52 protein-coding genes and 2 tRNA genes (1 of these 54 running past the window's edge) are annotated in these 57,098 nt (G+C 67.3%); 26 read left to right on the top strand and 28 right to left on the bottom strand.

Annotated elements, in window-relative coordinates:
* From WAL33_RS07720 to WAL33_RS07710, 3 genes are all read right to left on the bottom strand, one after another.
* Window positions 1-563, bottom strand: partial view of a transglycosylase domain-containing protein gene (locus WAL33_RS07720; protein ID WP_422180103.1) — the beginning only. It extends 1,321 nt beyond the left edge of the window; only the first 563 of its 1,884 coding nucleotides appear in the window; it begins with the start codon at window positions 561-563; its stop codon lies beyond the left edge, outside the window.
* Window positions 564-706: 143 nt separating this feature from the next.
* The gene (locus WAL33_RS07715) at window positions 707-1,723 is read right to left on the bottom strand and encodes a sensor histidine kinase (protein ID WP_422180117.1); all 1,017 of its coding nucleotides are present in this window, start codon (window positions 1,721-1,723) and stop codon (window positions 707-709) included.
* Window positions 1,724-1,829: 106 nt separating this feature from the next.
* Entirely contained in the window at window positions 1,830-2,000 is a 171-nt protein-coding gene (locus tag WAL33_RS07710) for a hypothetical protein (RefSeq protein WP_422180101.1), read from the bottom strand.
* A gap of 519 nt (window positions 2,001-2,519) precedes the next feature.
* On the opposite strand from WAL33_RS07710, the gene WAL33_RS07705 reads away from it, so the two are divergent.
* Entirely contained in the window at window positions 2,520-4,163 is a 1,644-nt protein-coding gene (locus WAL33_RS07705) for a pectate lyase (RefSeq protein WP_422180099.1), read from the top strand.
* 43 nt (window positions 4,164-4,206) lie between these two features.
* Here WAL33_RS07705 and WAL33_RS07700 read toward each other — a convergent pair whose 3' ends face one another.
* On the bottom strand, window positions 4,207-4,662 hold the full coding sequence (locus tag WAL33_RS07700; RefSeq protein WP_422180097.1) for a hypothetical protein: 456 nt from the start codon (window positions 4,660-4,662) through the stop codon (window positions 4,207-4,209).
* 100 nt (window positions 4,663-4,762) lie between these two features.
* Here WAL33_RS07700 and WAL33_RS07695 point away from each other — a divergent pair, with 100 nt between their 5' ends.
* Both WAL33_RS07695 and WAL33_RS07690 read left to right on the top strand, forming a co-directional pair.
* Window positions 4,763-5,080 carry a plasmid stabilization protein gene (locus tag WAL33_RS07695; RefSeq protein ID WP_422180095.1) on the top strand — a complete coding sequence of 106 codons (318 nt, stop codon included), beginning with the start codon at window positions 4,763-4,765 and terminating at the stop codon, window positions 5,078-5,080.
* 8 nt (window positions 5,081-5,088) lie between these two features.
* Window positions 5,089-5,280, top strand: a complete 192-nt coding sequence (locus tag WAL33_RS07690; protein ID WP_422180093.1) for a hypothetical protein — start codon at window positions 5,089-5,091, stop codon at window positions 5,278-5,280.
* A gap of 4 nt (window positions 5,281-5,284) precedes the next feature.
* Here the strand turns inward: WAL33_RS07690 and WAL33_RS07685 are convergent, their stop codons facing one another.
* The gene (locus WAL33_RS07685; RefSeq protein ID WP_422180091.1) at window positions 5,285-5,587 is read right to left on the bottom strand and encodes a hypothetical protein; all 303 of its coding nucleotides are present in this window, start codon (window positions 5,585-5,587) and stop codon (window positions 5,285-5,287) included.
* A 114-nt stretch (window positions 5,588-5,701) separates the two neighbouring features.
* Between WAL33_RS07685 and WAL33_RS07680 the strand changes: the two genes are divergently transcribed.
* The 8 genes from WAL33_RS07680 (at window position 5,702) to spt (ending at window position 13,993) form a co-directional block, all read left to right on the top strand.
* Window positions 5,702-6,484, top strand: a complete 783-nt coding sequence (locus WAL33_RS07680; RefSeq protein ID WP_422180089.1) for a pseudouridine synthase — start codon at window positions 5,702-5,704, stop codon at window positions 6,482-6,484.
* A gap of 136 nt (window positions 6,485-6,620) precedes the next feature.
* Window positions 6,621-7,238 carry an LPS export ABC transporter periplasmic protein LptC gene (gene lptC / locus WAL33_RS07675; protein ID WP_422180087.1) on the top strand — a complete coding sequence of 206 codons (618 nt, stop codon included), beginning with the start codon at window positions 6,621-6,623 and terminating at the stop codon, window positions 7,236-7,238.
* On the top strand, window positions 7,235-8,404 hold the full coding sequence (locus WAL33_RS07670) for a glycerophosphotransferase (protein WP_422180085.1): 1,170 nt from the start codon (window positions 7,235-7,237) through the stop codon (window positions 8,402-8,404). The genes lptC and WAL33_RS07670 overlap by 4 nt, the downstream gene beginning before the upstream one ends.
* A complete protein-coding gene (locus WAL33_RS07665; RefSeq protein ID WP_422180083.1) occupies window positions 8,401-9,762 on the top strand; it encodes a lipopolysaccharide biosynthesis protein in 1,362 nt (453 codons plus the stop codon). The genes WAL33_RS07670 and WAL33_RS07665 overlap by 4 nt, the downstream gene beginning before the upstream one ends.
* Window positions 9,759-11,462 carry a fatty acyl-AMP ligase gene (locus tag WAL33_RS07660; protein WP_422180081.1) on the top strand — a complete coding sequence of 568 codons (1,704 nt, stop codon included), beginning with the start codon at window positions 9,759-9,761 and terminating at the stop codon, window positions 11,460-11,462. Before WAL33_RS07665 ends, WAL33_RS07660 begins: the two co-directional genes overlap by 4 nt.
* Window positions 11,446-12,441: an NAD-dependent epimerase/dehydratase family protein gene (locus tag WAL33_RS07655; RefSeq protein ID WP_422180079.1), complete on the top strand. Its 996-nt coding sequence runs from the start codon at window positions 11,446-11,448 to the stop codon at window positions 12,439-12,441. Before WAL33_RS07660 ends, WAL33_RS07655 begins: the two co-directional genes overlap by 17 nt.
* Window positions 12,442-12,520: 79 nt before the next feature.
* Window positions 12,521-12,772, top strand: coding sequence for an acyl carrier protein (locus WAL33_RS07650; protein WP_422180077.1), 252 nt, complete (start codon window positions 12,521-12,523; stop codon window positions 12,770-12,772).
* 3 nt (window positions 12,773-12,775) lie between these two features.
* Window positions 12,776-13,993, top strand: coding sequence for a serine palmitoyltransferase (gene spt, locus WAL33_RS07645; protein ID WP_422180075.1), 1,218 nt, complete (start codon window positions 12,776-12,778; stop codon window positions 13,991-13,993).
* A 41-nt stretch (window positions 13,994-14,034) separates the two neighbouring features.
* Here the strand turns inward: spt and WAL33_RS07640 are convergent, their stop codons facing one another.
* The 3 genes from WAL33_RS07640 to WAL33_RS07630 are packed head-to-tail and all read right to left on the bottom strand — an operon-like array spanning window position 14,035 to window position 16,963.
* Entirely contained in the window at window positions 14,035-14,979 is a 945-nt protein-coding gene (locus WAL33_RS07640; protein WP_422180073.1) for a hypothetical protein, read from the bottom strand.
* A complete protein-coding gene (locus WAL33_RS07635) occupies window positions 14,976-15,905 on the bottom strand; it encodes a diacylglycerol/lipid kinase family protein (protein ID WP_422180071.1) in 930 nt (309 codons plus the stop codon). The genes WAL33_RS07640 and WAL33_RS07635 overlap by 4 nt, the downstream gene beginning before the upstream one ends.
* Window positions 15,905-16,963, bottom strand: coding sequence for a CDP-alcohol phosphatidyltransferase family protein (locus tag WAL33_RS07630; protein WP_422180069.1), 1,059 nt, complete (start codon window positions 16,961-16,963; stop codon window positions 15,905-15,907). The genes WAL33_RS07635 and WAL33_RS07630 overlap by 1 nt, the downstream gene beginning before the upstream one ends.
* A gap of 155 nt (window positions 16,964-17,118) precedes the next feature.
* On the opposite strand from WAL33_RS07630, the gene WAL33_RS07625 reads away from it, so the two are divergent.
* The 6 genes from WAL33_RS07625 (at window position 17,119) to WAL33_RS07600 (ending at window position 22,797) form a co-directional block, all read left to right on the top strand.
* A complete protein-coding gene (locus tag WAL33_RS07625) occupies window positions 17,119-18,030 on the top strand; it encodes a metallophosphoesterase family protein (RefSeq protein WP_422180067.1) in 912 nt (303 codons plus the stop codon).
* A gap of 122 nt (window positions 18,031-18,152) precedes the next feature.
* The gene (locus WAL33_RS07620; protein WP_422180065.1) at window positions 18,153-18,590 is read left to right on the top strand and encodes an HIT family protein; all 438 of its coding nucleotides are present in this window, start codon (window positions 18,153-18,155) and stop codon (window positions 18,588-18,590) included.
* Window positions 18,587-19,816, top strand: coding sequence for an LptF/LptG family permease (locus WAL33_RS07615; protein WP_422180063.1), 1,230 nt, complete (start codon window positions 18,587-18,589; stop codon window positions 19,814-19,816). Before WAL33_RS07620 ends, WAL33_RS07615 begins: the two co-directional genes overlap by 4 nt.
* On the top strand, window positions 19,813-20,877 hold the full coding sequence (locus WAL33_RS07610; protein WP_422180061.1) for an LptF/LptG family permease: 1,065 nt from the start codon (window positions 19,813-19,815) through the stop codon (window positions 20,875-20,877). The genes WAL33_RS07615 and WAL33_RS07610 overlap by 4 nt, the downstream gene beginning before the upstream one ends.
* Window positions 20,878-22,029 carry a dATP pyrophosphohydrolase gene (locus WAL33_RS07605; RefSeq protein ID WP_422180059.1) on the top strand — a complete coding sequence of 384 codons (1,152 nt, stop codon included), beginning with the start codon at window positions 20,878-20,880 and terminating at the stop codon, window positions 22,027-22,029.
* A 3-nt stretch (window positions 22,030-22,032) separates the two neighbouring features.
* The gene (locus WAL33_RS07600; protein WP_422180057.1) at window positions 22,033-22,797 is read left to right on the top strand and encodes a nucleotidyltransferase family protein; all 765 of its coding nucleotides are present in this window, start codon (window positions 22,033-22,035) and stop codon (window positions 22,795-22,797) included.
* Between the two features lie 118 nt (window positions 22,798-22,915).
* Here WAL33_RS07600 and WAL33_RS07595 read toward each other — a convergent pair whose 3' ends face one another.
* Window positions 22,916-25,216: a TonB-dependent receptor gene (locus WAL33_RS07595; protein WP_422180056.1), complete on the bottom strand. Its 2,301-nt coding sequence runs from the start codon at window positions 25,214-25,216 to the stop codon at window positions 22,916-22,918.
* A 306-nt stretch (window positions 25,217-25,522) separates the two neighbouring features.
* On the opposite strand from WAL33_RS07595, the gene WAL33_RS07590 reads away from it, so the two are divergent.
* Entirely contained in the window at window positions 25,523-25,891 is a 369-nt protein-coding gene (locus WAL33_RS07590; RefSeq protein ID WP_422180054.1) for a hypothetical protein, read from the top strand.
* 15 nt (window positions 25,892-25,906) lie between these two features.
* Here WAL33_RS07590 and WAL33_RS07585 read toward each other — a convergent pair whose 3' ends face one another.
* The 18 genes from WAL33_RS07585 to glmU form a co-directional block, all read right to left on the bottom strand.
* Window positions 25,907-26,659, bottom strand: a complete 753-nt coding sequence (locus tag WAL33_RS07585) for a sugar phosphate nucleotidyltransferase (RefSeq protein WP_422180052.1) — start codon at window positions 26,657-26,659, stop codon at window positions 25,907-25,909.
* Window positions 26,660-26,833: 174 nt separating this feature from the next.
* Window positions 26,834-26,908 (bottom strand) — tRNA-Gly (locus tag WAL33_RS07580).
* Window positions 26,909-27,044: 136 nt separating this feature from the next.
* On the bottom strand, window positions 27,045-29,123 hold the full coding sequence (locus WAL33_RS07575) for a TonB-dependent siderophore receptor (protein ID WP_422180050.1): 2,079 nt from the start codon (window positions 29,121-29,123) through the stop codon (window positions 27,045-27,047).
* Window positions 29,124-29,347: 224 nt separating this feature from the next.
* Entirely contained in the window at window positions 29,348-30,232 is an 885-nt protein-coding gene (locus WAL33_RS07570) for a TraB/GumN family protein (protein ID WP_422180048.1), read from the bottom strand.
* A gap of 42 nt (window positions 30,233-30,274) precedes the next feature.
* Window positions 30,275-31,186, bottom strand: coding sequence for an alpha/beta fold hydrolase (locus WAL33_RS07565; RefSeq protein ID WP_422180046.1), 912 nt, complete (start codon window positions 31,184-31,186; stop codon window positions 30,275-30,277).
* A 123-nt stretch (window positions 31,187-31,309) separates the two neighbouring features.
* Window positions 31,310-31,504, bottom strand: coding sequence for a helix-turn-helix transcriptional regulator (locus tag WAL33_RS07560; protein WP_422180044.1), 195 nt, complete (start codon window positions 31,502-31,504; stop codon window positions 31,310-31,312).
* A gap of 12 nt (window positions 31,505-31,516) precedes the next feature.
* On the bottom strand, window positions 31,517-32,098 hold the full coding sequence (locus WAL33_RS07555) for a hypothetical protein (RefSeq protein ID WP_422180042.1): 582 nt from the start codon (window positions 32,096-32,098) through the stop codon (window positions 31,517-31,519).
* A gap of 101 nt (window positions 32,099-32,199) precedes the next feature.
* Complete coding sequence (locus WAL33_RS07550; protein WP_422180040.1) at window positions 32,200-32,472, bottom strand: hypothetical protein; 273 nt, start codon at window positions 32,470-32,472, stop codon at window positions 32,200-32,202.
* Between the two features lie 132 nt (window positions 32,473-32,604).
* Window positions 32,605-33,480 carry a kinase gene (locus WAL33_RS07545; protein ID WP_422180038.1) on the bottom strand — a complete coding sequence of 292 codons (876 nt, stop codon included), beginning with the start codon at window positions 33,478-33,480 and terminating at the stop codon, window positions 32,605-32,607.
* Window positions 33,481-33,520: 40 nt separating this feature from the next.
* Complete coding sequence (locus tag WAL33_RS07540) at window positions 33,521-33,991, bottom strand: hypothetical protein (RefSeq protein ID WP_422180036.1); 471 nt, start codon at window positions 33,989-33,991, stop codon at window positions 33,521-33,523.
* Window positions 33,992-33,993: 2 nt separating this feature from the next.
* A complete protein-coding gene (panD, locus tag WAL33_RS07535) occupies window positions 33,994-34,350 on the bottom strand; it encodes an aspartate 1-decarboxylase (protein ID WP_029915369.1) in 357 nt (118 codons plus the stop codon).
* Window positions 34,351-34,492: 142 nt separating this feature from the next.
* Window positions 34,493-36,283 carry a long-chain-acyl-CoA synthetase gene (locus tag WAL33_RS07530; RefSeq protein ID WP_422180033.1) on the bottom strand — a complete coding sequence of 597 codons (1,791 nt, stop codon included), beginning with the start codon at window positions 36,281-36,283 and terminating at the stop codon, window positions 34,493-34,495.
* A gap of 63 nt (window positions 36,284-36,346) precedes the next feature.
* A complete protein-coding gene (locus tag WAL33_RS07525) occupies window positions 36,347-37,285 on the bottom strand; it encodes an aspartyl protease family protein (RefSeq protein WP_422180032.1) in 939 nt (312 codons plus the stop codon).
* A 70-nt stretch (window positions 37,286-37,355) separates the two neighbouring features.
* Entirely contained in the window at window positions 37,356-38,735 is a 1,380-nt protein-coding gene (locus tag WAL33_RS07520) for a class II 3-deoxy-7-phosphoheptulonate synthase (RefSeq protein WP_422180030.1), read from the bottom strand.
* A 121-nt stretch (window positions 38,736-38,856) separates the two neighbouring features.
* A complete protein-coding gene (locus tag WAL33_RS07515; protein ID WP_422180028.1) occupies window positions 38,857-40,092 on the bottom strand; it encodes an O-antigen ligase family protein in 1,236 nt (411 codons plus the stop codon).
* On the bottom strand, window positions 40,089-41,483 hold the full coding sequence (gene gor, locus WAL33_RS07510) for a glutathione-disulfide reductase (RefSeq protein WP_422180026.1): 1,395 nt from the start codon (window positions 41,481-41,483) through the stop codon (window positions 40,089-40,091). The genes WAL33_RS07515 and gor overlap by 4 nt, the downstream gene beginning before the upstream one ends.
* 68 nt (window positions 41,484-41,551) lie before the next feature.
* Window positions 41,552-42,232, bottom strand: coding sequence for a ribose-5-phosphate isomerase RpiA (gene rpiA / locus WAL33_RS07505; RefSeq protein ID WP_422180024.1), 681 nt, complete (start codon window positions 42,230-42,232; stop codon window positions 41,552-41,554).
* Window positions 42,229-43,623, bottom strand: coding sequence for a bifunctional UDP-N-acetylglucosamine diphosphorylase/glucosamine-1-phosphate N-acetyltransferase GlmU (gene glmU / locus WAL33_RS07500; RefSeq protein ID WP_422180022.1), 1,395 nt, complete (start codon window positions 43,621-43,623; stop codon window positions 42,229-42,231). The genes rpiA and glmU overlap by 4 nt, the downstream gene beginning before the upstream one ends.
* Before the next feature lie 69 nt (window positions 43,624-43,692).
* On the opposite strand from glmU, the gene gph reads away from it, so the two are divergent.
* The 3 genes from gph (at window position 43,693) to WAL33_RS07485 (ending at window position 46,778) form a co-directional block, all read left to right on the top strand.
* On the top strand, window positions 43,693-44,439 hold the full coding sequence (gene gph / locus WAL33_RS07495) for a phosphoglycolate phosphatase (RefSeq protein WP_422180020.1): 747 nt from the start codon (window positions 43,693-43,695) through the stop codon (window positions 44,437-44,439).
* A gap of 45 nt (window positions 44,440-44,484) precedes the next feature.
* Window positions 44,485-44,559 (top strand) — tRNA-Val (locus WAL33_RS07490).
* A 287-nt stretch (window positions 44,560-44,846) separates the two neighbouring features.
* A complete protein-coding gene (locus WAL33_RS07485; protein WP_422180018.1) occupies window positions 44,847-46,778 on the top strand; it encodes a PAS domain S-box protein in 1,932 nt (643 codons plus the stop codon).
* A gap of 30 nt (window positions 46,779-46,808) precedes the next feature.
* Here the strand turns inward: WAL33_RS07485 and WAL33_RS07480 are convergent, their stop codons facing one another.
* The gene (locus WAL33_RS07480) at window positions 46,809-47,840 is read right to left on the bottom strand and encodes a LacI family DNA-binding transcriptional regulator (protein WP_422180016.1); all 1,032 of its coding nucleotides are present in this window, start codon (window positions 47,838-47,840) and stop codon (window positions 46,809-46,811) included.
* Between the two features lie 214 nt (window positions 47,841-48,054).
* Here WAL33_RS07480 and WAL33_RS07475 point away from each other — a divergent pair, with 214 nt between their 5' ends.
* The 5 genes from WAL33_RS07475 to WAL33_RS07455 all read left to right on the top strand — a co-directional run.
* Window positions 48,055-49,608 (top strand): rhamnogalacturonidase, encoded by a 1,554-nt coding sequence (locus tag WAL33_RS07475; protein ID WP_422180014.1) that lies wholly within the window; start codon window positions 48,055-48,057, stop codon window positions 49,606-49,608.
* Window positions 49,609-49,793: 185 nt separating this feature from the next.
* Entirely contained in the window at window positions 49,794-52,748 is a 2,955-nt protein-coding gene (locus WAL33_RS07470) for a TonB-dependent receptor domain-containing protein (RefSeq protein ID WP_422180012.1), read from the top strand.
* Window positions 52,749-52,918: 170 nt separating this feature from the next.
* Window positions 52,919-54,550, top strand: a complete 1,632-nt coding sequence (locus tag WAL33_RS07465) for a glycoside hydrolase 43 family protein (RefSeq protein ID WP_422180010.1) — start codon at window positions 52,919-52,921, stop codon at window positions 54,548-54,550.
* Window positions 54,547-56,787: a hypothetical protein gene (locus WAL33_RS07460; RefSeq protein ID WP_422180008.1), complete on the top strand. Its 2,241-nt coding sequence runs from the start codon at window positions 54,547-54,549 to the stop codon at window positions 56,785-56,787. Before WAL33_RS07465 ends, WAL33_RS07460 begins: the two co-directional genes overlap by 4 nt.
* 40 nt (window positions 56,788-56,827) lie before the next feature.
* Window positions 56,828-57,098, top strand: a 271-nt coding sequence (locus WAL33_RS07455; RefSeq protein WP_422180006.1) for a glucuronate isomerase, incomplete at its 3' end; no start/stop codon positions are given.

The following is a 57,098-nucleotide window of genomic DNA, read 5'->3' as shown; positions in this document are numbered from 1 at the left end:
ACCCCGTCGCCGAAATAGATGCTGGAGAGGTAGCGCGCCAGGATCTCGTCCTTGGACAGACGCAGCTCCAGCCACAGGGCGATCATCGCTTCCTGGCCCTTGCGGCGCAGGCTGCGCTCGGGCGTGAGGAAGGCGTTCTTGGCCAACTGCTGGGTGATCGTGCTGCCGCCTTGCACGGTGCGGCGGGCCTTGGCGTTGACCACCATGGCCCGCGCCACGCCCTGGAGATCGACGCCGATGTGGCGATAGAACCGGCGGTCCTCGATGGCTAGGAAGGCGGCCGGCACGTGCTTGGGCAGCGCCTCGATCGCCACCGGCGGCTCTTTGTAGGCGCCGCGCCGCGCGAAAGGCCGGCCTTGAGCGTCCAGCAAGATCAGCGCCCGGTTCGGCAGGGGCTCAAGGGCTCGCGAGATCGGCAGGCTGGCGCCCAACCAGACCAGCAGGACCGTCAGCGACAGCAGCGCCCCGATCCCCGCGCCGACCCATAGCCGATGACGGACGACGAAGGCACGCGTCGCCGCCCAGGCGACCGCCGGCCTTGTCTTCGCATCCCGCGGGATCATCAGCGACGCGCCTCCGCGACCTCAGCGCCGCTCAAGCTTGCACAACGGCTCATGAGGATCACGGTTCATCGTGTCAGGACATTGGCGAGATGGAGCGCTCACCTTACGCCCTCTCCCGTTTTCATCCCGGAAAGCGCGCAATCTCAGGTCAGCGACATGAAGGCGTCGACCTTGTCCAGAGCGGCCAGCGGCGCCTCGATGCGGCAGCGCAGGCCTTCGGGTCGGTAGTCGAGGTCGACCTCGCCGCCCAGTTCGTTGGGCAGGGCCACCTCGACGATCCGTGAGCCGAACCCCCGCCGCTCGGGCGGGCGGACCTCTGGCCCGCCCTGTTCGGTCCAGGTGATGGCCAGCTTGTCGCCGCCGGCCACCGACCAGCCGATGTCCACACGGCCGCCGACGGACGACAGGGCCCCGTATTTCAGAGCGTTGATCGCCAGTTCGTGGAAGGCTAGGGCTAGGACGACGGCCGCCTTGGGCGACACCATCAGGTCCTGGCCGCTGATCGTCAGCTGGCCCGGATTGGCGCGATAGGGCGTGACCGAGCCGTCGATGATCTGGCGAAGGCTGGCCGCCGACCAGTTCTCGTCGGTCAGCACGTTGTGGGTGGCGGCGATGGCCATCAGCCGCCCTTCCAACGCGCTGCGCACTGACGGGTCGACTCCGGCGTTGCGCAACGACTGGCTGGTGATCGACTGGATCGTGGCCAGGGTGTTTTTCACCCGGTGGTTCAACTCGTTGACCAGCAGCTGGCGATGGGCCTCGGCGCGGATCTCGCCGGTGATGTCGCGCGACTTGGCCAGGACCCGGACAACCCGGCCCTGGTCGATGATCGGCGAGACGGTGGTGTCCCACCAGCGCGGATCGCCCTTGGCCGTCGGGCACGGGGCGCGGAAAACGGCGGCCTCGCCGGCCAGGGCTGTGCGCAGGGCCAGCTCGACTCTGTCGCGGCTCTCGGCCGGCCACATGTCGGGCCAATAGCGGTTGCGGTTGCGGCCCGCGAAATCATCGATCTCGAACAGCGCCTGTCCGCGGGCGTTCATGTATTCGATGAAGCCTTCGGGGCTGATCACCCGGATGCAGTCGCGGCTGGCTTCCACGACGCTGAGGAAGTATGCGCCCGCGCCCTCCAGAACGATCTTGTCCGATCCCTCACCCGACACCAGGGTCTCCTTACTGAAGACCATGTTCACCGAGCCGCGCGGCAATTCAAGCGATGCGTGTATTTTCGGAACGGTTTCGACGGAAAGGACGATCCACCGCCCTGGACTAACCCGGCAGCTCTTCGCGGCTGGCTTCCAGCATGCCGACCAGGGCCGCCGACAGGCGAGAGGTCTGAGCCATGCGCCGCAGCGCTTCGCGGGCGTGGTCGCTGTCGGCGAACTCGGCCTGCTGCTCAAGATGCTCGGCTTCATTCAGGTGGTCGAGTTGGCTGGGCATGGCGGATATTTACGGAAAATGAACGAACCCGACTATGTGACCACTGGTCGCAGAACAGTGTAACGCCACGCAAAATCAAAGCCTTAGGCTGTTACCGGTCCCAAAACTGAAAACGGCCCCGGGTCATTCCTGACCCGGGGCCATCGTCCTGTTCCCCAACAGGACGGCGTCGCGCGCTACCGAAACCGGCGCGGCGGCGTCGCCTCAAAAACCGATGGCCTATCCTGGCCGAACAGCCGGGCGGGCACAACGTGACGGCCTGTCGCAGGAGAATGACACCGCGTCACATAACAAAGCTCCGCCAAAAGGCGCTGGTCAAGCCATGACACCGGTATCATAACTGCCGCAACATCGCGCCAGCCCAAGGGCGACGGGGTTCGGCAAGGACCACCGGGAGGACGACCAGGAACGCGAGGGTCTTGAAGGCCCCGCTCTCTCCCTGCTCCCGCCGCCATGCCGCGTTCTTGCGTCACGGGGGGTATTGGACGTCTAAAAAAGTCCTGGGAGAGTATCGCCGCCATGCCGCTTAGCCCCGTCACCCGTCGCCGCCTCATGGCGACCACCACCGCCACTTTCGCCATCGCCGCCGCCATGGCCCCCCTAAAGGCCCTGACGCAAGGCGCCGCGCCGTCCAAGGACCAGGCCCTGGCGACGATGAAGAAGGCCACGACCTTCATGGCCGAAAAGGCCGCCTACGAGGGCGGCTATGTCTGGAGCTACCTGCCCGACTTCTCGCGTCGGTTCGGCGAGATGGAAGCTTTCCCGACCATGATCTGGGTCCAGCCGCCCGGCACGGCAACCATGGGCCACCTGTTCCTGGACGCCTACCACGCCACCGGCGACGAGTATTACTACCAGGCCGCCGCCAAGGCCGCCGGGGCCCTGATTAAGATCCAGCACCCGGCGGGCGGCTGGAACTACATGGGCGACCTGGCCGGGCCGGAGTCGCTGAAGAAGTGGTACGACACCATCGGCAAGAACGGCTGGCGGCTCGAGGAATTCCAGCACTACTACGGCAACGCCACATTCGACGACGAGGGCACGGCCGAAAGCTGCCAGCTGATGCTGCGCATCTATCTGGAAAAGAAGGACAAGGCCTTCAAGCCCGCGCTGGATAAGGCCATCCAGTTCGTCCTCGACAGCCAGTATCCGAACGGCGGCTGGCCCCAGCGCTTCCCGCTGTCGGGCGGCTTCGAGAACAAGGGCCACCCCGACTACACCGGCTACATCACCTTCAACGACGGCGTCGTCGACGAGAACATCAAGTTCCTGATCATGGTCTGGCAGACGCTGGGCGACAAACGCGTGCTGGATCCGATCAAGCGCGCCATGGACGTCTACATCGCCGCCCACCAGCCGATGCCCCAGCCCGGCTGGGGTCTGCAGCACACCGTGGCCGACCTCAAGCCGGCCGGCGCGCGCACCTACGAGCCCAAGGCCTTCGCCAGCCACACCACGGCCGGCAATCTCGAAAACCTGATGGACTACTACCAGCTGACAGGCGACCCGAAATACCTGGACCGCATCCCCGAGACCATCGACTGGCTGGCCGGCCTGAAGCTCGACGACAAGATCGCCCCGGGCAAGCCGCGCTATCCCACCTTCATCGAGATCGGCGCCAACGAGCCGCTGTACGTGCACCGTCGCGGCTCCAACGTGGTCAACGGCGAGTACTTCGTCGACAAGCACTGGGAAAACACCATCGTCCACTACTCGTCATTCCGGGCGATCAACATCGACAAGCTGCGCCAGCGCTACGAGACGCTGAAGGCCACCGCGCCCGAGGTCGTCAGCAAGGACTCGCCGCTGAAGGTGAAGGGCGGCAGCCGCCCGCTGCCCCGCTACTTCACAACCCGCGAGCTTTCGGTCTCCGACCTGAACGTCGGCGCCCTGAAGACCAGCGGCACCACCAGCCCCGCCGACGCCGCCGCGCTGATCGCGCAGCTGAACACCGAAGGCTGGTGGCCCACCGAGATGAAGGCGGTCAGCAACCCCTATATCGGCGACGGCTCGGCCACGGTGACCCCCGGCGAGTTCTCGATAACCCGCGTGGGCGATCCCACCGACACCTCGCCCTACATCGCCGACGTGCCCAAGCCGGGCATATCGACCGGCGCTTATATCGAGAACATGGCGGCCCTGATCCGTTATGTGACGGCCTAGCGCACCTTCTCTCCCCGTGAAGAAATAGGCTCCCAGGACGAGCCTATTTCCGCGCGGCCTTGATCGCCTTCTCCAGCACCGCCCGTCGCGCCGCGAGTCCCTCCGCCGCCGCCGCCTGCTCGGCGTCCAGCGCCGCGCGCTTTTCGGCGAAGGCCAGCTCCGCGGCCTCGGCCTGGTCCTCGACACCCTCCAGCTCGGCTTTCAGGGCGGCCAACTTTTCAACTCGCGCCGTCTCCGCCTTGGAGGGCTTGCGCCGGGCCTTGGCGGGCAAGGCTTTCAGCGCCGCCCCTAGGCCGCCGGCCGGGGTGGTGATCACGGTGTCCGGCGCGTCCAGGGCTGCGGCGCGCGCTGAGCCTTCATCAATCTCCCTGGCCGTGCCGTCCTTGAACAGGTCGCGGCCGACGTCCCAGGCCTCCAGGGCCTTGGCGCGCGAGGTCGCGGCCACGGTGTAGTCGTGGAGGCCGTCGGACCAGGAAAACACCTTGAGCTTGCGCGCCATGATCTTCGAACGACATGAATATCCAGCCCGTTCCGAAGGTCGGCCTTAGGAACCTCTCCCGCCGGCGACGATTTCCCCTCCACACGAATGGAGGACGACGATGCCCCAGGGCGACAAGTCGAAATACACCCACAAGCAGGAGCGCAAGGCCGACCACATCGCCGAAGGCTACGAGGAGCGCGGCGTCTCCGAAAAGGAGGCCGAGCGGCGGGCCTGGGCGACGGTCAACAAGGACGACGGCGGCGGCAAGAAGCCCGGCGGGTCCGGTCGCGGCAAGGACACCGGCCACCCGGCGGCCCACGAGGGCGGCGAGAAGGGCGGCAAGGCGGCCGCGTCGTGCAGCGCGGCCGAACGTTCGGCCTCTGCCAAGAAGGCTGCGGCCACCCGCAAGCGCAACGCCCAGCACACGCATCACTGAGAGGTTTCATGACCGACAAGATCAACAGCCCCGGCCGCGAGGCCAACGAGGCCCTGCCCGCCGGCGAACGTCCGGGACTGGTCTCGGACAAGAACACGGTGAAGACCGGTCAGAAGGAACGGCGCACGGCCGGACCGGACGGCGGCGACGCCCGCGAAATCGGAAACACGTTCAAGGATAGTCCCGGCGGTCGGGTCTAGCCCCTTAGGACTTGCCCAGATCCATCCCCAGCGTCGGCCCGATCCCCTCAGGATGCTCGCCGAACGGATTGCTGGACCGGTGCTTGGCCGCCGCTTCGAGTTTGCGGCGCAGATCATCGTCCAAGGTCAGTTCGGCCTTGGGGATCGGGTCGTCCTCGTCGACTGGATCGTCGACGATCGAGGCCGACAGCACCTGGCGCAGGCGATCGCCGAACCGGGCGTCTTCCGGCGTGCCCGGCGCGGGCGGATCGGCCAGGAATTCCAGGACCTCCTCCAGGGCGGTGTCGTTGTCGATGCGGTCGGTCATCGGAAAGCTCCAGGTCGGCACATACTGCTGAAGCAACGGTCGCGCCGCCATGACGGTTGCCGAACTACGCTCGCCGGCCCTAGACAGGCCCCCTCACCTCTCTGGACGCCCATCATGGCCTGGACCCGCCTCTATGACGAAGCCGAGCCGCAGCGCGTCAATCGCTGGTTGGCCCAAAACGGCGTCTGTTCGCGCCGCGAGGCCGAGGCCCTGATCACCCAGGGCCTGGTGTCGATTGACGGCCAGCGGGTCGACGACGTCGGCCGCAAGATCGAGCCCGGCCAGACCCTGGTGCTGTCGGACCGCGCCCAAGCTCAACTTGAGGGCGCGCTGACGGTGATGATCCACAAGCCGATCGGGATCGTCTCCGCCCAGCCCGACACGGGCCAGGTGCCGGCCGTGCGCCTGCTGACCCGCGAAGCCCTGTTCGGCGCCAGCCCGGTCATCCCCGACTTCGACAACAAGCTGGCCCCGGTCGGACGCCTGGACATGGATTCGCGCGGCCTGCTGATCCTTTCCGAGGACGGGGTCGTGGCCAAGGCGGTGATCGGCCCGGCCTCGGAGATGGAAAAGGAATATCTGGTCTGGGTCGACGGCTGGATCACCGACGAGAAGCTGGCCCTGCTGCGCCACGGCCTGGAGCTGGACGAGCGCCAGCTGCGGCCCGCCGAGGTCGAGGTCGTGGGTCGCCAGCAGCTGAAGTTCATTCTCAAGGAAGGCCGCAACCGCCAGATCCGCCGAATGTGCGAACTGGTCGAGCTGACCGTCGTTGACCTGTTGCGGGTCCGCATCGGCGAGCTGGTCCTGGGCGACCTGCCCGAGGGGCGCTGGAGGCCGCTGACCGCCACCGAGCGAACCGGCCTGATCACGTCCGCCATCCCGTCACCCGCCCGTTGACCGCCACCCCGGGCGGAGGCAGGGTCGCAATACCTCTTGGGGGATCGCGCCGCGAGGCTTAAGCCGGTTCCCGTCCCTTTCGGCCCATCCTTTTCGACCCTATCTCCTTCGGCCCGTCGCTTCAGTTCGCACAGCCATGATCGCCATCACCCCCGCAGCCCAAGCACCGGTCCGCAAGAAGAACCGTAACCGCCACCGCAAGCCGGTGCGCGCGTTGCGGACCATCCTGCCGACCATCGCCATCGGCGTCTTCGTGGCGATCGTCGGCCAGGGCGTGATCCGCGCCCTGGCGGTCAAGCCCGCCCCGGTCGCGGCCACCGCGCCGCTGCGCATGGACAATCCGCGCTTCACCGGCACGCTGAAGGATGGACGCGCCTTCCTGATCACCGCCACCTCGGCGACCCGCGATCTCAACAACGCCGACCAGGTGTTCCTGAAGAATCCCCAGCTGACCCGCGGCTACGGCTCGGACGCCCCCACCCACGTGGTTTCCAAGGACGGAGCTTATCAGGAAGAGAAGGGCTCGCTGCTGCTGACCGGCGACGTCAGGATCGACAACGGCGCGGGTTATCAATTCGCGTCGCAGAAGGCCCTGATCGACACCCGCACCGGCGACCTGGTCGGCGGGGCCGCGGTCGAGGGTGCTGGGCCCAACAACGGCTCGGTCCAGGCCGACGACTATTCGGTCAGCGACAAGGGCGACCGGGTGGTGTTCAAGGGCCGGGTGCGCACGCGCCTCACGCCGCAACAGTGACAAGGCCCGCCCCGAAAGAGCGCGGAGCCCGGCCCAGCGTCTGCTTTCTCTATATCGCCCAGACCCATCAGATCCTGCACAGCCTGCCGATCGCCATCGCCCTGGCTAAGGGCTGGCCCGAGATCGACGTCCAGATCGCCACCGCCACCCAGGAGCATCTGGACTATGTGCGCGCGCTGCTCGCGGCGCTGAACGTCCCGCCGATCCCCGCGCATCTGCTGCGGCCGGCCTGGCTGCGACGCTTGCGCCTCAAGGGCGCTTCGGGCCCGCCCAAGGCGCTGATGTTGGCGGCCAACGCCCGCCGCCTGAGCCGCTACGACGCCATCGTCACGCCCGAGCGCACCACCGCCCTGCTGCGCAAGCTTGGGGTCAAGGACAGCAAGCTGGTCTATACCCAGCATGGCGCGGGTGATCGTGGCGGGCCCTTCGAACCTCGTCTGAAGCAGTTCGACCTGGTGATGGCCGCCGGCCCCAAACAGCGCGACCGCATGCTCAGCGAAGGCTGGGTCACGCCCGAGCATTGCGCCATGGTCGGCTATCCCAAGTTCGATCTCATCGACGCGCTGCCGCCCTCGCCGCCGCCCGTCTTCGTTCAGGCCAAGCCGGTGGTGCTGTACAACCCGCACTTCCACCCCACCCTGGGCTCCTGGCCGCGGTGGGGCCGACAGATCCTCGAGCGGTTCGCGGCCGACGAGCGTTACAACCTGATCTTCGCGCCGCACATTCGGCTCTTCGAAGGCGCGCCTCCCGGGTCGATCGAGGCGCTGACGCCGTTCATGGGCCATCCCCGCATACACCTCGACCTGGGCGGGCCGGCCGCGATCGACATGACCTACACCCGCGCGGCCGACATCTATCTGGGCGACGTCTCCAGCCAGGTTTACGAGTTTCTGCGCACGCCCAAGCCCTGCCTGTTCCTCAACGCCAGCAACGTCGATTGGCGGGGCGACGAAAGCTTCCATCACTGGCTCTACGGACCGGTGCTCGACGACATCGAGGGCCTGACCGACGCCGTGGCCTTGGCCCAGAGCGGGCACGGCGACTATGTCGAAGCGCAGAAGCGCGGCTTCGCCGAGAGCTTCGATCTCCGGGAAACGCCTTCGTCGGTGCGCGCCGCCCAGGCGATCGTCGACCGGCTGCCGGCAATGAAGAACATAGTAAAATGAGTAATGATTCCAATGTTTTGAAGAGGGTTTTGGCTAATGCCGGAACCCTGCTCGGGGGCCGCACGGTCAACGCCGTGGTCGGCTTGGCCTATATCGCCCTGACCGCGCGGGGCCTGGGCGCGGTGGAGTTCGGCGTGCTGGTGCTGATCAACACCTACGCCCAGTTCCTGGGCGAGGTGGCCAAGTTCCAGTCGTGGCAGACGGTGCTGCAATACGGGACGACGCCGCTGCTGGCCGGTGACCGACCCCGCTTCCAGCAGGTGCTGCGTTTCACTCTGTTGCTGGACCTGATCGGCGCGGTTGTCGGCGTTGTGCTGGGCGTCGGCGGCGCCTTGCTGCTGGGGGCCACCCTGGGCTGGCCGCGCGAGCTGGCTCCGGCGGCGGCGCTGTACGCCCTGTCCATCGCCATGATGACCTCGGCCACCTCGGTCGGCCTGCTGCGCCTGTTCGACCGCTTCCGGTTCCTGGCGGGCGAGCAGGCGGTCAGCTCGATCGTCCGTCTGATCGGGTGCGCCCTGGCCTTCGCCTCCCATGCGTCGATCGGCTGGTTCCTGGTCGCCTGGGCCGCCGGCACGGTGGCCTCGTTCTTCTACGTGATGGGCGTGGCCCTATGGGACCTGGCCCGCCGCGAGCTGCTGCGGGGCTTCACCTTCAGGGGGCCGACCAGCCAGGGCCTGCCGGGCGTCTGGCGCTTCGCCTGGGCCACCAATTTCAGCGGCACGCTGGACACCGCCTTCACCCATGTCATCACCCTGGTCGTCGGCGCGACGCTGGGACCCGTCCAGGCGGCGCTGTGGCGCGTGGGCCGGCAGGTGGCCGACGGCATGGCCAAGCCCGCCAAGCTGCTGACACCCGCCCTCTATCCGGAACTGGCCAAGATGCGCGCCACCGGAGGCGAGGCGGCGATGCGCAAGCTGGCCGGGCAGATCGGGTTGATGGGCGGGGCCGTGGCCGGGGTGCTGGTTCTGGTCTCGATGTTGTTCGGCGCCGCGATCCTGACCCTGGTGATGGGCGAACAGTTCGCCGCCGCCGCGCCGATCATGACGTGGCAGGTGGCGGCCGCCGCCATCGGCATCCTGGCCTTGCCGCTGGAGCCGATGCTGGTCTCGATGAACCAGGCGGGCGTGGCCCTAAAGGTGCGACTGGTGGTTTGCGCCGTCTATCTGGCGGCCTTGGTTCCCATCACCAGGACCCTGGGCCTGACAGGCGCGGGAGCCGCCCTCGTGGCCGCCGCCGCGGCCATGGCGCTGGGCATGTTCTGGACCCTGCGCCGAAGCCTGGCCCGCACGACCGCCGCCAAGGGTGACGAACAAACTTGCGCCGAAGGTCAAAACGGCGCCAAAGGCGTCTCGCAATGATTACTCCGACGTCCTCCTCGCGAACCGTGAGATTCGCCGATTTCCCAAGCCTCACGGCCGCGCTCGACTTTGCCGCGACTGGCGAAACCGGGATCAACCTTTATTCGCTGCGCGGTGAACTGGTCGAGGCCCTGCCCTACGCCAAGCTGCGCCAGCAGGCGCTGAGCCTGGCGCCGCGCCTGCTGGCGACCGGGGCCAAGCCGGGCGACAGCGCCGGCCTGATCGCCGACACCGAAGCCGACTTCGTGCGCGCGTTCTTCGCGTGCCAATATGCCGGTCTGGTGCCCGCGCCCCTGCCGCTTCCCGCGCCGCTGGGGGGACGCGAGGCCTATGTCGAGCAGATCGCCCGCATGCTGGGCTCGGCCCACGCCAAGCTGCTGATCGGCCCGGCCGGCATGAAGGACTGGGTGGCCGAGATCGCCGCCAAGGCGCCGATGGACTTCGCCGGCGTGCTGGCCGATCTGCCTGAATCCAAGGGCGACGCCCTGCCCGAGATCCTCCCGGACAACACCTGCTACCTGCAGTTCTCGTCGGGCAGCACACGCTTCCCGACCGGGGTGGTGGTCACCCACCGGGCCCTGATGGCCAACGCCGTGGCCATCACCCGCGACGGCCTCAAGGTGCAGCCCAGCGACCGCGCCGTCTCGTGGCTGCCGCTGTATCACGACATGGGCCTGATCGGCTTTTTGCTGTCGCCGATGACCAGCCAGATGACGGTCGACCTGCTGCCGACCGGCGCCTTCGTGCGCCGGCCGCTGCTGTGGCTGGACCTGATCACCAAGAACGGCGGCACGATCTCCTACAGCCCGACCTTCGGCTACGAGCTCTGCGCGCGCCGCGCCGAGGTGGCGTCGATCGAACACCTGGACCTTTCGAAGTGGCGCAGCGCCGGCCTGGGCGGCGACATGATCCGCACCGGTCCGCTGCGCGCCTTCGCCGAGCGGTTCGCCAGCGTCGGCTTCTCCGACAAGGCGTTTGTCGCCAGCTACGGCATGGCCGAAGCGACCCTGGCCCTGTCGATGGCCCCGCTGGGCGGCGGCCTGAAGACCGAGCGCCTGGACGTCGAGCGCCTGGAGCAGCACGAGGCCGTCGTCACCGACGACACCGAGCGCTCGCGCGAGTTCGCCCGCAACGGCCCCGCCCTGCCCGGCCATGAGCTGGAAGTGCGCGACGAGAACGGCGGGGTGCTGGCTGAACGCGGCGTGGGCCGCATCTACGCCCGCGGCCCCAGCCTGATGCGGGAATATTTCGAGCAGCCGCAGGAGACCGCCCGCGTGCTGTCCGCCGACGGCTGGCTGGACACCGGCGACCTGGGCTACCTGATCGACGGCGAGATCGTCATCACCGGCCGCGGCAAGGATTTGATCATCCTCAACGGCCGCAACATCTGGCCCCAGGACCTGGAATGGACCGCCGAAGCCGAGGTCGAAGGCCTGCGCAGCGGCGACGTGGCGGCCTTCTCGGTCCCCGGCGACGCCGAGGAGACGGTGGTGGTCCTGGTCCAGGCGCGCGGCGGCGACGCCGACACCCGCGCGGCTCTGGTCGAGAAGATCACGGGCGTCCTGCGCCTGCGCCACCAGGTCGAGACTCAGGTCCAACTGGTGGGAGCCCACGCCCTGCCCCAGACCTCGTCGGGCAAGCTCAGCCGGTCCAAGGCCAAGACCGCCTATCTGGCCGGCGCCTATGGCGAGCGCGCCTGACATGACCGAAGCCCGGAAGGGCTCCGCCCAGGGCGGGATGGTCGCCGTCACCGGCGCCACGGGCTTTCTGGGCCGCCGATTGGTCAAGATCCTGACCGAGCAAGGCTGGACCGTCCGAATCCTGGCTCGGCGCGACGTCGCCGATCCCGTCTGGTCGGGCCTGGAGCCGGAACTGGTGATCGGCGACTTGGCCAATGCGCCCGCCATGACCGCGCTCTGCGACGGCGCCGAGGCGGTCGTTCACGTGGCCGGCCTGATCAAGGCGCGGGATCGAGCCGCCTTCGACCGCGCCAATGTCGAGGGGTCCCGGCAGGTCGCCTCGGCGGCCAAGGCGGCCGGCGCGCGACTCATCCTGGTGTCCAGCCTGGCCGCGCGCGAGCCCCAATTGTCCGACTACGCCGCCAGCAAGCGTGGCGGAGAAGACGCAGCGCGCGAGATTTTTGGCAGTGATCTGACCATTGTGCGGCCGCCGGCCATCTACGGACCGGGCGATATCGAGACGCTCAGACTGTTCAAAATGGCCTCGGAATCGGCCTTTTTGCCGGTTTTGGACCCAAAGGCCCGCATGGTCTGGATCCACGTCGATGACGCCGCCGCCCAGATTGCCGACTTGGTCAAAACGCCGCGCCCTGGCCTGCTCAGCTTGTCCGACGCCCGTCTGGAGGGGTATGGCTGGGTCGAACTCATGGAAACCGCGTCCAAAGCGGTCGGTGCGTCGCCAAGGCTGATTCGGATCCCCTCGGGGATGGTCAAGGCTTTGGCGGTGTTGTCAAAATGGGCTTCAGTCGTAACCGGGAAGGACACGATCCTCACTCCCGGTAAGGCTAGGGAGTTGCTTCATGCCGATTGGAGCTTATCTAGCAACGATCCGATTCCGGACTTTCCTAGGGTGAGATACCCTCTCGATGCAGGATTCGCGCAAAGCGTAGGCTGGTATCGGTCGGAAGGCTGGCTCAAGGATATAAGCGCCCGAAAATAGCCGAATGAGGCGATTTTCTGTCGAGACGGCTGTTACAATTCGGTTATGTAGAACTTTGGTCGGGGATATCGTCGCGTCGATGGAAGCTGTTACGGATCTCACATTACGTGAAATCGGCCTGGCTACGGGCAAGGTGCTCGGGCGTTCTGTCGATGTGGAGAACGACACCCATATCGGCCGCGATCTGGCCGTCGATTCCTTGGCCTTGATGAACATCATCATGGAGCTCGAAGACACCTTCGACATCTCCATTCCTTTGGATCGCCTGGCTTCGGTGGAAACCGCCGGAGACCTCGCATCCCTGATCAAAGATCTTCGGAATAGGGCCTAAGCCATGGGGCTGTTCGACAAACACCTCGCATATCGCGACGCTTACAACGCGATCCGGCAAGCCGGAGCCGATCCCTTCAGCGTGCGTTTCGACTCCGTCGTCTCGCCCACCGAAGGCGTGATCAACGGCAAGCGCACGATCTTGCTGGGCACCAACAATTATCTTGGCCTGACCTTCGACGAAGAGGCGATCGCCGCCTCGGTCAAGGCCGTCCAGGAACGCGGCACCGGCACGACCGGTTCGCGCATCGCCAACGGCAGCTTCGAAGCCCACGTCGAGCTCGAAGAGGCGCTGGCCAAGTTCTACAAGCGCAAGCACGCCATGGTGTTCACCACCGGCTATCAGGCCAATCTGGGCGTGCTGTCGACTCTGGTCGGCCGCGGCGACCACCTGATCCTGGACGCCGACAGCCACGCCTCGATCTATGACGGCGCGCGCCTGGGCCACGCCGAGGTCATCCGCTTCCGCCACAACGATCCGGAAGACCTGTACAAGCGCCTGCGCCGCATGAAGGACGTTCCCGGCGAACGCCTGATCGTCGTCGAAGGCATCTATTCGATGATCGGCGACACCGCGCCGCTCAAGGAAATCGCGGCCGTGAAGCGCGAGCTTGGCGGCTACCTGCTGGTCGACGAAGCCCACTCGATGGGCGTGCTCGGCGAGCATGGCCGCGGCCTGGCCGAATTGGCCGGCGTCGAAGAAGACGTCGACTTCGTGGTCGGCACCTTCTCCAAGAGCCTGGGCGCCATCGGCGGCTTCTGCGTCTCGGACATGGACGACTTCGACGTCATGCGCGTCACCTGCCGTCCGTACATGTTCACCGCCTCGCTGCCGCCGGCCGTGGTCTCCTCGACCATCACCGCCCTGCGCCGTCTGGAGGAACAGCCCGAGCTGCGCCACAAGCTGATGGCCAATGCCCGCCGCCTGTACGACGGCCTGTCGGCCATGGGCTTCATGACCGGCCCGACCTCAAGCCCGATCGTGGCGATCACCATGCCCGACACCGAGCGCGCGATCGGCATGTGGAACGCCCTGCTGCAGAACGGCGTCTATCTGAACCTGGCCTTGCCGCCCGCGACGCCGGACAGCCGTCCGCTGTTGCGCACCAGCGTCAGCGCCGCCCACACCGACCAGCAGATCGACCAGGTCCTGGCTGTGTTCGCCGAGATCGGCGCCGCCATGGGCCTGATCGAAGCCCCGCTGAAGCGCGTCTCGGCCTAGGCCGCGCGCATTGCTGAAATTGGAAAGGCCTGAGGGAAACCTCAGGCCTTTCCTGCTTTTGGGCTCTTCCCCTGGGCCTGGCGCTGCCGCCACAGCCGCCACAGCACGCCCGGCGCGGCCAACACCGGATGGCGCTCGCGCCAGGGCGTCAGGGCCACCGGCATGCCGGTATGGCGTTCGATCTTCCAAGCCGCGTAACGCGCCGCCCCCTCGAAGGTGAAGGCCGCCTTGATCAGGCGGGCGTAGTTCAACGGCCGCCCCATGCGCCGGCGCAAGCGCCAGGCGGCCTGGATGCGTTTTCGGTCCGCATCGCTCAGCCGGGGCCGCACCAGATCGTCGGCCTCGATGTCCAGCAGCCCTTCCTCGCGCCAGCAGGCGATCAGCAGGCGATGATAGCGGGTGACGTCGAAGCCCAGGATCGAACGTTCGCGCCCGCCCTTCTCGACCCTGAATTCGGCCGCATAGGTCTCCTTGAACAGGGCCGACCAATAGGTCTCGGCCGAGCCCGCGGCAGGCCCCAGGGCGGCGGCGAAGCGGGCGGCGGTGCGAGCCGCGTCGGCGACGGCCTCGACCACCTGTTCAGCGACCACCGGATTGGCGCTCCACACCAGTCCCGCCGGCTGGACGAAGCGGGCCCAGATGGTGGTGTCGATCCCCTGCCCGCGCGTCGCCGCCTGGAACTGGGCCAGGGTCATGGTGGCGACCTTGGCGCGCAGCGCCTGACCGTCCACCTCCAGCTCGTGATAGCTGACGTCGGGCCACAGCAGGCGGGTGGCCAGGCCGCGCAGGCCGGGACGGACGCGGTCGGTCAGCACATAGAAGTCCAGAACCCCGTCCAGGTCGCCGGTGCGCAGGATCGAGCCATAGAACAGCACCGCCAGCGGCGCCTCGAAGCGATCCAGCAGCTTGGTCGCCAAGGCCACGGCCTGCGGCGGGGCGGGAGCCAGAAGCTCCTCCCCCACCAGGCTGGTGACGGCGCCGGTCATGCCGCCAGGAACCTCAGGGTGGGGCCCAGGAGCACGGTCAGCCCGCCCGCGCCGTCATAGACGTCGCCGTCGACCACCAGCGGCTGGTCGGTGGTGATGCGCAGCTTCTCGGCGTCGCCCCGGCGATAGCCGTGGCGGCCGGACCAAGCCGACTCCTTGCCGGCCAGCAGCGCCGGAAAGGCGCCCGGCAGACGGCGCGGCGGCGCGTCGACGTCGAGGAACTTCAGCCCCTCGCGCGGCGGGCCGAACGGCTTGACCCCGAACGGCAGCCGCTTGAGCGTGGTGGCCAGCACCAGGAAGCGGTCGGCGGTGCGGGTCTCCTCGCCGTCGATGGCCAGGCACAGCGGCACGCCGGCTCGCCATTGGTCGCGCTTGCCGCCCATCACCGTGCCGACCAGGGCGCCCAGCACGCTCATCGCCACCGCGATGCTGTGGAAGGCGCCGGTCTTGTGGACGGTCTGGGCCAGGCTGGTGGCGCGCACGAAGGCGCCCAGGCCGAAGACGAAGCCGTGCAGGCTGGGCCGCCCGTCGTCCCAGCGCACCTCGAGCGGCGCGCGGTGCTTGATCACCGCCTGGTCGGACTTGGCGGCCGCCATGGCCTTGGCCAGGGTCCAGTCGCGCGGCACGCCCAGGTCGATGGCCAGGACATTGGTCTTGCCCGACGGGATCAGGGCGATCAGCGGCATGGCCGCGCCGAAAATGGGCGCCGCCAGGCTGAGCACGTCGCGGATCGTGCCGTCGCCGCCGTCGATGACCAGCAGGGTCACGCCGCACTGGGCGAACGCCTGGAGGTCCTGCTCCAGGGCCTCGGGGGTGGCCGGCTCGACCAGCAGCACGGCGTCGGGCGTCAACGCTCCAGATCCATTGGACTCGGTCCGGCCGATATTGGCGTGGCTCATCGGATTGCGAACGACGCCTACACGCATCAGCGGGACAACCAGGATACGACGGCGCCTTTTGGGGTCGTCAGGGCTTGAAGGATCTGGGTCGCGTGGACGATCAGGCAGATCGCCGTCCAGACCGCCACCGCCAGGAACCCGATGTCGGGACGTCCGACCAGAACCGCAAGGGTCAAGAAGATCAGGTTGGGATTGCGGCGGGCGGTGATCAGCCGGAAGAAGCTGTCGAACGGCCGCCAGGCGTGCATCTCGACCTTGAACAGGGCCAGAAAGATTCCCTCCTCGACCCGTTGCAGCACATAGCCGGCGACGATGACGGCCAGGGCCAGCTGGCCATGGGGCATGGCCAGGCCCAAGGCGCCGACGCCGACATACCAGGCCCACCACCAGAACGGTGGGTGGACCAGGTCGATGCCGTGGTCGAAGACGTTGCCCCACTTGGACGAGGTCAGGGTCACCCGCGCCAGCTTGCCGTCGACGGTGTCGAGGAAGGTCATGATCCAGGCGCAGACAAGGCCCCAGCCGAACTCGCCGATCCAGAACAGCCAGAAGGCCGCCAGCACTCCGACGAAGCCGATCAGGGTCACCTGGTTGGGGGTCATTTTCGCCAGGGCGCACCATCGGGTGACGATCCGGGCGGGCGTGGGCCAGACGTACTTGGTCACCAGGTCGGTGACGCCCTTGTATGAGCCCTGGAACAGCCGATTTTCGACCGCCACGCGGGTTTCGGGGGTCAAGCGCTCCAGCACCGGCGGCTCGCGCTTGCGCAGGGCGCTGTTATAGGCCGAACCCAACTCCAGCGCCGTCAGGCGGACCTCGGCCAAGGCGGTGACGTCCTCGCCGGTGTCGAGCCGCACGATCGCCTCGCGGGCCCGGGCGGCCGGAACGTTGATGGCGACCACTCGCCCGGCCTCGTCGACCAAGGCCACGCCCGGACGATCGGCCAGGGCCTTGATCAGGGACTCGTCGAACACCCACCCGGCGTCGGCCACGACCACATCGCCGGCGATGAACACGGTCTCGGGACCGGCCTCGACCAGGCCCAGGCGGCGGTAGATCCGCGACAAACGCTCGGCGGAGGTCATCCCCCAGAGGCGCGTCTCGCTCCGTCCGACCGTGACGGCGGAGGGGCCGGCAGCCTCCGCTGGATGATTTTCCGCGCTCACGATAGACAACCCCTTGAAACCTGGGGCGATTGATAAGCAGCTTCGGCTCCTTCCGCCAGAATCCGTGAACAATCTTGTCGATATTCCGCCTCGCGCACCTCTCCGACCTTCATCTGCCTCCGCCCGATGGCGCGTTCGGCTGGCGAGACCTGCCGTCCAAGCGCCTGCTGAGCCGAATCGCCTGGCGGCGCAAACGGCGCGAGCACCAGCCCGAGGTGCTGGCCTCGATCATCGCCGATATCAAGGCGCATGCCCCTGACCACATCGCCATCACCGGTGATCTGACCAATTACGCCTCGCCCGCCGAGTACGAGGCCGCGCGCCTGTGGCTGGAAGCGCTGGGGCCCGCCCAGGCGATCACGGTCAGTCCAGGCAATCACGACGCCCTGGTCGAAGCCCGGGGCGGCGAGCCGTTCGCCGCCTGGACGCCGTGGCTGGGCGACGACGGCGCGCTCGCCTTCCCGCAGGTGCGGGTGCGCGACGGCGTGGCGCTGTTCAACCTCTGTTCGGCCGTGCCGACCGCCCCGCATCTGGCCACGGGACGGCTGGGGAGCGCTCAGCTGGAGCGCCTGGACGCGCTGCTGGGCGACGCCGCCTATCGCGACGCCTTTCGGGTGCTGCTGATCCACCACCCGCCCACCCCGGGAGCGGTGTCCAAGCGCAAGGCGCTGGAGGACCAGGACGCCCTGCGCGCCCTGCTCGCCCGCCATGGCGCGGACCTGATCCTGCACGGCCACGCCCACGAGGCGACCGTGTCCTCGGCGCCCGGGCCGGACGGCGCGATGATCCCGGTGCTGGGCGTGCCCTCGGCCTCGGCCATGGGCGAGCGCGGCCATCCGGCGGCGCGCTGGCACGGCGTGGAGATCGACCGCCGGGCCGACGGCGCGGTCGAGGTCAAGGTCGTGGCGCGAGGTCTCGACCCCAAGACCGGCGAGCCGAGCGAGCTGGGCCGCTATGTCCTGATTCAGGCTGGCCGGCGCCCTTAGGCGATCCTCAGCCGCGCGGCCTCGGCGGGAACCGAAGCGAACAATGCGGATCGCCCTTCCATGCAAAAGACCGCGTCCCTATTGTAGGACGACGGCGGCGAACGCCCCGAGGCGAGGCCGACATGACCAATCCCACCGCTGAGACCTTCGGTTATCCGCGCACCAAGGTGGCCGAGACCGCCAGCTGGCTGGTCCTGGTGCGTCCCAAGCAACCGACCTTTGGGTCTCTGGTCCTGGTATGCAAGGAATCGGTCGAGGCCTTCTCCCAGCTGAGTCCCGCCGCTTTCGCCGACCTCAAGACGGCGACCGAAGGCGTTGAACGGATGCTGGGCAAGGTCGTGGCCTACGAGAAGATCAATTACCTGATGCTGATGATGGTCGACAAAGACGTGCATTTCCACGTGATCCCGCGCTATGCCGGAACGCGCGAACACGAAGGCCGAGTGTTCGCCGACGCGGGCTGGCCCGCCGTTCCCGCCCTGGGATCGACGGTCGATCTGGATCTCGACGCCGCCGAACGGTTGGCCCGCACCCTTTCCCAGGTCTGGTCCGCCGCGTGAAGAGGCCCATTCCCACGCCGCACGGCACGTCGCGATTTCGACTGATCGACGCCTATCTGTTGCGCCTGCTGGCCTGGCCCATCGTCGCCTGCCTGGGTGTGACGGTGATCGCCTTGTTGCTGGAGCGCGTCCTGCGCCTGCTGGACGTGTTGTCGCAAAGCAGCGCCCGCTTCGGCTACGTCACCTCGCTGGCCGCCAATCTGGCGCCGCACTATCTGGGCCTGGCCCTGCCGGTGGCGTTCTTCGTGGCGCTGTTCATCGTCATCACCAAGCTCAGCGACGGCTCGGAGATCGACGCCCTGCTGGCCAGCGGCCAGTCCCTGACCCGCATCGCCGCGCCGTTCGTGTGCGTCGGCCTGTTCCTGATGATCTTCAGCCTGATCGTCTTCGGCTACATGCAGCCCTACAGCCGCTACGCCTATCGCGCCGTGATGCATGAGGCGATCAACGCCGGCTGGAACGGCAAGCTGAACGGCGGAGCCTTCATCGACCAGCCCAAGCTGCTGATGACGGCCGACGGCGCCGACGCGGCGGGCCAACAGCTGACCCGGGTGTTCATCCGTCGCATGGACGCCGCCGGCCGCGAGGAGGTGATCACCGCCGCCACGGCCGATCTGAGGCCCGACGCCGACGGCAAGACCGTGATCATGCTGCTGCGAAAGGGCCAGCGGATCGCCATCGACGCCCGCGGCCAGTACCGCATCCTGGTCTTCGATCAGTTCACCACCAACATGCCGTTGGCCGGTGCGGCCGCCCTGCTGCGCAGCCGCGGCGGCGACGAGCGGGAACTGACCCTGGGCGAGCTGGCCCGCCAGGCCGACGCGCCTCATCCGGTCGTGCCCCGCGCCACCCTGCTGGCCGAGCTCTACGGACGCCTGGCGCGGTCGGCCTTCCTGCCCTTCCTGCCGCTGCTGGCCTTCCCGCTGGGACTGGCGGCGAAACGGGGCAACCGCACCCCCGGCCTGATTATCGCCGGTGTGCTGCTTCTGGCCTTCCAACACAGCCTGCAGCTGGGCCAGAGCCTGGCGGAATCGGGCAAGGCCATGCCGCTGGCCGCGATCGGAACGCCCTGGCTGATCTTCGTGAGCCTCAGTCTCTGGATGTTCATCGGCAGCCGCAAGCGTCCCGGCCAGACCCCGGTCACCGAGATGATCCGGCGGTTCGGCGTGGGCATCAAGCGCTTCCGCCGCATGTTCCGGGACAAGTTCGAGCAGGCCGAAGCATGAAGATCCAGCTCTATGTCCTGCGGACGGTCGGCATGCGCGTGCTCGGCGCGGCCGTGATCCTGTTCTCGATCCTGCAGATCCTCGACCTGCTGGAAGTGACCACCGACATCCTCGACCGCGGGCTGGGCACGGCCGGGGTGCTGTACTACGCCGCCCTGCGCTCGCCCCGCCTGATCGAGCAGGTCGCCCCGATCGCCACCCTGGCCGGCGGGCTGTTCGCGTTCTCGCAGCTGGCCCGCGAGAACGCGATCATCGCCATGCGCGCCACCGGCATCTCGGCCTATCGCATCGTCGGCATGGCCCTGCCCGTGGCGCTGGCGGTGATGGTCGTCGACTTCAGTTGCGCCCAGCTGATCGCCCCTAGAACCGATCCCGTGCTGGCCGACTGGTGGCAGGCCACCACGCCGGCCGCCGACCGTAAGGTTCAAGGCCCGCGCAGCTTCCGGGCCGGGGACGACCTGGTGATCGCCGCCGGCGCCTCGGCCGACGGCCGGGTCCTGAACGCGGTGAAGATCTATCGGCGCGACAAGTCCGGCCGGCTGATCGAGCGCATCCAGGCGCCGTCGGCGACCTATGCCCGCGACAAAGGCTGGACCCTGACCAGCCCTCTGATCGTCCGCTTCAACAGCGAGCAAGCCAAAGTCACGCCCGCCGCCACCCTGAATTGGCCCTCGCCCCTGCATCGCCAGGACGTACAAGCCCTGTTCGCCGACAGTCCCGTTCCGACCGCCGCCACGGCTCGCCGGGCGCTGCTGAGCGGCGGCGGCGACCGCCCGACCACCTTCTACGAGACCCGCCTGCTGGCCGCCTTCGCCGGACCGGTGATGTCCCTGGTGATGCTGCTGCTCAGCGCGCCCGTCGCCCTGGCCAATTTCCGCAGCGGCCAAGGCGCCGTGCTGTTGGCCGGCGGACTGGCGACCGGCCTGATCTTCCTGGTCGTCAACGGCCTGCTGTCGGCGCTCGGCGAAGGCGGCTCTCTTTCGCCCATCCTGGCGGTCTGGGGCGGTCCAACCATTTTCGCGGCCCTCGCGATCTACGCACTTGTTGTTTTGGAGGGCTGAATGCCGTTCGACACCACCGATCTCGACCTCAAGGTCATCCCCGTCGCCTCCAAAGCCGAGTTGAAGCGGTTCATCGACCTGGCCAACCGGTTGAACGCCGATGACCCCAACTGGGTCAAGCCGCTGATGTATGAGCGGATGGCGGCCCTGACCCCCAAGACCAATCCGTTCTTCGAGCACGCCGACGTGCAGATGTGGCTGGCCGTGCGCGGCGGCCGCGACGTGGGCCGGATCAGCGCCCAGATCGACCATCTGGCCACCGAAGAAGGCGACGCCAAGACCGGCAATTTCGGCATGATCGCCGCCGAGGACGACCCGGCCGTCTTCTCCTTGCTGTTCCGCACCGCCGAGGACTGGCTGAAGGCGCGCGGCTGCAACCGGGCGCTGGGACCGTTCAACCTGTCGATCAACGAGGAGGTCGGCCTGCTGGTCGACGGCTTCGACACCAAGCCGATGGTGATGATGGGCCACGATCCCCGCTACACCGCCGCGCGGGTCGAGGCGCAGGGCTACGTCAAGGCCAAGGACGTCTACGCCTATGTCTGCGATCCCCGCGCCGCCCTGCCGCCCGTGGTGGTCCGCCGGGTCAAGCGCGGCCTGCCCGAGGGGGTGACCCTGCGCGAGCTGGACATGAGCCGCTACGACGAAGAGGTCAAAGCCCTGACCGACATCCTCAACGACGCCTGGTCCGGCAACTGGGGCTTCGTGCCCACCACCCAGGCCGAGACCGCCCAGTTGGGCAAGTCGCTGAAGGACGTGCTCGACAAGCGCCTGATCCTGTTCTCTGAGATCGACGGCGAGCCGGCCGGTTTCATCGTGCTGCTGCCCAATGTCAACGAGGCCATCGAAGGCTTGAACGGCAAGCTGCTGCCGTTCGGCTGGGCCAAGCTGCTGTGGCGGCTGAAGGTCAAGCGGGTCAAGTCGATCCGCATTCCGCTGATGGGCCTCAAGCGCAAGTTCGCCGACACCCTGCGCGGCCAGGTCGTGCCGTTCCACCTGATGAACGCCGGCCGCGACGCTGGGCTGGCCCTGGGTTACGACAAGTTCGAGTTCTCGTGGATTCTCGAGGACAACGCGCCGATGCGCCGGATCTCCGAGGCCATGGGCGCGGAGATCTACAAGACCTACCGGATCTACGAGAAGGCGCTCTAGGCGGTGGGGGCGCCCTTCCAGGCTCTTGTGCTGGCCGGCTCGCGCGGCGGGGTCGATCCCGTCGCCGACTATGCCGGCGTCAGCCAGAAGGGCCTGATCGTCCTGGGCGGCCAGACCCTGTTGACCCGGGTGCTGACGGCGCTGGACCAGGCCGGCGCCGGGCGCATCGGCGTCTCGACCAACGACAAGGCCCTGGAAGCGGCCCTGGAGGCGCAGAGGACCCGGGCGACGCTGTCACGCCTGCCCTCGGCCTCAGGCCCCAGCCAGAGCGTCCACGAGGGCGCTGTGGCCATGGGCACGCCGCTGCTGGTCACCACGGTCGATCACGCCCTGCTGCGGCCCGAATGGGTGACCGACTTCATGGCCGACACCCCGGCCGACGCCGACATCGCCATCCTGCTGGGCGAAGAACACCTGGTCCAGGCCGCCGCCCCGACCACCAAGCGCACCTATCTGGCGTTCCGCGACGGCCGCTACTCGGGCTGCAACCTGTTCTACCTGAAGACCCCGGCCAGCCTGCGGGCCATCGACCTGTGGCGCACGGTCGAGAAGCACCGCAAGCAGCCGTGGAAGATCGCGGCCCTGTTCGGACCGGTCATGCTGGTCCGCTACCTGCTGGGCCTGATGACGCTGGACGAGATGGTGGCCCGCATCGGCCGCCTGGCGGGGGTCAAGGCGGCGGCCGTCCGGGCGCGGCACGGCCTGGCGGCGGTGGACGTCGACAAGCCCGCCGACCTGGACCTGGTGCGGTCGATCGTCGAGGGGTGAGCCCCCTCCGTCTCCCCTAGAGACTACGCTTCCTTCGACACGAAAAACCCCGCCGCCGGGCGCCGCTGGAGCGGCGTCGGCGACGGGGTTCTCGAGAGGTCGAAAGTCGGAGCGTGGACTACTTCAGCTTGGCGCTGACCGAAATGCCCACGATGCGCGGCTCGTTGTAGACGGCCGCCATATAGTTCTCGATGACGCCCTTGAGGTTCTTCTCGTTGGTGATGTTGCGGCCGAACAGGGCCACTTCATACGCGCCGTCGCCGCCTTCGTAGCCGAGCTTCAGCCCGCCCTCGAAGTTGCCCTTCGAGTAGAACTCCTCGGTGTCGTAGAGCACGAAGTTCGTATAGCCCTGGACGTTCCAGTCCGTGGCGATGAACAGCTTGCCGTCGGCGCCGACCGGCACGTCATAACGGCCCGTGAAGCTGAAGTTGTACTTCGGCGCGTTGGGCAGCGGCTGGCCGTCGATCTGGGTGTAGAAGCTGGTGCCGAAGGCGCCCACGATCGCCTTGGTCGGGCTGTTGACCGTGCAGACGATGGCGCTGTTCAGACCGCAGACCTGGGCGTAGACGCGCTTGTCGTTGATCTCGCTGTGCAGCAGGCTGAGGCCGGCCGTCAGGGTCAGGTTCGAGATCGGACGCCATTCGGCGTCGGCCTCCAGGCCGTAGGCCTTGGCCTTGTCGGCGTTGAACAGCACCCCGTTGCCGTTGGAGTCGTTGCCGTTCAACTGGATGTCGCTGACCTCGTAGGTGAAGGCCGAGGCGTTCAGGCGCAGGGTGTTGTCCAGCAGAGTGCTCTTGAAGCCGGCTTCCCACGACAGGATCGTTTCGGAGTCGGCCGTCGTGAAATCGGTGTTGAACACCGCCGAGCGGCCCTGGATGGTCGGGCCGCGGAAGCCCTTGGCGGCCCGGGCGTAGAGGTTCAGGTCGGGGTTGACCTCGTAGTTGGCGCTCAGGTCCCAGCTGACCTGCTCGTCCGACAGGCGCACATAGCGACGGCCGGCATAGGTGACGGCGTTGGCGGCCGTGTTGGCCGTTCTGACCAGCTTGGTCTTCTTGGCGTCGTAGGTGTCACGCAGGCCGCCGGTGATGGTCAGGGCGTCGGTCAGCTTGTAGCTGACCTGGCCGAACACCGCCCACGAGGTGTTGAGGTTGTCCAGCTCGACCCAGTTGTTGGGGTTGTAGCCGGTCGTGCCGGGCTTCAGGAAATAGGCGCGCTGGTAGAAGTCGGTGGTGTCGCGCGAGTCGAAGTACATCGCGCCCACCTGCCACTTCAGCTGACCGTCGCCGTTGCTGGCCAGGCGGATTTCCTGGGTCAGTTGGTCGAGGTCGCGGACCTGGCCCATCGATTGGCCAAAGCCGTTGGGAAGGCCGCCGACCGGATAGTTGGCCGCCGCGCCGCCGTCGGTGTCGCCCCGGCTGTAGCCGTTGGTCGTCTCGTAGGCGCTGATCGAGGTCAGGGTCACCGGACCGAAGTCGTAGCCGATGTTCAGCGACGCGCCCTGGGTGTCATAGGCTTGCGGATTGTTGGCCGCCTCGTCGAAGGCGACGCTGTCGCGCGGGGCGTTAGGCTTGTTGGAGCCCTTCGTCAGCGCCTGGCGCAGGAACAGGGTCGAGGTGCCCTCGTAGTTGCGGGCATGGGCCGAGGCCAGGACCGTCAGCTGTTCGGTCGGCGTGGCCAGCAGCTGGACCCGCACGTCCTTTTCGTCGAAGCCGCCCATGGCGTTCTTCTGCGGGGTGACGGTGCCGTCGGCGCTGGTCCCGGCGAAGGTGTTGTCGACGTAGTCGTCGCGGTGCTGGTAGAGCGCCGAAACGCGGAACATCAGCTTGTCGGCGATCGGGCCGCCGATGCCGCCGTCAAAGGTGGTCGTGCCGTAGGTGCCGTACGAGGCGCTGGCGCGGCCCTGCAGGGTTTCGGACGGACGGATGGTGTCGAACTTGACGATGCCGGCGGTGGTGTTGCGGCCGAACAGCGAACCTTGCGGGCCGCGCAGCACTTCCACCTGCCGCACGTCGAACACCGGGTTGGACTTCAGCACCACGTGCTCGAGCACGACGTCGTCCTGGATGATCGACACCGGCTGCGAGGCGCCGAGGTAGAAGTCGATATTGCCCAGGCCGCGGATGTAGAAGCGCGGGAAGATCCGGCCCGTGGTGGTTTCGGCGTAGAAGCTGGGAACCTTGCCCGACAGCGAGATGATGTCGTCGCCGCCGCCCTGGATGGCGCGCAGCTGGTCGCCGCCGACCACGGCCACCGACACCGGGACCTTCTGCAGGTTTTCCGACCGACGCTCGGCCGTGACCACGACCTCGTCCAGAGCCGTCGAGGACGCCTCCTGGGCCAAGGCGGTGTTGGCGAAGCACAAGGCGGCGAAGCCCGCGCCGAGCAGAAGACCAGACTTACGGAGACGGAAGTTCGGCATAAAGACCTCTAGCCAGGACTGAGATGGAAACTGAATTTTTCCAAAGGGTTATCGGTCCAAATTGGCCACCCCCTTTTAAGAAACCACTTACTTCAGTGGAGATGTCCTGGCCTATACGAGGGTTATGCGACTGTCTAATGACGGTCGCACGACGGCCACATCTTGGCTGATTTTAGCGGCGCCGGCGCCACAGTGGCGCACGCTGCGCCTCCTCTCGGGCAGAGGCGGCCTTACGTCTTACGCCTATCGACCCTTCGCTCTAGGCTGCGCCAACGCTGATTGAGCTGGTCGGCAGGAGACACCGAAATGTGGCGCGCGCTGATCTGGGGTGTCGGGGTCCTGACAATCGCCGCGACCGGAGCCCAAGCGGCCACGCCGCTCGACGGCCGATGGCTGGTCGACCTGTCCACCCAGCCCGGCAAGCCCTACGTCAAGGCTATGGACCTGGTGCTGGCCGATGACGGCTCGGTGAGCGGATCCTTCTACGACAGCACGATCGAAGCGGGACGCTGGAAGACCGCTCGCGGCCGGACCTGCGTCAGCTTCCGCACCACCGACGGCAAGGGCCCCTATCATACGGCCGCGTGCCTGATCGGCGACGAGGTGCAGGGCCAGACCTGGGCGGAACATCGGAACTTTCTGTTCAACTGGAACGCCAAGCGTTCGGCCGAATAGATCCCGAAGAGCCGTCTACTCGCCCGCCGCGACCCACTTGGCCGCCAGGGCGCGATTGCCCGGCAGGTCTTCGGGGAAGTCCATCTCGGCCCATTCCAGGCCCTCGATCGACTGGGTGCGGACCACGTCGTGGTCCTGGGCGATCTGGTTGATCACGCTGAGATACCAGCGCTTGAGGCCCTCGGGGGTGCGCAGGGCCTGCTCGACGATGCGGGTGAACAGGGCCGCGCCCTCGGAATCGAAGCGCAGGAAGCCGATCGATTCGGCGTCGTACTGGTCGATGGTCTTGCCGATGGCGCGCAAGCTGAGTCCCTCGGTCAGCACCTTCATGTCGTCGGCGTCATAGCCGGCGGCCTTGCGATCGATGGTGACGGTGATCTGGGCCGGCGGGGCCGCCATCAGCCGCTCGGCGATCGGGGCCTCGAACAGGGTGTCGCCGTTCAGCAGCAGGAAGTCGCCGCTCATCTCGCCGCGCGCCAACCAGCAGGTCGCCAGGTTGTCGGTCAGGGCGTAGAACGGATTGAACAGGGTGCGGACCTTGAGGCCCGGAATGTCGAGCCCCGCGACTTCCTTCTCGACAGTGTCGGCGGCGAAGCCGGTCACCACCACCACCTCGGTGATCCCCGCCTCGGCCAGATGCTTGAGCTGCCAGTGCAGCACGGTGCGGCCCGACAGCTCGACCAGGCACTTGGGGCGTGTATCGGTGAGCGGCGACAGGCGCTTGCCCTGGCCGGCGCTGAGAATGATGGCTTTGGCCGGTTTCGCCACGGGCGTGGTCTCGTCTGTCTGGGGAAAGTAAGGGCGCGAAATAGCGACGACGGGGCCGACCAGCAAGCCGACCCCGTCGCTTCAGGGCGCGAAGTATCAAGTTTAGCGGGATGGGCGCAAGCACCTCCCAAATCCGTCCTCCCGGCGAACGCTGGAAGAGGCGATGGAAGGCGTTGGAGCGGGCGATGGGAATCGAACCCACGACATTCTGCTTGGGAAGCAGACGCTCTACCTCTGAGCTACGCCCGCAGGGACGGAGAAAGCCGCGCCGTCCAAGCGCTGAGCCCGTCTAGCCGGTCTGGCTTGTCTTCTCAATGGTTCTTTGGGGCGTTCTTTAGGGGCCCCGCCCGCGGACTTCCGAGAATTCCGCGGGCGGGGATCAGGCCTAGAATGCGTACTTCAGGCTGACCGTGTAGTTGCGCGGCTGGCCGTAGCGATACTGGCTGTAGAAGCCGGTCTGGGCGAAATAGGTCTTGTCCGTCAGGTTCTCGACGTTGGCCTGAAGCGACAGTTGCTCGTTGAGCTCATAGCGGGCCATCAGGCTGACCAGGGCGTAGCTTTTCTGCTCGAAGCGGAAGGGAGAGCCCTCATTGACGGAATAGGCCGTGCTCTGCCAGTTGACGCCGCCGCCGACGACCAGGCCGTCCAGCGCGCCGGGCAGCCGGTAGGTGGTGAACAGCTTGACCAGTTTGCGCGGGAACGCGGTGTTGACCTTGACGCCGGCCGCGTCCTCCATCTCGAACTGGCTGTAGCCGAAGCTGACGTTCCAGTCCGTGGCCGGCTTGCCGATCACTTCCAGCTCGAAGCCCTTGCTGGTCGCGCCCTCGGCGGGGATCGAGGCGCGCGCGGGCGGCGTCGATCCAGGGACGATGTGGCTGGCGTCGGGATCGATCTGGGCCAGGTTGTCCTGCACGATCCGGAAGACCGCCACGGTGGTCTGCAGCCGCTCGTCGAGGAAGGCGCTCTTCAGGCCGATCTCGGCGCTTTCGCCGGTGATCGGGTCAAGATAGGCGCCGGTGTAGTCCTGGGCGTTCTGGGGCTGGAAGATTTCCGTGTAGCTGGCGTACAGGCGATGGTTCGGCGTGAGGTCGTAGAGTGCGCCCAGATAGGGGACGAACACGTTGTCATCGCCGAAGTCGAAGGTCCCGTAGTTGAAGCCCTTCTGACTCCAGCTGGCCAGGCGCGCGCCAGCCACGACCTTGAACGCGTCGGTGACGTTGAGGCGCGTGGCGGCGTAGTAGCCGGTCTGCTTGATGGTCTGGTCGACGGTCGGCGAGCCGACCTTCGAGAAGGTCGGGTGCGGGATCGCGGTCCAGGTGTAGAAGCTGCCCGCCGGCGCCACCGTCGAGGGGTCCGCCGCGAAGGTGTCTGTAGTCAGATGCTGCTTGCTGTGCAGCGCGCCCGCGACAAATTCATGCTGGCGGCCGAACAGGGCGTAGTCGCCCTTCAGCTGGACGTCGACGCTGTTCTGGATGCTCTCGCCGTCGTCCCGGTAGGGGTAGGCCGCGTATTGCCAATTGCCGGTGGCCTTGTCGATTAGGCCCGACATGTAGAGCAGCTCGGTGGTCTGGGCGTTACGCGCCCAGTTGTAGTTGACCGACAGCGACCAGCCGTTGGTGAACCTGTGCTGCAGGTTGGCGAAGACGTTCTGGTTGGTGGTGTCCCAATAGCTCCAGTCGGCCGAGGCGGTCTTCGAGCGCGGCCAGACGGCGACCGTGCCGTCCGAGAAGAAAGTGGGCAGCGCCCCCCAGGCCGGCGCGTTCGGGGCGCCCTTTTGCTGGCTGCCGCCGACGCGCAACAGGGTGTTCTCGGTGAGGTCGGCGTCGATGACCCCGTACAGAACGCTCTTCTCGTTCTTGTACCAGTCGATGAAGTTCTCGCCCTTCTCGTACTTGGCGACGGCGCGGCCGCGGATCTTGCCGTCGGCGGTCAGCGGGCCGGCGATGTCGGCCTGGATCTGGCGGTTGTTCCAGCTGCCGAGGCTGCCGGACACATAGCCTTGCAGCTGCGTGGCCGTGGCGTGCTTGCGCACCAGGTTGATCGAGGCCGAAGGATCGCCGGCGCCGGTCATCAGGCCGGTCGCGCCGCGGACGATCTCGACGCGTTCGTAGATCGAGACGTCGGCCATGGTCTCGCCGGCCCCGCCGGCCAGGGTCCAGCCCGTGGGCACGCCGTCGATCTGGTAGTTCTTGATCTCGAAGCCGCGGGCGTTGAACGTGTTGCGCACGTCGTCGACTTGGTTGCCCGAGACGCCGACCGTGTTGGTGACGATGTCAGCCACGCTCTGCATATTCTGGTCGAGGATGCGCTGGGCGGTCACGACCGTGACCGATTGCGGGGTCTCGCGCAGCGAAAGGCCAAGGCCGGTCGCCGTGTCGATCCGCTCATTGAGGGTGTAGGACCCCGTCACGATCAGTTCGTCGACGCGGGTCTCGTCGGACGCCTGTTGCGTCGTCTGCGCCATGACCGGCGACGCGAACGCCACGAACGCACCGCCCGCGAGCAACATTGCCTTCAACACCATAACAACCCCCGATCACACGGCTCCCGGCAAAACAGCCGCACGGAAACGCCGCTCGCTTCAAAACACCGGCGCCGTGCCGGCCAGAGCGCTATAGCGATCGAGAATTGAGAATGCAAATGACTCGCAAATAAAACACGGTTCGGCAACCGGACGGCGGAACGTCCCTACTCCACCCGCTCGGCCTTGACGCCCAGCTTGGCCAACTGCGCCTGCAGGCTGTCGGGACCCGCCAGGTGCCCCGCCCCCACCGCCACGAAGCTGACGCCAGCCCCGTTCAGCTTGCTCTTGAGCTGACGGGCCCAGTCGCGGTTACGGTCGACCAGCAGCAGATGGTAGAGGTCCGGATAATCGCCGCGCATCTCGTCGACGATCTGGCGCTTGAGCTCGGCCTGATCGCCTGATGTCCAGGCGGCGACCAGGGCGTCGACCTCCGCGGCGCCGCCGTCGATCTCGTCGAGGGTGGATTCGAGGAGTTCGATTTCCTGGGCCGGGGTCATGTCGGCGAAGAAGCGCACCTGCTGTTCCAGGGTCTCGAAGGCCGAGATCGGCTTGCCCGCCGCCTTGGCCTGGGCGGTCAGCAGCTTTTCCACCCCGCTCTCCGTATCGTAGCCGGCCCGCAGCAGCGGAACCGGAAACACCGTCAGCGCCGCCAGCCAGGGCCGCATGGGCTCCAGGCCCTGGGGCGGCAAACCCATGGCCTGGGCGGCGGCCTGCAGCTTGGCGTAGGATTCCGGCTTGAGTTTGCCTGACAAGGGCGAGGTCCGGTCGACGCCGTATTTCAGCATCAGGTCACGGGTCTTTGTTGCGTCCTCGGGTTGCTCAATCTCCATGACCACATCGTCGGCGCCCTGCAAGGCCCTGGCGATCTTCGGCGAACGCCACGGGGTGTTAGGCTTGAGCACGTGGATCGTGCCGAACAGATAGATCGTCGAGTCCTTGTCCTTGATCACCCACAGAGCGGGCTCGGCCAGAACGGGGCTCGCCCCCATCGCCAGAAGCGCGACGAGGGCGAGAGCGAGGCGGCGGACCGGACCGAGCAGAATCATCATGCCGCCACTGTTCCGGTCCTGGGACCGACCGGCAAGCCGCCTCTATTTCAGGAAGCTCTCCACCTCGGCGGCAAAGGCGGCCGGCTGGTCCAGCATGATGAAGTGCAGCGAACCGTCGATGCGCTTGACCTTGGCCGAGGTCATCGGGGCGTAGGCGCCGGTGTAGAGGGCGTCATAGGCCAACTGGGGCGCGCCGGTCGCCTCGTCCCAGGGATAGAGCATCACGGTCGGGGTCTTGATCGAGGCGATGTCGCCGCGCAGGTCGGTGGTCAGGTCGTCATAGAGGGCGCGGCCCGTCACTGACGGGTTCGAGGCGATCGAAGCCTCAGTGGCCGACTTCAGACCGACGGGCGACTTGACCAGGCGGGTCATGGTCCGGGCCTGGCCGGCGGCCCAGGCTTCGGGCGAGGACGTCTCGGCCATGTCGCGCATGGCGGCGGCCTGGGGCTTCACCGCCTCGACCGTGGCCTGGGGCGAGAACAGCATGGCGGAGAACGGCAGGCTGTCGACGACCATCAGGCGGCCCAGGTCCTCGGGATGCTGACGAGCGAGCATCAGGCCCATCAGCCCGCCCATCGAGTGGCCGATCACGGCCGGCGAGTTTAGCTTGGCCGACCTGATGTAGCCGTCCAGGGCGTCGACGGTCGGCTGGATCACCGGCCCCTCGGCGTTGGCCCCGACGGGCGCGCCGGCGAAGCCGGCGACCTGGATCACGTGCAGCCGATAGCGGCCGCGCAGCTGTTTGACGGTGTCGTCCCAGACGGCGGCCGAGGAGGCCAGGCCCGGGATCAGGATCACGTCGGGCCCCTGCCCCGTCACCTCGACGGTGAACCGGGGCGCGGCGGCCGAGGGAACCGCGATGGGCGCCGCATGGACCCGGCCGAACACGCCGTTGGCGGCCAGTACGGCCAGGAAGATGATCATCAAGCGAAAGGAAGGACGACGACAGGTCATGATTGGAAAACTCCTGATGGATAGGCGTGCGCCAGGGTTCGGCGGCGCGCCGATTGATGGAAGACGATGGATTTGGTCGACTAGGTCCCGTCGCCGGCTCGCGACCGCGGCGGCGGCGTCAGGTCAGGCTTCGTCCTGAAAGATGGTCTCGATCGGCAAGCCGAACAGCCGGGCCAGCTTGAAGGCCAGCGGCAGGCTGGGGTCGTACTTGCCCGTCTCCAGGGCGTTGACGGTCTGGCGCGAGACCTCCAGGCGCTCGGCCAGGTCGGCCTGGCTCCAGTCGCGCTCGGCCCGCAGGACCTTGAGGCGGTTCTTCATGTCGGCCTTCCGTCAGCGATAGCGGCGGGCGACCAGCGCCTGGGCCAGGCCCATGAAGACCGCGAACACCGGCACGGTCGCCCAGGTGGGCACGTGCGGCGCCTTGTCGAAGGTCTCCAGGAACCCCCAGATCGTGGCGACGCTCAGCGTGCCGGCCGTGCCCCAGAGCAGACTCTGGATCAGGGTCGTGCGGGCGAACTCGTCGGTTTCCTCGGCCAGATAGAGACCGACACTGGCGATGCCGCCCAGAACGCCCACCGACGGGGCCAGCGCGATCACGTACCCCCACGGCCCCTCGGCCAGTCCCTGGCGTCCCAGCCAGACCGCCGTCACCAGCAGGATCACATAGGCGCTTATCGAGACGCCGAACCGCAGAAGGTAGCGACGCATCGGCGCCCGGATCTTCTCGCGCCGAAACAGCCGGTTTGACAGCAGGGCGAAGGCCAAAGACGCGGCCACGGTGCCCAGCCCGCCGACATAGGCCCAGACCAAGCCCTGCTTGCCGATCCAGATCGACAGCGCGATGGCCAGGAAAAAGGCGGCGAACAGACCCAGCTTCTTCAGCGCGCTGCCTGATGCGACATCGTCCGGCATGACAAGCCTCCTCATCTTTATGACAAGGAAACTTGTCTTATATTGTCACGATCGTGTCAAGCAAGCTTGTCAAAAAATCAAGGAAAGGCGACAGCCGCCCGTTAGGCGGCCTTATGCAGCCATCCGGGGTCGGATCGGTCCGCCTGGCTGACATGGACCGGCCTGGAGCTGGGCCGGCTGAGGATTCGGCGCTCGCTCAGGATCATCCAGCCATAGCGCGAGAAACGATCATCATAGTCGGACCAGCGGATGACCCGCCCATGGTCGTCGCAGCGCCAGATCGCCTTGTCGCAACCCGGGATCGGGGCGGCCCTGTTCCAGATCGCGACGCGCTTGGCGTGGGTCGAATAAGGCCCGCCGAAGAATGCGTTCATGATCCAAATCTCCACCGCGCCGGCGACCGCGATGAGTCGTTTTCGCCGGCAAGGGGAAGCTAGCACTGGGGGGATCCCAAACCAGCCCTACTACATCTAGTGCGACGCCGTGCCGCGCGACCGAATGACAGGTCAGATGATCGATGAACGGCGGTCCGCGTCGAGCGCGATCACGAGGTCGGCCCGGGCGGGCATTTCGCGGGCGATATGGCGGGTCAGGCGCTCGTAATGCTGGATGAAGACGGCGACCTCATCGTCGCTCATGGCGCGGCCCGCGCCCTGCCCCTTTTCCGCCAGCCGGCGTCGCAGCTTGGCCTCCTGCTCGCCGCGCCAGGCCCGCACCATGTCAAAGTCCGGCGCGGTGAACAGCACCAACAGGTCGAGGCGGGCGAACAGGGCGCGATAGGGGCCGGCCAGGGCGGCGTTGACATAGGCGCGCCAGACCCCGTCCGGATCGCGCTCGCGCTCCAGGGCGTTGAGCGGCCGGGCCAGCGCCTCGACCGGCTCCGGGCGCGCCCCGACGCACCAGCCTTCAAACAGCACCACATCGATCGGCCCGGCGACCTTGGGCCAGGCGTCGACGGGCGCGCGGTCGTCGCTGGCCTTGTCGAAGCACGGAAGCCTCGCCCCACCCTGCCCCGCCAGGTCATCCAGCACCGCCAAGCCCAGGGCGACGTCGTGGGTCCCGGGAACACCGCGCGTGCGCAGCAATGGATGAACGTCACGGGCCAGGGCCTCGCGGTCGGCGAGCGGCAGGTAGAGATCGTCCAGCGACAGGGTGGCGACCTTCAGGCCTTGCGCCTCCAGCAGCGCGGCCAGGACGCGGACGGTCGTGGTCTTGCCCGAGCCCTGGGGACCGCAGATCCCGACCACGAAGGCCGGCCCCATAGCCACGGCCGCGATCCGGGCCGACAGGGGCCCGTGCAAGCGCGCGATCTCTTCGGCAAAGTCGGCGGGAAGGTTTTCGTCCCGCAGGAAGGCCGCCAGCCAGTCCGGATCGATGGTCATCGTCCTTGCCCTTTCACATCGACCGTAGGGGGAGGAAAGGTCAGAGACCCGCCTTCTCGAACGCCTCTTCCACCCGCTCCTGCACCTCGCGGCCCGGCAGGGCGCGTTCGCCCTCCATCACCGCGACGTAGGAGAGGCCCAGATCCGGCTTGCCCGCGCCGACCGGCACGGGCCCCATGGCCCAGCCGACGGTGTTGACGCCGGGCCCCGAGGGGCAACTGACGAAGCGGGCCGGCTTGCCCACCGCATCCTTCAGCACAGCCTGGGCCGTGGTGATGGCTCCGCCGCAGGTAGGCAGATTGCGGGCGCAGGTGACGTAGCCTCCGCCGGTCCAGACCACCTTGCCGGCCTTGTTCGCCAGCAGCACGCAGGTGTTGGGCCCGCCGATGGCGCGTCCGACCGCGTTCGACAGGTGTTGTTCGTCCACGCCCTTGGGCAGCTTCGGCGAACAAGCCGTCAGAGGGGCGGCGAGCGCCAGCCCCGCCGCGATCAACAAGACGGCGGGGCGCATGCTCAGGCGGCCTTCTTGATGCGGTTGCCGTCTTCCAGCAGCACGACGGTGGGGGCGTAGTTGCGGGCCTCCTCGGCCGGCATCTGGCAGTAGGTGACGACGATCACCGTGTCGTTCTTCTGCACCAGACGGGCGGCCGCGCCGTTGACGCCGATGACCTTGGAGCCGCGCGGCGCCTCGATGGCGTAGGTGGTGAAGCGGGCGCCGGTGGTGATGTTCAGCACGTCGACCTGCTCGTTGGGCAGGATGCCCGAGGCGTCCAGCAGATCGCGATCGATGGCGATCGAGCCTTCATAGTCGAGGTCGGCCTGGGTGACGGTGGCCCGGTGAAGCTTGGCCTTCATCATCGTCAACAGCATGGCGATATCAACCTATCCATTTGAAATATTGCTGGATTTATCGGGTCGCCACACATGTGACCCGCGATCAGTCACGGCCATATAGCCACGAAGCGCCATCCGTTCAATCGCTGCGCGACCGCGACGATGAGGTCCCGGCGGCCTACAGCTTGTAGCCGCCCGCCAAGATCTTGGTGTGAACCGCCTTGGTCAGCTTCACATAGCCCTTGTTGGGATCGCGGAAATAGAGCGGATCCTTGGTTTTGGTCGGATCGAAGCCGTCTTGGACGAGGTCGATCTTGCGGTACTTGAAGGTGCCGGTGGTTTCGATATGGGGCTGCAGGCGCACGAAGATCGGCCGGGCGTAGGTCGGCAGCTCGCGATCGACATATTCGGCCAGGTCGCCGATCTCGAACTCGGGCTCGACGACCAGCGAGGCCATGCCCGCCTTGCCGTCCAGATCGCCGACCGGCACGCCATAGACGTTGACTTCCTGGACGCCGGTGACCGCCGACAGACGCTCGGACACCTCGCTGGTGGCGACGTTCTCGCCCTTCCAGCGGAAGGTGTCGCCGATGCGGTCGACGAAATAGAGATAGCCGTCGCTGTCGGACCGCATCAGGTCGCCGGTGCGAAACCAGGAATCGCCCTTCTCGAAGACGTCGTGCAGGATCTTCTTCTCGGTGGCGGCCTTGTCGGCGTAACCGGTGAAGTTCGAGCGGGCGTCGCTGGCGATATGGCCGATGCACTCGCCGACCTCACCAGGCGCGGCCTCGATGCAGCAGCCGTTGGGGCCACGCACCGGCGTTTCGCTCTCGACGTCGAACTTGACGATGCGGATGTTGAACTTCTTGCGCAGATAGCCCGGGACGCGACCGATCGCGCCGCGCCGGCCATCGAAGTTGAACAGCGAGACATTGCCCTCGGTCGCGCCGTAGAACTCCAGCACGCCGCCGACCCTGAAGCGGTCCAGCATCGTGTCCCAGACGTCCGGACGCAGGCCGTTGCCGAAGATCAGTCGGATCTTGTGGGCATGCTCGTTGGGCGTCTCGGGATGGTTGGCCAGGTAGCGGCACAGCTCGCCGATATAGACGAACATCGTGCAGTTGTTGGCGACCACGTCGTCCCAGAAGGCGGTGACCGAGAACTTCTTGCGCAACACCACCGCCCCGCCGTTCAGCAGGGCCGCGCCCATGGCGCAGAGGCCGCCGGTGGCGTGATAGAGCGGCAGGGTCACATAGATGCGGTCGGTGGCGCGCGCGTCGGTCGAGCCGGCGAAGCCGCGCATATACAGCTGGGCGCGCATGTGGGTGATGCGCGCGGCCTTGGGCATGCCGGTCGTGCCGCTGGTGAAAATGTAGAGCGCGGTGTCGCGCGCCGTCAGGCCGGCGCGGGCGGTCACGCGGTCGGGCCGCAGCTGGCTGCAGCTCTTCAGCGCATTGGTCAGATCGCGCTGGTCGCCTTGGGCGGGGCCCAGCACCCACTGCTGGACAGGACGGTTCAGCGCATCCTTCACTTGCTCGAAGAGCGGCGAGGTCTCGGGATCGACCAGGCAGTGCAGGGCCAGCGAGATGTTCAGGCAGTGGGCCAGGGCCGGGCCGGTCAGCTGGTTGTTGATCAGGGCGGTGGCCACCCCGACTTTCGACAAGCCGTACCAGATCGCCAGATATTCCAGGCGATTGGGCATGAACAGGGCCACGGTCTGGCCGCGCGTGATGCCCTGCCCCTTGGCCCAGTGGGCGTAACGATTGGCGATGGCGTCCAGCTCGGCGTAGGTGATCGAGCGGCCTTCGAACACGATGGCCTGGCTGTCGCGCCACTTGTCGACCGCCGCCTCCAGATCGTCGCAGATCAGGTTGGTGCTTTCCGGCGCGATGGATTTCACGCGCTTAAGCGTGCGCGAGAGTCCCTTCAGAAACTTCAACTCGCGTTTCAACCTGGCCGGCAAACTCATCGACGCACTCCGTTCAAACAACCATTGGAGAGCGGCGAGCGGCCGGTCAAGAGCGCCTTGGCGTTATGTCCCTCGCGTGTCGCGGACGCGAAAATGCACCTGTCCGCGTGAGAAATCGAGTGAAACGGAAGCAAACGCACGCAGGACGTCGGCGCCTATCAGCATGGCAGGTCTGTCGTCGATGCCCCAATAGGCGAAGGTATGCACTTGGCCGAACACGACCGGCACATTGCGCATCCGCACCGCGCCCAGTTCCAGGCTCCGCAATTGGGCGAATCGGCCGGGAAGGATCTGCCCCGTCACGCTGCGCAGGATCGTGTCGCTCCAGTCGCCAACGATCCCCCGATTGGCCAGGGCCAGGTTCATGAGGGCCAGGTTGCCGACCGTCGTGGTCGAACCGGTGTCCACGAAGGCCAAGACATGGCCGCCCGGCACGTCGCCTCGCAGCAGGCTCAGTCCGCTGCGACGCGCGCCGACCGGCACCGAGATGGTGCGGCCGTCGGAATAGGGCTGCCCCGCGCCCACGCTCATTTCATCGCCGATGAAGTTGAGCAGGAGGCCCTGAGAGCCCAACCAATCCAATCCAAGTATGCCGGAGGCCTCCAATTGGCCGGCGGGCAACAAGGTCATCACCAGATCGCGACGCGTACGGCGTCCGATCGAAATCTCGTCAATCTTCACGGTGTCGGCGGTCTGGACGCCGGCAATGCCGTGCAGCTTGGTCGTGCCGTCGGCCTTCAGGTTCAGAGCCGCCACAAGGTCGTTGGCGATCACAGAGGCGCTGGCCCCCGTGTCGATCATGAAGGGATAAGGACCATTGCCATTGACCCTCGCATTGACCGTAAGGCGGCCCGCGGAATCAAGAACCTGTGTCGAATGCACCGTAGGGGCGTCGGTGAGGGGTTTGGCCGACAGGTCGAACGCGCGGGCCCCGAAGGCCGGCGCCATCGCTAAAGCCCAAAGCGCCACCGTGCGCCGATGGGGGAAAACGGGACTGTCCATCGGAGTAGCCTCCTTCCGAGGAAGGAGGCTACTCCCCATGGAATAGCTTCGCCAGCCCCAACGAACGCCGTTATCCCGTCGCCAGTCGCCGCTGATCATCGCGCGCCGACTTCAGCTTCTCGGCCACCAGGAACGCCAGTTCCAGGGCCTGCTCGCCGTTCAGCCGCGGATCGCAATGGGTGTGGTAGCGGTCGGCGAGATCGCCTTCCGACACCGCCCGCGCGCCGCCCAGACATTCGGTGACGTTCTGGCCGGTCATTTCCAGGTGCACGCCGCCGGGGTGGACGCCCTCGGCGTGCGCGATCTCGACGAACGACTTCACCTCCGAGAGGATCCGGTCGAACGGTCGGGTCTTGTAGCCGGTCGAGGCCTTCAGCGTGTTGCCGTGCATCGGGTCGGTGGCCCAGACCACCGAACGGCCGGCGGCCTTGGTCGCCTTCATCAGGCGCGGCAGACGGTCGGCGATCTTGTCCGAGCCGAAGCGACCGTACAGGGTCAGGCGGCCCGGCTCGTTCAGCGGGTTGAGCACGTCGATCAGGCGCAGCAGATCGTCGCCTTCCATGGTCGGTCCGCACTTCAGGCCGATCGGATTCTTCACGCCGCGCATGAACTCGATGTGGGCGCCGTCCAGCTGGCGGGTGCGCTCGCCGATCCACAGCAGGTGGGCGCTGGTGTCGTACCAGTCGCCCGAGGTGCTATCGACGCGGGTCATGGCTTCCTCGAAGCCCAGCAGCAGGGCCTCGTGGCTGGTGAAGAACTCGACCCGGCGCAGGTCGGGCTGGGTTTCCGGCGTGACGCCGACCGCCGCCATGAACGTCAGGGCTTCGCTGATCTTCTCCGACAGCTCGCGGTATCGCGCGCCCTGCGGGCTGTCGCCCACGAAGCCCAGCGTCCAGCGGTGAATGTTGTAGAGGTCGGCATAACCGCCGCTGGCGAAGGCGCGCAGCAGGTTCAGCGTCGCGGCCGACTGGCCGTAGGCGCGCAGCAGGCGATCCGGATCCGGGATGCGATCCTCGGGCGTGAACTCCATGCCGTTGATGTTGTCGCCGCGATAGGACGGCAAGGTCACCCCGTCGATCGTCTCGATCGGCTCCGAACGGGGCTTGGCGAACTGGCCGGCGATACGGCCTACCTTCACCACCGGCTTGCCGCCGGCGAAGGTCAGCACCACCGCCATTTGCAGGATCAGGCGGAACGTGTCGCGGATATTGTCCGCGTGGAATTCCTTGAAGCTCTCGGCGCAGTCGCCGCCTTGCAGCAGGAAAGCGCGCCCCTCGGCCACTTCGCCCAGGGCCGACTTCAGGCGACGGGCCTCACCCGCAAAAACCAGCGGCGGCATCTGACGAAGAGTCTGCTCGACGCGCTCGACCGCACCCATGTCCGGGTAATCGGTCGGTACGTGTTTCGCAGGCATGGCTCTCCACGACGACGGGGTCCAACGGCTGGTCATGACAAGTCTCGAACTTCTAAAAAGGGAGCGGCTTTTATCCTAACCGCGATCAAATGGCAAAATCATTGCGGCGAGGCTGAAGAAATCACGCTGGCGGGGCAAGTTCGTCCAAATCGGCCCATTAAGGCTCGACGAATGCAAGAGCCCATCCGCACGCGATCAACGTCAAGGCGCCCAGGGCCAGCCACCATTCCTGCCAAGCCCCAAAACTCAAGCCGCCGATCACAAGATAGCTGACCAGGGCGGCCGCGGCCATGGCCGCGCCGGCTCTCGACCGCTCGTTCAATCGAACCACGCCGTACGCCAGCCAGGCGAAGAACACGCCGGCCAGGGCGGCGCCGATGGCGCCGAGCTCCAGCCACAGTTGCAGCTGGGCATTGTGGGTGTGCAGCAGGATCGCCGCGCCGAAGGTGCGGCTGGCGTCCAGTCCCCAGCCCCGGAACGGGTGGCTCTGAACATGGTCGGCGGCGAAGGTCCAGATGTTCAGCCGCGCGTCCCAAGAGGCCGGGACCAGCCTGTGCAACCAGGCGATGGCTCCGGTCTGGACGCCCGTCAGCACAACGAGGGGCGCCAGCACGAACGGCGCGGACACAAGTCCGACCAGAGCCTTGGCTCCCGGCTGCCCGACGAAATACACCAGCAGCCAGACCAGCCCGCCCGCCACCAGGGCCGCCAGACAGGCGTCCGAACTGCAGATCGCCGAGGCGACGATGATCCCCCCCGCCAGCAGCCAGGCCAGGGCGGGTCGTCGAAGGCGCGACAGGGTCAGCGCCGCGGGCCAGAACAACAGCGCCATGACATAGGTGGACAGAGAAACCTTGACCATCGCGAAGTCCGGACGGATCGCCTCGCCGGTCACGGCATGCAGTTTCTGGTAGATCGTCGCGCCGCTCAACGAGTCGAGCGCGGCCAGGCCGGCCAGCCCCACCATGCCGTAAGCGAGAACAGCCGCGGCGCGTCGCGCGCCGGCGTTGGACAGGCCGCGCAGGGCCACCACGGCCGCGCCGTAGGTCGCCAGCTGCAGGAACAGCTTCAGAGCGGTCAAACCCTCGATGTCGTCGTAGCTCTTGAGCTTGGACGCATCGACCGCCGCGGGGCTCCAGGCCATGCTGACCGCCGCCCACAGGGTCAGGAGCACCAGAACCAGCAAAGGCGGCGCGGCGGCGCGGCTCAACTTGAGGCTAGGCAAGGCCAGAAGCCCCGCCAGGGCCAGCAGCGGCGCGAAGCCCAGCGGCGCCAGATAGGCCAGCAACAGCGTCATGATTGCGACGAAGATCGCCACTCCGCTCAGCCAGGGCGTGCGTCGCGTCGGGGCGTCCTCAAGGATGCTCGGCGCGAGCAAGGAGGGTGCGGTCATACGCTTCCCATTTCCGACGGCATGTACTTCTCGCGCATGGTCACCAGTTCTTCGGCCAGGGTCGGGTGGACCGCGCAGGTGGAATCCCACTGCGGCTTGGTCACGCCCATCTTCACCGCAATGGCCGCCATCTGGATGATTTCCGGCGAGTCAGGTCCCACGACGTGCACCCCGACCACCCGCTGGTCGTCCTGCTTGACCACCAGCTTCATCAGGCAACGATCCTGGCCGCCATAGAAGGTGCTCTTCATCGGACGGAACACGGCGCGGTAGATGTCGACCTTGCCGAACGCGTGGCGCGCCTGGGCTTCCGTCATGCCCACCGTGCCGACCGGCGGCTGCGAGAACACCGCCGAGGCCACCATGTCGTGATCGAAGGTGGTGGGATTGTCGTAGAATTCGGTCTGGGCGAAGGCCGCGCCCTCGCGGATCGCCACCGGCGTCAGGTTGATCCGGTCGGTGACGTCGCCCACCGCCCAGATGTTGTCGACATTGGTCTTCGAATGCGCGTCGACCGCGATCGCGCCGCGCTCGTTCAGCGTCACGCCAACCTTCTCCAGGCCCAGTCCCGCCGCATAGGGCTCGCGGCCGGTGGCGAACATCACCGCGTCGGTTTCGAAGGTCAGATCGTTGTTGAACGTGCTGAGCAGACCGGTCTCGGTCTTCACCAAGCTCTCGTGCGAACAGCCCAGCACCACCTTGATCCCGCGCTTCTCCAGCTCCTCGGCCAGGTGCGAGCGCACGTCGTCGTCGAAACCGCGCAGGATGTTGGCCCCGCGGTAGCAGAGCGTGGTCTCCACGCCCAGGCCTCTGAAGATGCTGGCGAATTCGACGGCGATATAGCCGCCGCCCACCACCATCACCCGCTTGGGCAATTCCGGCAGATGGAAGGCCTCGTCCGAGGTGATCCCCAGCTCCGCGCCCGGAAAATCCGGCTTCCAGGGCCGGCCGCCGGTGGCGATCAGGATCTTGCGGGCGGTGTAGCGGCCGGCGTCTTTCGAGCCAGCCTTGGGCAGCACCTCGACGGTGTGGGCGTCGACGATCTGGGCCCGCCCGTGCAGCAGATGCGCGCCGGCCTTCTGCAGGTTGGTGACATAGATCCCCGACAGCCGCGCGATCTCCACGTCCTTGTCGTGCAGGAAGGTCTTCCAGTCGAAACTGGCCTCGCCGATCGTCCAGCCGTAGCCCTTGGCCGTCTTCAGCTGGCTGGTGACCTCGCTGGCGTAGACCATGAACTTCTTGGGCACGCAGCCGCGGATCACGCAGGTGCCGCCCACCCGGTATTCCTCGGCCACGGCGACCTTGGCGCCGCTCATCGCGGCCAGGCGCGCGGCCCGCACGCCGCCCGAACCGGCGCCGATGACAAAGAGGTCGAAGTCGTACTCAGCCATCACGGCGCTCCGGGATCACAGGGTCGGGCTCGGCTTGGCCATGAGCCTGAAAGAGGGCGGATATGGGTCTAGGGGACCAGCTTGACCACCCCTTGGTCGGTTCCGATCAGGGCCTCGTCGGCCAGGTCCAGGAACAGGCCGTGGTCGACCACGCCGGTCACGGTCTTCAGGGCCGCGGCCAGGGCGGCCGGCTCGGCGATCACGCCCGAGGGCAGATCGTAGATCACATTGCCGCCGTCAGTGACCACGATGCCACGGTCGGCCATGCGCAGGCGCGGCGGCAGCAGCTCGAACTCGGCGGCGATGTCGGCCAGGCGATGGCCGGTGTGGACGTGGCCGAAGCGCACGACCTCGATGGGCAGCGGGAACTTGCCCAGGTGATCGACCTTCTTGGCGGCGTCGGCGATGACCACGCAGCGCTTGGAGGCCTCCCAGACCAGCTTCTCGCGCAGCAGGGCCGCGCCGCCGCCCTTGATCAGCGACAGGCCCGGCCCGACCTCGTCGGCGCCGTCGACGGTCAGGTCGATGGACTTCACATCGTCCAGGGCCGCCAGCGGGATGCCCAGCTCGCGGGCCAGGTTGGCGGTGGCCTCCGAGGTCGGCACGCCGCGGATGTCCAGCTTGCGCGCGGCCAGAGCCTTGACGAACCAGGCCGCAGTCGAACCCGTGCCCAGGCCCACGATCATGCCGGCTTCAACCAGTTCGGCGGCCGCTTCGCCCGAAATCCGCTTCTGATCGTCGGCGCTCATTTCGTATCCTTCTTTGCCTTCGCCTTGGCTTTTTGGGCCGCCTTCATGGCCCGGAACTTGGTCGCCCAGCCCGTCTTATCGTTCTGCGGCGCGCGGCTCAGCGCCAGGGCGCCGTCCTCGACGTCCTTGGTGATCACCGAGCCGGAACCCGTCATCGCCCCGACCCCGACCCGCACCGGCGCCACCAGGGCGGTGTTGGAGCCGATGAAGGCGTTCGCGCCCACATGGGTCTCGAACTTGTCGAAACCGTCATAGTTACAGAAGATCGTGCCGGCCCCAATATTGGCTTTCGCACCGATCGAGCCGTCACCCAGATACGACAGGTGATTGGCCTTGGCGCCGGCCCCGACCTTGACCTTCTTGACCTCGACGAAATTGCCGATGTGGGCGTCCGGACCGATGTCCGCGCCGACCCGCAGACGAGCATAGGGACCGATCAGCGCCCCCTCCCCGACCGTCGCGCCCTCCAGATGGCTGAAGGCCTTGATCACCGCGCCGGCCGCGACGCTGACGCCAGGTCCGAACACCACGAACTGTTCCACCGTGACCCCCGCCGCCAGCCTGGTGTCCCACGACAGGTGCACGGTTTCCGGGGCGGGCATGGTCACGCCCTCGACCAGGAAGGCGGATCGGCGGGCGGCCTGCCACACCGCCTCGGCGGCGGCTAGTTCGCCCTGGGCGTTGACGCCCTGCACGGCCGCTTCCGGCGCGAAGGCCGCGCGGGTCGACAGTTCGCGATCATGGGCCAGGCCCACCACGTCGGTCAGATAGTATTCGCCCTTGGCGTTGTCGTTGCGCACCTGGGACAGCAGGTCGAACAGGATCGCGCGGTCGGCGGCCAGCACGCCGGAATTGCAGTGCCTGACCTGCTTGACGCTGTCGTCGGCCTCCTTCTCCTCGACGATGCGCAGCAGCACATGGCCCGGAGCCAGGATCAGGCGGCCGTAGCCGGTGGGATTGGCCGCCTCGAAGCCCAGCACGGCGACGTCGGCGCCTTTTTCACGCACGGCGAACAGCGGTTCGATGGTCCGGGCGGTCAGCAGGGGGCAGTCGGCATAGGTGACCACCACGTCGCCGTCGAAATCGGCCAGGGCCTCACGCGCGGCCAGCACGGCGTGGCCGGTGCCCTGGGGCGGGTCCTGCACCACCGCCGCGCCCTCGCCCAGACGCTTGCGGGCGTGCTCGCCGACCTGCGGGCTGTGGGCGCCGACCACCACGATGATGCGCTGGCAGCCCAGGGCCTCGGCGGTGTCGATCGCATGGTCCAGCATCGTGCGGCCGCCGATCCGGTGCAGCACCTTGGGCGTCGGCGACTTCATCCGTGTGCCCTGGCCGGCGGCCAGGATGACAGCTGCGCGTGGACGAACCGGCGACGAAACGGCGTTGGTCATGGGCGAAGCGACTCCCGAAGCACGGACCAAAGTTGCATTAGCCGCGCGTTTAGCCGAAAGGCCAGAGCCATGCATGCCCAGAACGACATTCTGCCGACCGACATTTTGAATGGCCAAATCTTGAGGGGGGCGACCATCGCCTTCGACCTCGACGGCACCCTGGTCGACACCGCCCCCGACCTGGTGGCCTCGCTGAACATCATCCTGGCCGAGGAAGGCCTGCCGCCCCTGCCGTTCGACGACGTGCGCAAGATGGTCGGCCGCGGCGCCAAGGCCCTTCTGGAGCGCGGCTTCGCCGCCACCGGCGCGCCGCTAGACGCGAGCCAGTCCCCGGCTCTGGTCGAGCGTTTCATCGCCCTCTATCTGGGCCGCATCGCCCATGAGAGCACGCCCTTCCCCGGCGTGGTCGAGACCCTGGTCGCGCTCCGGGCCTCCGGCGCGAAACTGGCGGTCTGCACCAACAAGCTGACCCACCTGTCGGTCGCCCTGCTCGACGCCCTGGACCTGACGCAATATTTCGACGCCGTGGTCGGGGCCGACAGCGCCCCCGCCGCCAAGCCTGATCCCCGTCACCTCCTGGCGACCATCGCGGCGGTCGGCGGCGATCCGGCCCACGCCGTGATGGTCGGCGACAGCATCAACGACGCCCTGGCCGCCAAGGCCGCCGACGTCCCGACCCTGCTGGTCAGCTTCGGCTACACCGAGGCTCCGGTGGAGACCTTGGGCGGAGACCTGTTGATAGACGCCTTCTCCGACGTCCCTTCCGCCTGCATCACGCTTTTGACCTCTTGCGGTCCCCGAAACGCCGGGCTATAGGCCCGTCCCTCTCGCGGCGGGGTCTTCGAACCTCACCGACACGGCGGATGCTTAGCTCAGCGGGAGAGCACCTCGTTCACACCGAGGGGGTCGCAGGTTCAATCCCTGCAGCATCCACCATTTTCCCCCACGATCGGGCCCAAGGCCTGAAACGGCGACAGCTCGGATCACGGTGACCTGATAAGGCGCGTCGCCTTGCTGACCATGGCCGTCACGGTCACGCGACGAGCCTTGGCCGCCGTCTGGAACGAGTCGCCCAGGACAGCCGTCTCCCGAGGCGGAACACTGGCTCTGGTTGCGTCCGTTCGACAGGCGCGCGATGCTGCGCCTCCGAGCCTTGCGGAACTGCGCCGGAGCACTCGGGGTTCCACCTCCAGCCCAGCGCCCCCCAGGATATGTCAGACGTAATGCCTTCTCGTCGTTTGATCGACCTGGACCAAGCCGCGCGCTTCCAGCTGCTGATCGATGCGGTCAAGGACTACGCCATCTACCTTCTCGACGCCGACGGGCGCGTGGCGACCTGGAACACCGGCGCCCAGCTGTTCAAGGGCTATACGGCCGACGAGATCATCGGACACCATTTCTCGACCTTCTATACGGAGGAAGACCGCAAAGCCGGCCTGCCCGAGCGCGCCTTGCGGACCGCCGCGGACGAGGGCCGGTTCGAGGCCGAAGGCTGGAGGGTGCGCAAGGACGGCACGCGCTTCTGGACCCATGTAGTGATCGACCCCGTGCTCGAGAACGGCGAACTGGTCGGCTACGCCAAGATCACGCGGGACGTTTCCGACCGGCGCGAGACCGACCGGGCGCTGTACGAGAGCGAGCAGCGCTTCCGGCTGCTGGTCCAGGGCGTCCACGACTACGCGATCTACATGCTCGACCCGGACGGCGTCGTCACCAACTGGAACGCGGGGGCGGAGGCGATCAAGGGATACACCGCCGGCGAGATCGTCGGCCGGCACTTCTCGTTGTTCTACACGCCCGAAGACCGCGACGCCGGCGCGCCGGCCGCGGCCCTGGCCACGGCGCTGCGCGAAGGCAAGTTCTCCGGCGAGGCCCAGCGCGTGCGCAAGAACGGCGAGCGGTTCTGGGCCAGCGTCCTGATCGATCCGATCCACGACGACACCGGCCGGCTGCTGGGCTTCGCCAAGGTGACCCGCGACATCACCGAAAAGCGCCAGGCCGAGGAGGAGCTCGAGCGCTCCCGCGAGGCGTTGGTCCAAGCCCAGAAGATGGAGGCGATCGGGCGCCTGACCGGCGGCGTCGCGCACGATTTCAATAACCTGCTGACCGTGATCCGCGCCTCGGCCGACTTCCTGCGCCGACCCGAACTGCCCGAGGAAAAGCGCGTCCGCTATGTCGAGGCCATCGCCGAAACCGCCGAGCGCGCCACCATCCTGACCGGACAGCTCCTGGCCTTCGCCCGCCGCCAGCCCCTGCAACCGGAAATCTTCGACGTCTGTGCGCGCCTGAGTGGTCTCCACCGGATCATCGAAACCACGATCGGGTCATCGGTGACCATCGAGACGGACCTCCCCGAGGTCGAACACATCGTCGAGGCCGATCCCAGTCAGTTCGACACCGCGGTCCTCAACATGGTCATCAACGCTCGGGACGCCATGCCGCGCGGTGGGAGGATAAGGATCGGCGCCAGGACCGTCGAAGGCATTCCGGCGGTTCGCGGCCACGCCCCCGCGAGCGGGGCGTTTGTCGCCGTCGACATCACGGACGACGGCGCGGGCATGACGCCCGAAACGCTGAAGAAGATCTTCGAACCCTTCTTCACCACCAAGCCGGTCGACAAGGGCACGGGCCTTGGCCTCAGCCAGGTCTATGGCTTCGCCAAGCAGTCACGAGGCGAGATCGACGTCGAAAGCCGGCTGAACGCGGGCACGACCTTCACCCTGTATCTGCCCAGCGCCCACGGCCAGGCCCTGACCCCCATCGCTCCCGTCGCCGCGCCGGTCGATTTGGCGACCATCCCCCGACGACGCGTCCTGCTGGTCGAGGACAATGAAGGTGTCGGCAAGTTCGCCGCCGGCCTCCTCAAGGAACTGGGCCAGACCGTCACCTGGGTGGGCGACGGTCAGGCCGCGTTGAAGGCGTTGGCCAGCGATTCCGACGCCTTCGACCTGGTGTTCTCCGACGTTGTCATGCCTGGCGTCAGCGGACTGGAACTGGCCCAGCTGATCCAGCAGCGGTGGCCCAAGCTGCAGGTCGTGCTGACCAGCGGCTACAGCCACATCATCGTCGAGCAAGGCGCGGGCGGCTTCCCCCTGGTGCGCAAGCCCTATTCGATCGACGGCCTGCTGACCATCCTGGCCTCGAAACCGGCCTAGAACCGTCTTCGACTGGAGATGCGTCTGGCCTTAGGGCTTTGGAGGGGCCGCCGACTGCCGCTGGATCAGGCTCAGGGCGATCGGCCTGTGCGGCGGCGCGTCCCTCCGGTCTTCGATCATGGCCAGCAGGGTCTCGGTCGCCAGGCGGGCCATGTCGGTCAGCGGCCGGCGGATCGTCGTCAGGGCTGGGGTGACCATCGCGGCGATGTCGCTGTCGTCGAACCCGGCCACCGACAGCTGGCCCGGCACCTGAACGTCGCGCTCGCGGGCGACCTTGAGCACCGCCGCGGCCATGATGTCGTTGCAGGCGAAGATCGCGGTCGGCGGCGAGTCGAGCGACAGCAGCGCCTCAGCCGCGGCCAGACCGCTTTCGAACCCGTAGTCGCCCTTCTGGAGATAGGCGTCCGGCATCGGGCCGGGCAGCGCCGCCAGGAACCCGGCCTTGCGCTCCTGAGCCGAACGGAAATGGGGTGGACCCTCGATCAGGGCGATCCGGCGGTGCCCGAGCTCGACCAGGCGCCGGCCCAGTTCGAACGTCGCGCCCCGCTCGTCGCTGACCAGCATGAAGGGATATTCGGGCAGCGACACCGAGGCGATGCCCACCGAGGGCACGCCCAGCTGGGTCAGGCGCGCGGGGATCGCGGCGATCTCGGAGGTCGGCGGCAGGACGATCAGACCGTCCACCCGCGATCGTCGCACGAAGCTCTCCACGTCGGCGGCGATCTCAGGATCGCCGAACCGCACCGGGTGGACGACCAGTTCGTAGCCATGTTTCGAACAGGTCTCGACGATGCCGCGCTGCAGGGCGCTGATCACATGGGCGTTGGGGTCGTCCTGCACCACCGCGATCAGGAACGAGCGTCCCGAGGCCAGGGCCCGTGCGCGGATGCTTGGGCTGTAGCCTAGCCGCGCGATGGTCTCCAGGACCGTCTTGCGGGTCTCCTCGCCGACATTGGACGCCTTGTTGAGGACCCGCGAGACGGTGCGAATCGAAACGCCCGCCGCCAGGGCCACATCGTCGATCGTGACCGACAACCCCGCGCCGAATTCGCCTTGAGCCACCGAACCCTCCCGTTTCCCACCATATGGCATACCGCGCCTGTCGGTGCGTTGCTAGCGCTAGCATCGAGTGTGCCAGCGCTGGCAAATTTAATGCTACCGGTACCAAAAACATTTGACACCCCTGGTCCCCGAATGTTTCCTCCCCCTCGGCCAGCCTGCGGAAGACAGGCTTTCAAGGGGGACGCACAGGATGAGATTGGATCGAAGAGGCCTGGTGCTCGCGGGTTTGGCCGGCGTCTCGGCATTGACGCCCGGCGTCCCGGCTCTGGCCCAGCCCCGCCCCTCCAACGCCGCGGACCACTGGTTCAACATTCGCGATTTCGGCGCCGTCGGCGACGGCGCGGCCATCGATTCCCCAGCCATCAACAAGACCATCGACCATGTCGCGGCACGCGGCGGCGGCGTGGTCTACGTCCCGCCCGGGACCTATGCCTGCTACACCCTTCGCCTGAAGAGCAACATCATCCTGCACCTCGAGGCGGGCGCCGTGATCCTGGCCGCCGCCCCGACCGGCGTGGCGCCGAACGGTTACGACGATCCGGGCGCCGGCGCCGGCAACGCCTATCAGGACTATGGCCACAGCCACTGGACCAACAGCCTGATCTTCGGCGAGGACTTGCACGACATCGCCATCGTCGGAACCGGTCTGATCTGGGGCAAGGGCCTGACCCGCGGCCACAGATTCCCCACCGATCCGCCGGACATCAGCGGTCCCGGCGTCGGCGACAAGGCCATCGCCCTGAAGAATTGCCGCAACGTGCTGCTGCGCGACTTCAAGATCCTGCAAGGCGGCTGGTTCGCCCTGCTGGCCACCGGCGTCGATAATCTGATTATCGATAGTCTGACTGTCGACACCAACCGCGACGGCCTGGACATCGACTGCTGCCGCAACGTGCGGGTCACCAACTGCACGATCAATTCGCCGTGGGACGACGGCATCTGCCCCAAGAGCTCGTTCGCCCTGGGCTATGCGCGGCCGACCGAGAACCTGACGATCTCCGACTGCCTTCTGACCGGCAATTACGAGATGGGCTCGGTGATCGACGGCACGTGGAAGACCATGCCGCCGGGCTTCCACGGCTATGGCCGGATCAAGCTGGGCACGGAGTCGAACGGCGGCTTCAGGAACGTGACGATCACCAATTGCGTGTTCGACCACTGCTACGGCATCGCCCTGGAGACGATGGACGGCGCGCTGACCGAAGACATCGCCATCAGCAACATCACCATGCGGGGCCTGGGCTTTCCGCCACTGTTCCTGCGCCTGGGCAGCCGCATGCGCGGTCCTGCCGGCGCCGCGGTCGGCAAGCTGCGGCGCATCACCATCCAGAACATCGTCAGCTACGGCGCCACGCCGCAGCCCTCGATCATCGCCGGGGTCGCCGGCCACCCGGTCGAGGACGTCAAGATCAGCGACGTCTACTTCCATTCGAAAGGCGGCGGCTCGGCCGAACTGGCCAAGCGTCAGCCGCCGGAGGCCGACAAGGCCTATCCGGATCCGGATATGTTCGGCGACCTGCCCGCCACCGGATTCTTCATCCGCCACGCCCGCAACATCGAGATGAGCAACGTCGAGATCGTCACCGAGGCGTCCGACGCCCGGCCCGCCTTCTGGATGCGGGACGTGCAGGACATTGATCTGTTCCGGCTCCGCCTGCCCAAGGCTCCGTCCAACTTCGCGCTGGACCAGGTCACGGGCTTTCGGACGTTCGGCAGTCGCTGGCTTGAGGATCGCCGCTTCGACGCGACCGTCAGCCAAGTTTTCTAATCGTCGGCGAGGGGTTCGCGGCCGATTTTAGCAACGAGCGGCCAGAGGGCCGCCCACAGGAGGGAACTACAATGAGAGCCGAATATTTCCGCGCGGCGTCGCCCGCGGTCCTGGGTCTGGCCCTGCTGTTTGTGCCAGCGCTGGCACAAGCTCAGACGGCGCCATCCAACGCGGATGACTCCTCCGTGGTCGAGACCGTCGTGGTCACCGGCTCGCGCCTGACGCCGCGCGGGTTCAGCGACCCGACGCCCGTGGCCGTCACCGACGCCGAGGAGATCAAGATTTCCGGGACGGTGAACGTCGAGCAACTGCTGGGCAGCTCGCCGCAGTTCACCGGTTCGCAGAACGGCGGCGCGACCTCGAACGTCGTGCCCGGCGGCACCGCCACCCTGAACCTGCGGGGCTTCGGCGCGCAGCGGAACCTGGTGCTGGTCAACGGCCGGCGCTTTGCGATCTCGGGCGCCGACCAGACCACTGACATCAACACGATCCCGGCCTCGCTGATCAAGCAGACCGAGGTGGTCACCGGCGGCTCGTCGGCGGTCTACGGCTCGGACGCCATCACCGGCGTGGTCAACTTCATCACGCGCGACGATTTCGAAGGCGTCGAGATCAGCGCCCAGAAGAACTGGGACAGCCACACCACCACCCCGACCTACAATCTGGACCTGACCGTCGGCGGCAACTTCGCCGAGGGCAAGGGCAACGCGGTCTTCTCGCTGAACTATCTGGATCGCGGCGCGATCACCCGCCGGCAGCGCGGCGACTGGACCTATGACCAACTGACCGACGGCTGCGTGACCGCCGCCTCGTTCAGCAAGAGCAAGGCGGGTGTGCCGCTGGCGATTCCGACCGGCTCGACCTGTCTGGCGGCGGGCGGAAAACAGGGCCTGATCGCCGGCGGCAGCGGCGACATCCCCAACGGTCGCTTCACCGGCGTGCCGACCGTCGGCTCGTCGAACTCGAACCCGGCGCTGGACGCGGCCCTGATCGCCGCCGGCCTGGGCGGCCTGGGGTCACGCGGCTTCACCTATGACGACACCGGCACCACCCCGCGCCCGGCCCTGACGCCGCAGGACGACTTCAACCTCGGCCCGGACAACTACCTGATCATCCCGCAGAAGCGCTGGATGCTGAACGCCTTCAGCCACTACGACTTCAACAGCAGGATGACGGGCTATCTGGAAGGCCACTACAGCAGCAACACCGTCAACATGCAGCTGGCGCCGACCAACCTGGCCGGCCCCTTCCTGTTCAACACCAACAACCCCTACCTCAGCGCGCCGATGCAGGAGGTCCTGCGGCAGCTGGACCTGAAGGAAGTGGGCACGACGACCGTGACCACCGGCACCTCCTCGCGCACCACGGTCGCGGGCGACGGCCTGGCGGTGGTCAATGTCGGTCGCCGTCTGCGTGAAGTGGGGCTGCGCCAGAACAACGCCGAGCGGAACGTCTTCCGCACGGCCGTCGGTCTGCGCGGCGACCTGGGCAGCGTCTCCGAAAACTTCCTGCGCAACCTGAACTACGACGTCTACTACTCCTACGCCCGCACCTCGCAGACCGACCACCAGGACGGCAACGTCTCGCGCAGCCGCTTCCAGGCGGGTCTGCTTTCGGTCGGCGGCGCGGCGCCGGTGCTCAACATCTTCGGCCCGAACATCACGCCGGCCGGGGTCGGTTCGATCGTCATCGCCGCCACCAATATCACCGAGGCCGAACAACAGGTCGCGGCGGGCAACATCTCGGGCGAGGCCTTCGACCTGCCGGCCGGCCCGGTCGACTTCTCGACCGGCTTCGAGTGGCGCTACAACTCGGCGAAATATACGCCCGACGAGTTCCTGCGCTCGGGCGACGTGGTCGGTTTCAACCCCGGCCAGCCCACGGGCGGCAGCACCATCGTCAAGGAAATCTACGGCGAAGCCCGCGTGCCGATCCTGGCCGACCTGCCGTTCATCAAGAACCTGACGGCCAACGGCGCCTTCCGCTACTCCGACTACAATCTCAAGGGCGTCGGCGGAGTCTGGACCTATTCGGTCGGCGGCGGCTGGGCGGTCACCTCGGACCTGAACTTCCGCGGCCAGTTCCAGCACGCCATCCGCGCGCCGAACGTCGGTGAGCTGTACGGCGGCCTGACCCAGACCTTCGACGCGGCGACCGACCCCTGCTCGAACCGCGCGCCCGTCGCCCAGCAGACCGCCGCCGTTCGCGCCCTCTGCATCGCCACCGGCGTTCCGGCCTCGCAGGTGTTCGGGGCGGGCGTTCAGTCCAACGCGATCATCGGCAACCAATCGGGCGGCAATCCCAATGTCGGCATCGAGAAGTCGGACACCTACACGTTCGGCGCCGTCATCACGCCGCGCGCCATCCGCGGCCTGGCGATCAGCGTCGACTACTTCAACATCAATCTGGACGGCGCCATCTCGCAACTGGGCGGCGGTCTGAACAACACCCTGAACCTCTGTTACAACGTCGTGCAGAGCGCCAGCAGCGAGTTCTGCCAAGCCATCCAGCGCAATCCGGTCACCGGCGAAATCGCACCGCCCTACTTCGCCACCGTCACCAACGCCAACACCGGCGGGCTGAAGACCTCGGGCGTCGACTTCGCCGCCAACTACACCTTCAGGACCGACTTCGGCATTCCCGGCCTCAGCCAGGAGAGCCGCTTCGACGTGGGCACCGACTGGACCTGGACCGACGATTTCACCTCGACGCCAGTCCAGGCCATCCCGGACATCAAGAACCATTGCGCCGGCGGCTACGGCCCGACCTGCGGCCAGCCGATCCCCGAATGGAAGGGCGTGACGCGGGTCACCTGGCGGACCGGTCCGCTCGCCCTCAGCCTGCGTCATCGCTTCATCGGCGAAGTGATGTCCGACCGATACCTGCTGCCCAAGCGTTCGGGCGGCGTGGTGCCGGATCTGGCGACCCTGACCAACCCCAAGCTGCCGGCTCAGCACTATTTCGACCTGTCGTTCACCTACGACGTGCTGGAAAACGTGCAGGTGTTCGGCGGGGCGCAGAACATCGCCGACAAGGACCCGCCGGTGCTTGGCAGCGCCAACCCGTCGGCCAACACCTACGCGGCCACCTATGACGTCCTGGGAACCACCTTCTTCCTGGGCGGCAAGATGAAGTTCTAGAGACTGTCTGGAGGAAGCGTGTGTTTCTGTTCGAGCGCGCGGGGCGTGATCACCCCCCAACCGCTCGACGCTTCCTCCTGGTCCGGGCGCGCGTGTTCGGCGGTCCTCCCCCGCCCTGCGCGCGCCCGAAAGCCGCTTTTGAGTTCGACCGCTTTGAGAAGGTCTGTGCGATGCGCGTGAAACAGCTGGGACTGGCGGGACTTTCGGCTTTGGCGCTGGCCATGGCGGCGCCGGTCCAGGCCGCGCCGCCCGCCGCCACCTATCGCAATCCCATCCTGCACGCCGACTATTCGGATCCGGACGTGATCCGGGTCGGCGACAGCTACTACATGGTCGCCTCGACCTTCCACTTCTCACCGGGCCTGCCGGTGTTGACGTCCAAGGACCTGGTCCACTGGACGATCCTGGGCCACGTGCTGCCCAAGCTGACCTTCGCGCCGGAATACGACCTGCCCGGCCCGGTCCCCACCGACGACACCGGCGCGCGGATGCCCCGCGACCAGCGCACGACCGGCCAGCGTTACGCCGGCGGCGTCTGGGCTCCATCGATCCGCCATCACGACGGCAAGTTTTATGTGTACTTCGCCACGCCCTACGAGGGCGTCTTCATGTCGACCGCGGTCCGGCCCGAGGGACCGTGGAGCGCGCCCGTGGCGGTGATCGCCGAGGCCGGTCTCGAAGACCCCTGCCCGTTCTGGGACGACGACGGCCAGGCCTATCTGATCCACGGCAAGGTCGGGGCCGGGCCGCTGATGCTGCACCGCATGACGTCCGACGGCAAATCGGTGCTGCCCGGCGGCAAGGTCATCGTCGAGGATGCCAAGGCCCTGCCCGTGCTGGAGGGCCCCAAGCTCTACAAGCGCAACGGCTGGTACTACATCTTCGCGCCGATCGGCGGGGTCGAGACCGGCCCCCAGGCCGTGCTGCGCTCACGGAACATCTGGGGTCCCTACGAGCATCGCGTGGTGCTGGCGCCCGGCAAGACGGCCTGGAAGGGCCCGCACCAGGGCGGCTGGATCGAAACCCCGTCCGGCCAGGGCTGGTTCGTGCATTTCAACAGCGCCGGGGCCTATGGCCGGATCGTTCACCTGCAGCCGGTGTCCTGGAAGGACGACTGGCCGGTGATGGGCGAGCCGATCCCAGGCGCGGGCCCTGACGAGACCGCCGGCCAGCCAGTAGCCGAGCACGCCATGCCGGATGTCGGCGGTTCCTTCCCGCCGGTTCAGCCCCAGACCTCCGACACGTTCGCCGCCCCGATGCTGGGCCCGCAGTGGGAGTGGAACCATAATCCCGACGACCGCCGTTGGAGCCTGACCGAGCGCCCAGGCTTCCTGCGCCTGACCTCGGCCCCGGCGCCGAACCTGGTCTCGGCTCGCAACACCCTGACCCAGGTCCTGCAGAGCGAACATTCGGTCGTCACCGCCCGCCTGGACGCCGGCGGCCTGGTCGACGGCCAGCGTGCGGGCCTGGCGATGTTCGGCCAGGGGATCAGCTGGATCGGCGTAACGCGTCGCGACGGCGTCTCGCGCGTGACCTTCTCGTCGGCCGGCGTGGAGACCCCCGGCCAGACCCTGCCGGCCAAGGCCCTGGACCTGCGGGTCGAGGTCGCCGACCAGACCGCGCGCTACAGCTACAGCCTCGACGGCGGCAAGACCTTCCTCGCCCTGGGCGCGCCGGCTCCGCTGCGCTTCAGCTGGTGGAAGGGCGCCCGCCCCGCCCTGTTCACCTACAGCGACCCGAGTCAGGCGAAACAAGGCGTCGCCGACTTCGATGGGGTCGCGGTCAAGGCGGTGACGCCGTGATCCGGCTCGCCTCCCTGGGCGCAGTCCTCGCCCTGGCCGTCGTGCCCGCCCTGGCTCAAGCCCAGCCGATCGACCGCCACGCCCTGGTCTCGCGCCATGACCCCAGCCTGACCGCCGTCGATCCGCACGCGCCGATGATGGTCGGCAACGGCAGCCTGGGCTTCACGGCCGACATCACCGGCCTGCAGACCTTTCCCGAGCCGTACTCGCCCCTGGCCCCGCTTCTGACCATGGCCCAGTGGTCGTGGCACAGCTTCCCTAACCCCAAGGGCTATACCGAGGCCGACGGCCTGACGCCGGTGGACGTGCCCGGACGCGGCCGCCAGCCCTATGCCTGGATGAAGGGCGGGCTGGAGAAGCCCAATCCCGCCGACGCGTGGCTGCGCGAGAACCCGCACCATTTCTCATTGGGCCGTATCGCCCTGGACCTGCGCGACGCCCGGGGCGAACCGGCCGCCTTCGCCGACCTGTCCCAGACCCGCCAGACCCTGGACCTGTGGACCGGCGCCCTGACCAGCCGCTTCGTCTATGACGGCCAGCCGGTGTCGGTGGAGACCCGCGTCCAGCCCGACCGCGACGTCGTGCTGGTCGAGATCGTCTCGCCCCTGGTGGCTGCCGGCCGACTGGGCGTCACGGTGCGCTATCCCGGCGTGTCGTCGAACCTCAATCCCGACCCGTCCGACTGGACCCATACCGAGCGACACACGACCACCGTGGCGAGCCACGCGCCGGGCCGACTGGTCCTGACGCGCCGCCTGGACAGCACGATCTACGGCTCCAGCATCGACGCCCCCGGGGCGACGATCGCGGCCGCCGGCCCCCACGCCTTCGCCGTGCGCCCCGGAACCGGCGACCGGCTGGTGGTGATGGTCGGCTTTTCACGAACCGCGAAAGCGACGGCGCCTCTCGCCTATGCCACGGCCCGCGACGCGGTGACCGCCCATTGGCGCGACTACTGGTCCAAGGGCGGGGTCGTCGACTTCACCGGCAGCACCGATCCGCGCGCGGCCGAGCTGGAACGCCGGGTGGTGCTGTCGCAGTACCTGCAGGCCCTGAACGGCGCGGGCGACACTCCGCCCCAGGAAGAGGGCCTGTTCTCCAACAGCTGGAACGGCAAGTTCCACCTGGAAATGCACCCCTGGCACTCGGCCCATTTCGCCACCTGGGGACGGTCCGCCGAACTGGAGCGGGGCCTTTCCTGGTACCTGACCCACCTGCCCAAGGCCCGGGCCGAGGCTCGGCGGCACAAGGTCGAGGGCGCCTGGTGGCCGAAGATGGCGGGACCCGAGGGTCGCAACAGCCCCAGCTCGATCTCGCCCTTCATCATGTGGCAGCAGCCGCACCCGATCCTGATGGCCGAACTGGCTTTCCGGGCCCACCCCGACGCGGCGACCCTGGCCCGCTACGGCGAACTGGTCGACCAGACAGCCCGCCTGCTGGCCACCTGGCCGCGCTGGGACGCCGCGACCGGCCGTTATGTGCTGGGCCCGCCGATCATCCCGGTGCAGGAGAACTACGATCCCCTGACCACGGTGAACCCGACCTTCGAGGTGGAATACTTTCGGCGCGGCCTGCAGACGGCCCAGACCTGGCGGGTGCGGCGGGGCCTGCCGCGCGACGCCCACTGGGACGACGTCATCGGCAAGATGTCGAAGGTCGCCGAGCGCGACGGCCTCTATCTGGCGACCGAGAGCTCGCCTGACCTCTGGACCAGGGCCGCCTCGCCGGCCTGCGACGGCCACGCGACGGGAGCGTGCGAGAACCGCGACCACCCGTCGTTCCTGATGGCCTACGGCCTGATCGGGGGCGACCGGATCGATCCGCAGACCATGCGCCGGACGCTACGCGCCACCGAGGCCCATTGGGACCTGCGCCAGACCTGGGGCTGGGACTTTCCGATGGTGGCCATGACCGCCGCCCGACTGGGCGAGCCTGAGGATGCGGTCGATTGGCTGTTCAAGGACCTGAAGAACAACCAGTGGGGCGTCACCGGCATGACGCCGCGCATCCATGCCGACGAACACGCCATCGCCTTCACGCCCGGCGCGGCCGACGCGGTGGGCCCCGACGGTCCGGGCTATCGGCGCGCCGCCGAGACCTATTTCCCATCCAACGGTTCGCTGCTGCTGGCCGTCGGCATGATGGCCGGCGGTTGGGACGGCTCCAAGGGTCTCGCCCCCGGCTTCCCCAAGTTGGGCTGGACCGTCCGGGCGGAGGGCCTCACGCCCCTGCCCTAGACCCCGACCTTCTCCTCCCCCTCCTTCTCCGGTTTGCCCCATGACCACACCGACCCGGCCCCTGGTATTTCACGACGACCGCCTGTTTCCGGCCGATGAGCGCACGCGGGGGATCGCCCGAGCGCTGTACGGCCAGGTCAAGGGCCTGCCGATCATCAGCCCGCACGGCCACACCGATCCGGCCTGGTTTGCGACCAACGCCCCGTTCGAGGACGCCACCGACCTGCTGCTGGCGCCGGACCATTATCTGTTCCGCATGCTCTACAGCCAGGGGATCAGCCTGGACGCCCTGAAGGTGCGCTCCAAGGCCG

The organism is Caulobacter sp., from assembly GCF_049283275.1.
In the GTDB taxonomy this organism is placed as follows: domain Bacteria; phylum Pseudomonadota; class Alphaproteobacteria; order Caulobacterales; family Caulobacteraceae; genus Caulobacter.
The sequence above is the reverse complement of the archived record's forward strand: the minus strand, read 5'-3'. Positions and strand labels throughout refer to the sequence as shown.

Bases quoted from the DNA above. Each gene is read 5' to 3' on its own strand.
- gor (WP_422180026.1), bottom strand. From the start codon at position 41,483: ATGGCTGAGTACGACTTCGACCTCTTTGTCATCGGCGCCGGTTCGGGC.
- WAL33_RS07530 (WP_422180033.1), bottom strand. From the start codon at position 36,283: ATGAGTTTGCCGGCCAGGTTGAAACGCGAGTTGAAGTTTCTGAAGGGA.
- WAL33_RS07635 (WP_422180071.1), bottom strand. From the start codon at position 15,905: ATGCGTGTAGGCGTCGTTCGCAATCCGATGAGCCACGCCAATATCGGC.
- WAL33_RS07525 (WP_422180032.1), bottom strand. From the start codon at position 37,285: ATGGACAGTCCCGTTTTCCCCCATCGGCGCACGGTGGCGCTTTGGGCT.
- WAL33_RS07705 (WP_422180099.1), top strand. From the start codon at position 2,520: ATGCCGCTTAGCCCCGTCACCCGTCGCCGCCTCATGGCGACCACCACC.
- lptC (WP_422180087.1), top strand. From the start codon at position 6,621: ATGATCGCCATCACCCCCGCAGCCCAAGCACCGGTCCGCAAGAAGAAC.
- WAL33_RS07515 (WP_422180028.1), bottom strand. From the start codon at position 40,092: ATGACCGCACCCTCCTTGCTCGCGCCGAGCATCCTTGAGGACGCCCCG.
- WAL33_RS07545 (WP_422180038.1), bottom strand. From the start codon at position 33,480: ATGACCATCGATCCGGACTGGCTGGCGGCCTTCCTGCGGGACGAAAAC.
- WAL33_RS07520 (WP_422180030.1), bottom strand. From the start codon at position 38,735: ATGACCAGCCGTTGGACCCCGTCGTCGTGGAGAGCCATGCCTGCGAAA.
- WAL33_RS07640 (WP_422180073.1), bottom strand. From the start codon at position 14,979: ATGACCGGCGCCGTCACCAGCCTGGTGGGGGAGGAGCTTCTGGCTCCC.
- WAL33_RS07695 (WP_422180095.1), top strand. From the start codon at position 4,763: ATGCCCCAGGGCGACAAGTCGAAATACACCCACAAGCAGGAGCGCAAG.
- WAL33_RS07660 (WP_422180081.1), top strand. From the start codon at position 9,759: ATGATTACTCCGACGTCCTCCTCGCGAACCGTGAGATTCGCCGATTTC.
- WAL33_RS07570 (WP_422180048.1), bottom strand. From the start codon at position 30,232: ATGATGATTCTGCTCGGTCCGGTCCGCCGCCTCGCTCTCGCCCTCGTC.
- WAL33_RS07620 (WP_422180065.1), top strand. From the start codon at position 18,153: ATGACCAATCCCACCGCTGAGACCTTCGGTTATCCGCGCACCAAGGTG.
- WAL33_RS07465 (WP_422180010.1), top strand. From the start codon at position 52,919: ATGCGCGTGAAACAGCTGGGACTGGCGGGACTTTCGGCTTTGGCGCTG.
- WAL33_RS07555 (WP_422180042.1), bottom strand. From the start codon at position 32,098: ATGCCGGACGATGTCGCATCAGGCAGCGCGCTGAAGAAGCTGGGTCTG.
- WAL33_RS07655 (WP_422180079.1), top strand. From the start codon at position 11,446: ATGGCGAGCGCGCCTGACATGACCGAAGCCCGGAAGGGCTCCGCCCAG.
- glmU (WP_422180022.1), bottom strand. From the start codon at position 43,623: ATGACCAACGCCGTTTCGTCGCCGGTTCGTCCACGCGCAGCTGTCATC.
- WAL33_RS07590 (WP_422180054.1), top strand. From the start codon at position 25,523: ATGTGGCGCGCGCTGATCTGGGGTGTCGGGGTCCTGACAATCGCCGCG.
- WAL33_RS07550 (WP_422180040.1), bottom strand. From the start codon at position 32,472: ATGAACGCATTCTTCGGCGGGCCTTATTCGACCCACGCCAAGCGCGTC.
- gph (WP_422180020.1), top strand. From the start codon at position 43,693: ATGCATGCCCAGAACGACATTCTGCCGACCGACATTTTGAATGGCCAA.
- WAL33_RS07665 (WP_422180083.1), top strand. From the start codon at position 8,401: ATGAGTAATGATTCCAATGTTTTGAAGAGGGTTTTGGCTAATGCCGGA.
- spt (WP_422180075.1), top strand. From the start codon at position 12,776: ATGGGGCTGTTCGACAAACACCTCGCATATCGCGACGCTTACAACGCG.
- WAL33_RS07605 (WP_422180059.1), top strand. From the start codon at position 20,878: ATGCCGTTCGACACCACCGATCTCGACCTCAAGGTCATCCCCGTCGCC.
- WAL33_RS07565 (WP_422180046.1), bottom strand. From the start codon at position 31,186: ATGACCTGTCGTCGTCCTTCCTTTCGCTTGATGATCATCTTCCTGGCC.
- WAL33_RS07610 (WP_422180061.1), top strand. From the start codon at position 19,813: ATGAAGATCCAGCTCTATGTCCTGCGGACGGTCGGCATGCGCGTGCTC.
- WAL33_RS07700 (WP_422180097.1), bottom strand. From the start codon at position 4,662: ATGGCGCGCAAGCTCAAGGTGTTTTCCTGGTCCGACGGCCTCCACGAC.
- WAL33_RS07485 (WP_422180018.1), top strand. From the start codon at position 44,847: ATGCCTTCTCGTCGTTTGATCGACCTGGACCAAGCCGCGCGCTTCCAG.
- WAL33_RS07710 (WP_422180101.1), bottom strand. From the start codon at position 2,000: ATGCCCAGCCAACTCGACCACCTGAATGAAGCCGAGCATCTTGAGCAG.
- WAL33_RS07680 (WP_422180089.1), top strand. From the start codon at position 5,702: ATGGCCTGGACCCGCCTCTATGACGAAGCCGAGCCGCAGCGCGTCAAT.
- WAL33_RS07630 (WP_422180069.1), bottom strand. From the start codon at position 16,963: ATGACCTCCGCCGAGCGTTTGTCGCGGATCTACCGCCGCCTGGGCCTG.
- panD (WP_029915369.1), bottom strand. From the start codon at position 34,350: ATGCTGTTGACGATGATGAAGGCCAAGCTTCACCGGGCCACCGTCACC.
- WAL33_RS07595 (WP_422180056.1), bottom strand. From the start codon at position 25,216: ATGCCGAACTTCCGTCTCCGTAAGTCTGGTCTTCTGCTCGGCGCGGGC.
- rpiA (WP_422180024.1), bottom strand. From the start codon at position 42,232: ATGAGCGCCGACGATCAGAAGCGGATTTCGGGCGAAGCGGCCGCCGAA.
- WAL33_RS07685 (WP_422180091.1), bottom strand. From the start codon at position 5,587: ATGACCGACCGCATCGACAACGACACCGCCCTGGAGGAGGTCCTGGAA.
- WAL33_RS07575 (WP_422180050.1), bottom strand. From the start codon at position 29,123: ATGGCGCAGACGACGCAACAGGCGTCCGACGAGACCCGCGTCGACGAA.
- WAL33_RS07540 (WP_422180036.1), bottom strand. From the start codon at position 33,991: ATGCGCCCCGCCGTCTTGTTGATCGCGGCGGGGCTGGCGCTCGCCGCC.
- WAL33_RS07560 (WP_422180044.1), bottom strand. From the start codon at position 31,504: ATGAAGAACCGCCTCAAGGTCCTGCGGGCCGAGCGCGACTGGAGCCAG.
- WAL33_RS07690 (WP_422180093.1), top strand. From the start codon at position 5,089: ATGACCGACAAGATCAACAGCCCCGGCCGCGAGGCCAACGAGGCCCTG.
- WAL33_RS07650 (WP_422180077.1), top strand. From the start codon at position 12,521: ATGGAAGCTGTTACGGATCTCACATTACGTGAAATCGGCCTGGCTACG.